We start from the raw sequence: 57,671 nt of genomic DNA, 5'->3' as shown, positions 1-57,671 counted from the left end.
ATGAAGAAATTGTTAATCCTTTGTAAAGCTGATCACGCTTCCGGCTGCCGCTTCAGCGTCACAGTGAACACAGTTCCCTGTCCCGGCTCGCTTGTGACCTCGATTTTACCTTCATGGGCTTCTATTAAGTGCTTCACGATGGCAAGGCCGAGTCCGGTTCCTCCCGAGTTGCGGCTTCTGTCTTTATCCACGCGGTAGAATCTCTCGAATATCCGCGGGATCTCTTCCTTCTGAATGCCGATTCCCGTATCGGACACTTTGATATCGACGACGGTTTCTTTCACATGTACCGAAATCCCCACCGTCCCTTTTTCAGGCGTGTAGGTCAGGGCATTGTTCGCCAGATTCAAAAATACCTGCTTCAGCCTGTGCGCATCACCCGTCACAAAAATCGGCTCTTCCGGGAGATCGAGCTGAAAGCTGATGCCTTTTTCCTCAGCCTTATGCTGCAAAAGCGCCTCAATTTCATGCAGAATTTTTGCAGCATCAAAGGACTCTACGCGCATCGTAAAGTTTTGCTGCTCCATCTTGGATAAATCCAATAAATCCTGCACGAGAGATTGGAGCCGCTCACTTTCTTTCAGAATGATAGACAGAAAGTCTGAAAGCGCCTTTTCGTCTTTCATCGCTCCGTCTAACAGTGTTTCCGTAAATCCTTTAATCGAGGTGATCGGTGTTTTCAGTTCATGGGAGACATTGGCGACGAAGTCCTTTCTCATCTGCTCCAATTTTTTAATTTCCGTCATATCGTGAAAAACGAGGACGATGCCCTTCCATTCATCGTCAGGGCCCATGATCGGAACGCCGTCAACTTCAAAGTAGCGCCGCTCAATGTTGATGGGAAGTCTGAGCAGCTGGCATTTTTTCGTCTCCGTCATAAAAATGTCTTCGACAAGCCGAATGATCTCCTCATGTTCAAACGCATCGTGGTAAAGGCGCCGAAGCAGACGTTCAGGCTTTGTATGAAACTGCTTCGTGTATGACCGGTTCACGAGATTGATAAAACCTCTCCCGTCTATTAAAATCAAACCGGATCCGATATTTTCAATGACGGTTAACAGACGATCGCGCTGCATATCCTGCGTTCTTGTCATTTCCATTAAATCGACCGCCAGGCTGTTCATCGCACGCCCGAGACGGTCCGACCGCCTTGCGTAACCGCTGTAGGAGCGGGCGTCATAATTCCCCTTGGACAGCTCCGTCGCCACCTTTGTCGCGGCGTCGATTGATTTTTTGTAACGGGACGTCATGTTTGTATAAAAGAAAACGATAATGATAAAAGCGGTACAAAGACTTGCTGCCAGCATGCCCCACATTTCTCCGGTAACGCTTGAACCGCCGTTGATCTCCGAGGAAACGAGTACATACCCCGCAATTTTCCCTGCGTCATTTTTTACGGCAGTGCCGCGGATGACTTTGCTTTTCGACTGTACAGCTTCCTCGCTTTTATTGTGAGAAATGAACTCCTTTACGGCTGAATCATCAGCACGACTGCCGGAATGATATACGGCGTCACCCTTCTCGTTGAGCACGGAGACGTTTATACCGAGGGTGCGGCCGGCGTCACGGATTACCGTTTCATTGCTTTTATTGCCGATTCGGCCGGTGTCAAGAAGGCCCGCTATGTATACCGATTCCTTTTTCAGCTGATCCGCCGTTCTTTCTTCAGCGGATGAAGAAATAAGCTGCTGTAAAAAAAGACCGAGAACACTGAAAACCAATATGATACATACAACGAGTAAAGCGAACAGACGCACACGGACTTTATTCATTCATTTTTGGCTCCTCCAGTTTATACCCCAAACCTCTGATTGTTTTAATATAGATGGGTTTTTTGGTATTTGATTCGATTTTGTCGCGCAGATGGCTGATATGAACGTCAACAATCCGGGTATCCCCGGCAAAATCATAGTTCCAGACCGCGCTCAGCAGAAGATCTCTCGTCAGCACTCTTCCCTTGTGTTTTCCCAAATACAGAAGCAGTTCAAATTCTTTAGGCGTCAATTCCAGCTGTTCTGACTTAAAATACGCTTCGTAATGCTCAGGAAGAATTTTCAGCTCGCCGATGAGGATCTGCCCGTCCTTTTCCTCTTCTCTGCCTTGTGACAGCGAAGAAATGTCAGCCCTTCTTAAAATGGCTTTCACCCGCGCAGTGACTTCCCGCGGACTGAACGGCTTTGTCATGTAATCATCCGCTCCGAGCTCCAGTCCCAGCACCTTATCAAATTCCTCATCTTTTGCTGTCAGCATCAAGATCGGAACCATCATTTTCTGCTGTCTGAGCTGTTTACAGACGTCGATTCCGTCCACTTTCGGCAGCATGACATCCAGTACGATTAAATCCGGATTTTCATTCTCTGCCAGCTCCAGAGCCTCTTCACCGTCTGATGCGGTTATGACATCATAGCCGGACCGTTCCAGATTATACTGTAAAAGAGTAACGATAGATTGTTCATCATCTACAACTAAAATTTTTTTGTTCATGCTGCGCCCTCCGCTGTCTATTTTCCCCGACATCCAATTTTCTCTATTTTATGTGCTGCATATCACTTTATGATTTCATTTTATCCAATACTGCCCGTTCAGACAATTCGCCTTTTTGATCATTTTCAGAGAAAGGATCGCTCAGGGAAAAAGAAAACGCTTTCATTAATTGTAAAAAGAGGAAGGCTTCTGATTCGGAAGCCTTCCCTTTTTTCTTATGACAATACTTTCATCACGTTTTTGACAGATTCAACTGATTTACTCAGCTGCGCTTTTTCATAGTCTGTCAGTTCAAGCTCGATGATTTGCTCTAGGCCGTTTCCTCCGATAATCGTCGGTACGCCTAAGTAAATGCCTTCATGACCGTATTCGCCTTCTAAGTAAGCGATGGTCGGAAGCACGCGGCGCTGATCTTTCAAAATGGCTTCTACCATTTCAGTCAGTGATGCAGCAGGCGCGTAGTAGGCGCTTCCGTTTCCGAGAAGGTTGACGATTTCCCCGCCGCCTTTTCTTGTGCGTTCTACAATCGCATCAAGACGGTCTTTCGGGATAAGCGTTTCAAGCGGAATGCCGCCCGCATAGGAATAACGGACGAGAGGAACCATGTCGTCACCGTGTCCGCCAAGAACAAAACCGGTCACATCTTTTACAGACAGGTTTAATTCTTCAGCGACGAATGTTCTGAATCGCGCAGTGTCAAGCACTCCGGATTGTCCGATGACGCGTTCTTTCGGGAAGCCTGATTCTTTGTACACCGCATATGTCATCGCATCAACAGGGTTTGTCAATACAACGATAATGCAGTCAGGAGAATATTTCACGATCTCACGTGTGACGCTTCTCATGATTTTTTCGTTTGTAGATACGAGATCATCACGGCTCATGCCTGGTTTTCTCGCAATTCCGGCTGTGATGACGACGATATCAGAACCGGCTGTGTCCTCGTAGTTGGACGTGCCTGTGATTTTCGCGTCAAATCCTTGAACCGGACTTGCTTCGAGCATGTCTAGCGCTTTTCCTTTTGTCGGGTTTTCTAATTGCGGAATATCAACGAGCACAACGTCCGCAAGCTCTTTTTGAGCTGTAAGAAAGGCTGTTGTCGCTCCCGTAAATCCTGCTCCGATAACAGAAACTTTACTGCGTGTTTTTCCCATGATTCTCTTCTCCTTTTTTGGCTTCATTAGAAGTCTGCTTTAGGTTCAGTCCATGTTTTTGATGAGCTCTTCACCGAACTCTGAACATTTCACTTCAGTTGCACCGTCCATTAATCTAGCAAAATCGTACGTTACTACTTTTGAAGCAATCGTTTTTTCCATAGATTTAATGATCAAGTCAGCAGCCTCATTCCAGTTCAGGTGTTCAAGAAGAAGCACTCCTGAAAGGATGACGGATGACGGGTTGACTTTGTCAAGGCCGGCATATTTAGGAGCCGTTCCGTGAGTCGCTTCGAAAATCGCATGCCCTGTTTCATAGTTGATGTTCGCTCCAGGCGCGATCCCGATTCCGCCTACCTGAGCGGCAAGCGCGTCAGAGATATAGTCTCCGTTTAAGTTCATTGTCGCCACGACGTCGAATTCGCTCGGACGGGTTAAGATCTGCTGAAGGAAAATATCAGCGATGCTGTCTTTGACGATGATTTTCCCTGCCGCTTCCGCTTCGCTTTGCGCTTTATCAGCCGCTTCTTTTCCGTCTTTTTCGACAATGCGGTCATATTCAGCCCAAGTGAATACTTTATCTCCGTATTCTCTTTCGGCAAGCTCGTAGCCCCAGTTTTTAAATGCCCCTTCAGTGAACTTCATGATGTTTCCTTTGTGGACAAGCGTGACAGACTTACGGCCGTTTTCGATCGCATACTCAATGGCAGCTCTGACTAAGCGGCTTGTGCCTTCTTCAGAAACAGGCTTGATGCCGATTCCTGACGTTTCAGGGAAACGGATTTTGTTAACGCCCATTTCATTTTGCAGGAAGCTGATCAGCTTTTCAACTTCTTCAGAACCTTTCGCATACTCAATTCCGGCGTAAATATCTTCCGTATTCTCGCGGAAAATGACCATATCCGTATCTTCAGGACGTTTGACCGGAGAAGGCACTCCAGTGAAATATCTGACAGGGCGCAGGCACGTAAACAAATCAAGCTCCTGTCTCAGCGCCACGTTCAGAGAACGGATACCCCCGCCGACCGGTGTCGTCAGAGGACCTTTGATGGCGATGAAGTACTCTCTGATGTCTTCCAGCGTTTCGGCAGGAAGCCACTCACCTGTTTTATTATAAGCCTTTTCACCGGCATAAACTTCTTTCCACGTGATTTTTTTCTCGCCTTTATATGCTTTTTCAACAGCGGCTTCCAATACTTTAGAAGCGGCGTTCCAAATATCAGGGCCTGTGCCGTCGCCTTCAATAAACGGGATAATCGGATTATTTGGTACGTTTAATACTCCATTAGAGACTGTAATTTTTTCACCTTGTGACACAATATTACCTCCCAGTATGTAATTCATATTTAGAAAACATTTTATTTTTCTTGTATAAAAAATAAAATGACTTTTCTCAAGATTCTATCAAAATTGTAAACCAATCCGGGCTTGATTAACAAGAGGCTAACGACATGAAAATCACCAGCCTCCCGTTTGATCAGGCTCTTTCATCAATCGGAACAAAAGTCTGCTTATCCGGGCCCGTGTAATCAGCGCGCGGGCGGATGAGGCGGTTGTTATCGTACTGTTCAAGAATATGGGCGATCCATCCTGACATTCTGCTGATCGCAAAGATCGGCGTGAACAGATCGTGATCAATGCCGAGACTGTGGTATACAGATGCGGAATAGAAATCAACGTTAGGCGGGAGTTTTTTCTCCGACGTCACGATTTCTTCGACACGGATTGACATCTCGTACCATTTGCTTTCACCCGTCAGATTCGTCAGGCGTTTGCTCATTTCTTTTAAGTGTTTGGCGCGCGGGTCTCCATGCTTATACACACGGTGTCCGAAGCCCATTACTTTTTCCTTTTTCTCCATTTTGCTGCGGATATAAGGCTCGGCGTTTTCCACTTCGCCGATTTCTGTCAGCATTTTCATGACGGCTTCATTGGCTCCGCCGTGAAGCGGTCCTTTTAAAGCGCCGATGGCGGCGGTGATGCCTGAGTAAATATCAGATAAGGTGGCGACACATACTCTCGCCGTAAATGTTGATGCGTTCAGCTCATGATCCGCATGAAGAATGAGCGCTTTGTTAAACGCTTCCACTTCGATCGGAGAAGGCTCTTCACCGTTTAAGGTGTAAAGGAAGTTCTCCGCGATTCCGTACTCTTCCTTCGGTTCAACAGGATCAAGTCCTTTGCGGATTCTTGAGAAAGCGGCGACAATGCCCGGCACTTTCGCCTGCAGACGGATGGCTTTTCTGTAGTTCGCTTCCGGATTCATGACATCGGCTTCACTGTCAGTCAGACCGAGTAATGAAATCGCCGTCCGGAGCGCAGCCATTGGATGTACGTTATTGAGGGGATAGGATTTGAAGTGCTCAATGATTTCTTGTGGAACGGCAGCTTCTTTCGCAAGCTGTTTTTTCAGTTCAGCAAGTTCCGTTTTATTCGGCAGGCGCAGATGCCACAGCAAATAAATGATTTCTTCAAAACTTGCATTCTCTGTCAAGTCGTCAATATCGTACCCTACATATGTAAGGGTATCGTCGATAATAGAGCTTACAGATGATGTTGTTGCTACAACCCCTTCAAGACCGCGTGTTGCTGTCATATTCAACCTCTCCTTTTCAATCAAAATTCCCCTTTAAAGAGTATATAAAACATACGGCTTACTTAAAATGAGTCATGCAAACAATCCCTTTCCCCTTTAAGAAAATGCTTACATTTCACTGGTTGCGGTTACATAACCGGTATGCTTATAGAGGAACATAACAAATTCTTATAAGCTTATTTAAGTTTAAGCCTATTCTTATTATAAACAATAATCTGATTAATTTGTAGACTTTTAACTAAAAATGTTTTAAAAGCCCTATATATCAAGGCTTGGCGTTGATAAATTTAATCGTGTGCTTTCAGATGCTTTGTAAAACCATGTATTCTATGTCTTCATTTGGGGGAGCTTTGGGGAAACATTAAAAGGACAGGCGCGACAACTTCACCGCAAATTTACCCCCCCTTCTTTACCGGAGAAGGGGGGTATTTTGTTTACTCGACTGAATCAATATTCGGATCAGCTTCGGAAATCCATGTCTTGGTTTTAGTTGGCTCAAATTTTCTTATAAATATCTTTGTTGTTACTTCGTATTTCGCTTTTGTGTATATAACGATCCATTTGTATTTTTCTGCGGACTTCAAACGAATATCACCCTTTGAAGCAACTTAACCTGTTACCATACTTGTAAATGCAACAGCCTAAGCCCCAGCCTAAATTAAAAGTTGCAGTCAAATATCTTGTAATATGGTACATACCTATACCACCTGATGCCGCCGAAGCAACTGCATAAGCCGGTATCGTATAATCTGGTTTCAATTGCCCGTCCCATTTCGCCTGAACATAAGCTGCATTTTTCAAGACATTGCTTGAGGCATATTAATTTAATCCAGCAGTATGATAAACCATCAAATTTTCAATACTCACATTAGGGTCTAAATCGGAGGTAACAATATTTCCTCTATTACCCTCTTCCTTTTCTGTGGCAAAAGCCAAAGTAACCCCACTAAACACCAGTGACCAGGAAATAATACCGATCACCAAAGACTTGTTGGTTCTTAAAAACCCACAGGTCTTTCTCCTTTCAAATACACGTTTAAGTTTGTTTTTGAAAACGCTGCCTTTTTTTGAGTTATTTAAGCTATGATTTGAAATAGGGGGGTGGAAAATGAGGGAATTGATTTTGACAATAATAAACGCAATAATTTGTGGTGTCATCGTTTATTATGTTAGTTCCTTAGGTTTTCTGCTGCTAGTCATTTGTTTGTTTATCCCCACCTATATTATTATGAAAATTAATGTTTTTTTAATAAGAGAAAAAACAAAAATACTTGACAATAAAAAAAGATGCAACCTTTTAAAAGGCCACATCTTTTTTAGTTTTGAAATCATGTTTGCAGTCGCGCAGCTAGTTGTATTACCTCGTTATCAGTTTTGGCTGCATTATGATGAAGATGAGTCGTGTTTCCTACAAAAGCAATTATACCGAACGTAATAGCGAAAGCAGAGACAGAGAAACAAATTGCTTTTTTAATATTCATACAAACAATCCCCCCGCTGTATTTGAAGTTGAGACTCCACCATCTTATCATAAAAAATTGTAGCCATTTCAAAGTCCTTCATTTCTTTGAAAAAATTTGCTGTTAAAAGTGTCAACTCTTCGACATACGAATACATATGAATATTTTCAAGCTTACTTAAAATTTCCTCAAGGCTTTCTTTGTTAATGGGTTCAGCAAATAAAACGTATAAAAACTCTGTTAATAAGCAAAACAAATTGTCGTCATATTTTACTGCTGTTTTTAAACCTTCTTTTAAAGCTTGGCCTGCCGCGGCTGTTTTCTTTTGTTTAAATAATACTATGGAAAGTGAATAATATGAATGGGGCAGAGTTCTCAATTTCATTTCTTCACCAATCTCAATTGCTTGTCTCAAATACGCTTCGGCCTTTTCTTCTTGTCCCATGTAGTGATAACTTTCACCCAAATTATAAAGAGCAGAGGAAATCAACCTTTTATGACCAAATTCTTGCGAAAGCTTCAAGGCTTCCTTAAGATGCTGTAATCCTTTTTCGTAATGTTTAAAATCAAGATAATTACCCACAATTACAAATAAACTTTGAATTTTTCGGACGGTATAAAGCGGATTTCGATCATAAATTTCTAACGCTTTTAGAATATGATGCATGGATACGTGCGTTTGTTTCATATTATAATAAGCCTCTGCCAACTTAAAATGAAACTCAGCTTGTTCTATTTCATCAGAGACATGATGAATTTCCATCTCTGCTTTACGATAAAAATTAATTGCTTCTACATATTGCTTCTGATCAAATTCGTACATTCCGCGAAAAAAATGCGAGTAATATTTTAAGAGGCCGGTAAGTGTTTTTTGTGGTTTCTCAATCTTCTCAAGTAGTTCTGTGGTGGTTGGCCTATCAGACCTATACTTTATTTCTGGGTTTAGATAATCCAGCATAAGTTGATGACGAAAAGTCATGAGCGAGTAATAAATAAGTAAATACTCGTCTTCTTCCATTTCTTTTATTTCGTTTTCCACTTCGGCTTTTAAAATTTCCGCGTCTGGCACACTAAATTGACGAATCATCTTGTACCACTCGTTAATTTTAACGCCTACATGTGAAGACGGTAATACTTGGTCCATGCATTCCCCTCCTCCTCTTTTGATTTATTTTCCACTAATTTCTTATTTTCTGTAAACGAAAAAATACCGCAATTTTCCTAATTAACCGAAAATAACAAAAAGTGATAGCGATTTTGGAAATAGAACATCCATGAATAAAACACTTATATACACCCTTGCGGATGCTAAACTTACGATTTTCGTCAAGTATATTTATGCTATAAAGAGAAACTAGAAGTCTATTTTTTGCCTTAAAAAGGAGTACAGAAATTATCTTCTGTACTCCAAAATCTAAATAAGAAATCAATCTTAAGATAAATAAATCCAATTTATATCGTCAAATTCTTTGATAACATAATCTGATCCTATACTACGTAAAATTCTATTAAAGAAAATGATGTCATCTTCATCATCGTAATCATATAAATTCTTTTGAACATATTCTTTAATAATAAAATTCGTTAAATTTGTATGATTAACAAATTCGGAAAAGTAAGATCTTATAAAAATTGAATCATCTTCATTTAATTTTTCATCATTAACAATTGAAATCTTAAAAACATTTAAAATCACATTAATATCTTCTTCATCCATATAACACAATGGTGCTATTTTTTTGTCTTCTTCTGTAAATGGCTTTCGAGTATCTTCAATTATTACGTAAGATAAAATGTTACCATCTTTCAGCACACGAAAAACTTCTAAATCACGTAATTTTAAAGCTCTATTAAGAGATAGCATTATTTCCCCCTACTCAAATATTAAAACCCAAACCTACTGTTACACCTATTTAAAGCTGCTATTGTTATCACATATGCAGGATTCAATAATATATCAATCCAACTATATTTAGTAATTTTTTTCGTTCTTTATCTAATTTTTCTTGTTTCTTTAACGCTGATTTTCATCTTTGTCTTTAGTCCATAAATGCCGTCAGCAGTCATGCCGTACATGGACTGGAATCGTTTGACTGCATTTGCGCTGTTTTCGGGCCGTAAATATCCTCATCAAACCGTTCATCAATTGAAACTGACTGACTCATTTACTGATGTAAGTGAAGTTAAATAAATGCAGAAAAACCCTCCTCATCTCGAGAAGGGCTTGATTTCTGCTTCTTCTTTCTAAATCAGTCCGAAGAAAAAACTGATGCCGCTCAACTTTTCAATCGAAGGGCTCCATCGGGTTCTCCAACTATTTGCCCCTATGCTTTTCTTTTGCTTTTTGTTTTCTGATTAAATATTTTTGTTCCTTTATTTTTTCTCTTTGTTTTCTGTTCAGTTGTTTTTTCTTTTCTTTTCTTGCTTCAAGCTCCTGTTTTATCGCTTTTTGCGCCTTAGTTGATATCCCGATATTTTTCATCTCTTTAGAAGCTTGCCGTTGTAATCTTTTTGGGTTTAACTTCTTAGATTTTGCTTTAACACAAACCCCTGCTTGTTCAGTACGGGAGAGAGTCTGTAAAAGTTGATTATGAACAAAATGCATGATTTCTGAATCCTTGGGCTCTTGTCCAAACAAATGACGAATGGCTCTTAATTTCCCATTATTCACAACTTCAATGACTCCTACCCAAAACTGACCATCGTAGTAAACCGTTAATTTCATAACGATTCCCTCCTCCTAAATTTACTGAAGAATGATGGACATCCCGAGGAGGGGAAGGTTACTGACATTTTAAATAATGCATCCGGACTACCAACCGAATTGTGTTTTTTCATTCTCACTATAAATTTAACAAACTTTCAAATTGAAGGAAAGGGTCTCCGCTTATTTTAACAACACTTCAAGTTTTGATTTGGTTCAAGTGCATAAATTCCATCAGCTTTTAATCCATTCATCAATTGGAACCGCCTTACTGCATCCGCTGTCATCGCACAATATGCGCCGTCGATTCCGAAGTTCTTTGTTACATGGTAAGCCACTTCATTCCTCGGAATAATGCAAATGGCATTTGTCTGAACTACAAAATGCGCTGCAAACTCTTATTTTCACCCGCAAAAAAAAGCAGCTTTACGCCGCTTTTTTACTTTATGAAGTGAATATTTTAACGATTTGCATGGCCAAGTAGGCGATTCCGGCGCCGATTAACGGGCCGACGGCGACGCCTCCGAAAAGCGCGACGGCAAGTATCGTGCCGATGACCAGCGCCGTTGTAATATGAGGGTCGTTTTCCAATAGGGTGAGACCGTTTTTGGCGATTAAGGCAACCGCGATCCCGGCACCGAGAGCGATCCACGCATAATATGATTTCATCGCTTCTCCGAGCTGTTTAAAACCGATATCACCTGTGGCAATCGGCACTAAAACGGCGATTGTAATGACGGTGACCCCCCAGTTGATGCCTTTTGACTGAATAACCGGATATAGTTTCTGATCAAGACCGACAGCTTTTATCACAATGAGAAAGCCGACGGCAAAAAGCAATGACTGATTTTTGGCTACCAATGCGATGGCCAGCAATAATAGTAAAAATAAATTCGCCTGTGTAAACATCCTGAAAGCACCCTCTTTCATCATATCTGTAATCATATCCTTTTTTTTGACGAATAAACTAATGTAATAGGACGTGCCGACCGAGAGGAGGATCGATGTGAATCCGCACTATGCAACTGTTTTTTTCCGCGCGCTGTTTGTACTCGCTGCGGCCGGCGGCGCTTTAGCGGCCGGTTACGCCTCATTTCCGTTAACTTATCCGTTTCTGATCGCCCTTATTCTGTCATCAGCGATCATTCCCGTTGTTGACTGGCTGGACAAACTGACGGGGCTGCCACGGTCAGTCAATACAGTCATTGTCCTGGTCTTCTTTTTGCTTATTCTTCTCGGCGCGGCGACATTTCTCGTTGCGGAAATCATTTCGGGAACCGCCTATCTGGCCAAAACGCTCCCTCCCCATATCAGCGCCTTTATGACGTATTGCGAAGAGCTGTTCACTTCCCGCATTCAGCCATTGTATCACGAGCTGACCGTCTTATTTAACGGGCTGGAAACCAATCAGCAGGCTTCCATCGTGACGCATATTCAGACCCTCGGTGATACAGCCGCTAAAAATGCGGGGCTCATGCTTTCACATCTTTTGGAGCTGGTGCCGAAATGGATTGCCTTCCTTCCCAATACAGCTGCCGTCTTCATTTTCGCAATGCTGGCGACTTTTTTTATGACAAAGGACTGGCATAAGCTGAAGGCGCTGCTTTATTCCATTTTTCCGGAATGGGTTTCGGCAAACGCCAAGGCCGTATCGGGAGAGCTGAAAAAAGCGATGGCAGGTTTCATTAAGGCGCAGGCCGTGCTCATACTTTTCACGATGATCATTGTCTTTATCGGACTTTTTCTTTTAGGGATTGAGCATGCGGCAACCATCGCCTTTTTTATCGGCCTGGTTGATCTGCTCCCGTATCTCGGCGCCGGGTCGGTCTTTGTTCCCTGGATTATGTATTTAGCCATTGCCGGTCAGCTTCCTCAAGCGATCGGTCTCGGTGTTTTATATATTGTGGTTCTCATTCAGCGCCAGCTGACGGAGCCGAAAATTTTAAGCAAGTCAATCGGACTTGATCCGCTTGCGACCTTAATCGCCCTGTTTGCCGGCTTTAAATTGTTCGGAATTTTAGGACTGGCTGCCGGGCCCGCGCTGCTCGTTTTCATTCAGGCCTTTATCACAACGGGCGCTCTAAAAGAAATATGGGCCTATATTACTGTTCAATCCAAATAAAAACAGCAGCCCTGTAAGAAGGCTGCCGTTTTTATTTGATAATGATCCGCTTGTTTTTTGACATTCCTCTCAGCCATTTGAACAAAAGCGGCTTCATGCGGTTCCGAGTGAACGGAATCAGAAGACAGGCCCCTGCAATATCGGACAGAAAACCCGGAAGCATCAAAAGCAGGCCTCCGAAAAAGACGCATATTCCGTCAAGAAGCGCTTCCCCCGGCATTTTGCCGTGCTGCAGGTCGCGCATCACCCGATGATACACATCGGTTCCCTGTCTTTTTGCCACCAAGGCGCCTAACACGCCTGTCAAAATGATGAGAAGGAAGGTCGGAAAAATACCGAGCCATTTTCCCGCCAGCAGAAACAAACCGATTTCAATTGCCGGACATACGATAAACAGTAAGAATAACACTCTCATTTTTCTGCCCTCCTGCCCTTCTAAAAGCGCGTCACCGCCCGCATGGGAATAGGAAAATCAGCCTAAAGACAAAAGAGAAGGGAGAACCCCCCTCTCTTTTTTAAAGCTGTTTAAAGAACGCTTGCGCGGCCTTCATACACAGCGCCGCGGGCAGCGTCAACTGTGATAACCTGTCCTTCTGTTAAAACTGAAGTTGCGTTCTCAAGGCCGACGATAACCGGAATGCCCAAGCTTAAACCGACAACGGCTGCATGGCTTGTCAGACCGCCTTCTTCAGTGATGAGCGCTGATGCTTTTTCAAGTGAAGCGATCATGTCGCGGTCAGTGCTTGAAGCAACCAATACTGCGCCGTCTGTCATTTTTTGTTCAGCTTCTTTCGCATTTTTTGCAACAACGACCGGACCGAATGCAGATTTGCGTCCGATGCCTTGCCCTTTCGCGATAATGCTGCCGACAGTGTGGACTTTCATCAGATTCGTCGTGCCTGATTCACCGACAGAACCTGCTGTAATGACAATCAGATCACCGCGTTTCACGATGCCGCTGTCAAGTGATTTTTGAACCGCGTCTTCAAGCATTTCATCGGTAGAATTCGCGTTTTGGCCGCTTGACGGGAATACACCGAATACAAGGCCGAGTTTGCGTGATACAGACTCATTAACCGTAACGGCTACAATCGGAGCCTGCGGACGGTATTTCGCGATCATACGCGCCGTATGGCCGCTTTCTGTAGGCGTAACGATAGCTGCCGCACTCAGATTGATCGCCGTGTGCGCAACTGATTGGCCGATCGCATCGGTAATCGTCATGCCGACCTGATCTCTGCGTTTAGACAGAATTTCTTTGTAGTTCAGAGATTCTTCCGTGCGTGTGGCGATGTTAAACATTGTTTGAACCGCCTCAACAGGATATTGTCCCGCAGCCGTCTCACCGGAAAGCATGATCGCATCTGTGCCGTCGAAAATGGCGTTGGCAACGTCACTTGCTTCAGCACGTGTCGGACGAGGGTTGCGCTGCATGCTGTCAAGCATTTGTGTCGCAGTAATAACCGGTTTGCCGAGCGCGTTGCATTTTTTGATCATTTCTTTTTGCACGAGCGGCACTTCTTCAGCCGGAATCTCTACGCCTAGGTCTCCGCGCGCTACCATTAAGCCGTCAGATACTTCCAGGATCGCATCCAGGTTGTCCACGCCTTCCTGGTTCTCGATCTTAGGAATGATTTGAATGTCAGACGCGTTATGCTCTTCAAGCAGTTCGCGGATTTCCAGGACATCCGTAGAACGGCGTACAAATGACGCAGCGATGAAATCAACGCCTTGCTCGATACCGAATACGATGTCTTTGGCGTCTTTTTCAGTAATTCCGGGAAGGTTGACGCTGACGCCGGGAACGTTTACGCCTTTTTTATTTTTCAGCGTGCCGCTGTTTAAGATTTTTGTTTTGATTTCGTGTTTTTCCGGATTTGATTCCAGCACTTCCAATCCGATTAAACCGTCATCCAGCAGGATGATAGACCCTGCTGACACGTCGTCTGCCAGGCCTTCATAAGAAACTGAGAATTTTTCAAGCGTTCCCAGCACCTGTTTCGTAGAAACGATAATTTCATTTCCCGCCTGAAGCTCAAGCGCGCCGTTTTCCATATCGTGCGTGCGGATTTCCGGACCTTTCGTATCGAGGAGAATCCCCACGTTTTTGCCGAGCTTTTTGCTGGCTTCTCTGATGTTTTTGATTCTTGCGCCGTGCTCTTCGAAATCACCGTGTGAAAAATTCAGACGAGCAACGTTCATACCCGCTTCCATCAATTTTGTCAGCATTTCTACACTTTCACTGGCCGGACCGATTGTACAAACGATTTTTGTTTTTTTCAACTCGTTCACTTCCTTCTGAAATCTTCAGCTTCTTCCGCCTTAAATAGACAGTTCTTTTGAAAGCTGATACATGTTTGGTTCAACAGTATGTTTTGATTCTAAAATTTCTATAATATCATGGTCTACAAGCTTGTTGTTTTGTATACCTACGCAGCGTCCGCCTTTTCCTTTAAGCAGAAGCTCAACCGCGTAAGCGCCGAGGCGGCTTGCAAGAACCCGGTCAGAAGCGCTTGGAGATCCGCCGCGCTGGATGTGCCCTAAAACGGATACCCGTGTTTCAAGGTTCGTTTCTTCTTCAATGCGTTTTCCGAATTCAACCCCGCTGCCTACCCCTTCTGCAACGATGATGATACTGTGTTTTTTGCCGCGGTCGTGCCCTCTCTTCAAACGGCCGATAATTTCCTCCATATCGTAGTCCGCTTCAGGAATTAAAATTGATTCCGCTCCGCCTGCAAGACCTGCCCATAAAGCAATGTCGCCCGCATGGCGCCCCATCACTTCAATAACGTATGTACGCTCATGAGACGTAGCGGTGTCACGGATTTTATCAATCGCATCAATTACGGTGTTTAACGCCGTATCAAATCCGATCGTAAAATCAGTTCCCGGGATGTCATTATCTATCGTACCCGGTACACCTACACACGGAAACCCGTGTTCCGTTAATTTTTTCGCACCCATGTATGAACCGTCTCCGCCGATGACGACAAGACCTTCAATGCCGAGTTTCTTTAAATTTTCGATTCCTTTTTCACGGCCTTCAACTGTTTTGAATTCAGGACATCTGGCCGTATAGAGCTTTGTTCCGCCGCGGTGGATGATGTCACCGACCGAACCCAGCTCCAGTTTTTCTATTTTTCCGCTGATTAATCCTGAATAACCGTTATAAATTCCGTACACTTCGACGTCGTGGTAGATAGCTTTCCGCACAACCGCGCGCACCGCAGCGTTCATACCCGGGGAATCCCCGCCGCTCGTTAGTACTCCTATACGCTTCATTTCCTATTCACCTCAGCAACATATATATGTTAAACATATCATGATCATTGCCCTAAAACAATGAAAAGGGACGCCTGAGCTCCCATGAAACCTTACCTATTATACAATTAAATAAATTGTTTTTAAATAAAATTTAAGGAATATCACAAAAATCACAAAAAATAAACGTGAGCCATAGGCTTCACGTCTATTCAGTTTACCCCGATATATTGATCCTCAACCGAAACTTTCCCGATTGCTTTATATTTTTCATAGCGCTGTGAGATCAATTCTTCGGCGTTCAATTGAAGAAGAGATTTTAACGTTTCTTTAAGAATACCGTCAATGTAGCCCGCCTGCTGCTTGATATCATGGTGAGCTCCGCCCTTCACTTCTTTAATCATATCATCAATAATTCCTAATTCTAATAAATCGGGCGCAGTAATCTTCATGGTTTCGGCCGCTTTTTTCGCAAGGCTGGAATCTTTCCACAAAATGGACGCGGCTCCTTCAGGAGAAATAACGGAATACGTCGAGTTCTCAAGCATCAGCATGCGGTTGCCCACACCTAACGCAAGCGCGCCTCCGCTGCCGCCTTCCCCGATGACGATACAAACGACAGGCACTGTCAGGCCGGCCATCTCGAACAGGTTCTTGGCGATGGCTTCACTTTGTCCCCGTTCCTCCGCCGCTTTACCCGGGTACGCTCCCTTCGTGTCGATGAAGCAGATAATCGGGCGGTTGAACTTATCCGCCTGCTTCATGAGACGAAGCGCTTTGCGGTAGCCCTCAGGGTGAGGCATCCCGAAATTGCGGACAAGGTTTTCTTTCGTGTCTTTTCCGCGCTGATGTCCGATGACGGTGACCGGCATGCCGTGATATTTGGCGACTCCGCCGACAATCGCAGCATCATCTCCGTATGTTCTGTCTCCGTGGCACTCAAAAAAGTCGGTAAACAGGTATTGAATGTAATCAAGCGTCGTCGGCCGGTCGGGAAGGCGTGCGATCTGCACTCTGTCCCACGGCTTCAGATTTTTATAAATCTCATCCTGGAGCTTGCTGAGCCGGTCTTCAAGCCTTGCGATTTCAGCGCTTAAATCCATCTCCGAATCTTGGGTGAATTTTTTCAGTTCGGCGATTTTCGTCTGCAGTTCAATCACCGGTTTTTCAAATTCTAATCTTGCAGCCACTCATGCTCACCTCCTGTTTGGTGCATGTCCAGCAGAAATGCGAGTTTGTCTTTCATGTCGTTTCGGTGAATCACCGCATCAAGCTGGCCGTGCTTTAATAAAAATTCCGCCGTCTGGAAATCTTCCGGCAGTTTTTCCCCGATCGTCTGTTCAATAATACGTCTTCCTGCAAATCCGATCAAGGCGCCCGGTTCAGCGAAATTATAATCACCGAGAGACGCGAAACTGGCCGATACGCCGCCTGTCGTCGGGTGGGTCATGACAGAAATAATCAGTCCCTGCTCCTCACTGAACAGTTTTAATGCAGAGCTTGTCTTTGCCATTTGCATAAGACTTAAGACCCCCTCCTGCATACGTGCGCCGCCGGAAGCGGTAAAGATGATAAACGGGACTTTTTCCTCTTTTGCTTTTTCAATTGCAAGCGTGATTTTTTCGCCGACAACCGAACCCATGCTGCCCATTCGGAATGTTGAATCCATGATCGCGATCACGGCAGGGAATCCGCTGATGGTTCCTTTTCCGGTAACCACCGCTTCATTCAGAGATGTTTTCTCACGGTCTTTTTCGATTTTTTCTAAGTATTCCGGGAAACCGAGCGGGTTTTCAGATATCATTCCCTGGTTGAATTCTTCGAATGAATCTTCATCCAGGAGGCTTTCAATGCGCTGCTTTGCATTCATCGGGAAATGGTGCCCGCAGTTCATGCAGACGCGCAGGTTTTTATCTAACTCTTTTGTGAGCATGATTTTTTTACATTTGGGGCACTTTGTCATAATGCCTTCCGGAACATCATGTTTTGCCTGCTCAGACGGCACGGAAGCATATTTTTTCTTTTTTGTGAATATATCCTTTAACAAATGATTACCTCCCTTTTGTGAAGGGTTCTCTTCACTGCATGTCTTCCGATTAGATAGACTTAATAATAACTTTACCGAAACTATTGTACTTTTTTTGTCAAACGGTGTCATCCTCCATTCGACATTTTTTGCTGCAAAACAGACGGAAACGGACGGATTTCATACCGTCAAAAGCGTTGTTCAGCCTTATCTGTCAGCGTTTTCAAAAGAAATAAGGATTCTGCTGAAATTTTTTTAAGACCTGCCCTTAAAAAAATGCCGGCAGTCCGTATATTGAACAGCAGCGCGTTGTTTTTTTCCAACGCGCTGCCATTTCATTTTTGTGTTATTATTCGCCGATGACCGTGAGCTGTCTTGTTTTTTCAGCCACTTCTTCAGGATCGACCGTAATTCTGGCGACGCCCGTTTCCATCGCTGCTTTCGCAACAGCTTTCGCAACGGCAGGAGCCACGCGTTTGTCAAATGGAGCCGGGATGACATAATCAGCGCTTAATTCTTCCTCTGAAACAAGGGAAGCAATCGCTTCAACCGCAGCAATTTTCATTTCTTCGTTGATGTGAGTCGCGCGTACGTCAAGCGCCCCGCGGAAAATTCCTGGGAATGCCAGTACGTTGTTAACCTGGTTCGGGAAATCAGAACGGCCTGTTCCGATTACGCTAGCGCCGGCTGCGCGCGCGTCTTCAGGCATGATTTCCGGATTCGGGTTGGCCATTGCGAAGATAATCGGATCTTTCGCCATGCTCTCCACCATTTCTTTTGTCAGCGCGCCTTCGACTGATACGCCGATAAAGACGTCTGCATCTTTAATGACATCCTGCAGCGAACCGTCGTTTCGGTCTTGGTTTGTAAACTTTGCCACTTCGTTTTTCACCGCGTTCATGCCAGCCGGACGCCCTTCGTAAATCGCTCCTTTAGAGTCGCACATCACGATGTCGCGTACGCCGAAATGGTAAAGAAGCTTAATGATCGCGATGCCTGCCGCTCCCGCTCCGTTTGCCACAACTTTAATGGATGACATGGATTTTCCTGATAATTTCAGCGCGTTTACAAGTCCGGCAACGGTTACGATGGCAGTGCCGTGCTGATCATCGTGGAAAACCGGAATGTTTGTTTCTTTTTTCAAGCGCTCTTCGATAATGAAGCAGTTCGGCGCCGCAATATCTTCAAGGTTGACACCGCCGAATGTCGGTGCAAGCAGCTTCACAGTGTCAATGATTTTGTCCACATCGTTTGTGTCAAGCGCGATCGGGAATGCATCCACGCCCGCGAAACTTTTGAACAGCACCGCTTTCCCTTCCATGACCGGAAGTGAAGCTTCAGGCCCGATATTACCGAGACCGAGAACGGCTGATCCGTCTGTTACGACTGCTACCATGTTCCCCTTCATTGTATAATCATATACTTTATTTTTATCGTCATAAATCTCTTTACAAGGCTCAGCTACTCCGGGAGAGTAGGCAAGGCTTAAGTCGTCCGCGTTTCTGACTTCTACCTTTGCTTTTGATTCCAGCTTTCCTTGATTTACTTTGTGTAAATGTAACGCTTCTTCTCTTAATGACATTCTAAACACTCCTTTTAAGTACTTTGTTACATATTCTGCCGCATAGACTGGTACAATCGCTGGAGGTGAAAAATTTCAGAATCTTTAAATAAGATAGCACAATTGTTTCAATTGTATAACAAAACGATTATTGTTACCACTATTTTAACACGACGTTTTCGCGGCCCAGCAGCTCTTTTAAACGGTATAACGCCTGATGGTCCGCCTGAATATGAAAAGTATCCGGCAGCCTGATCGTCTGCTTGTCTTTTTCATAATATAGATAAACGCCGGTTTCCCCTTTATGCTCCAGTAAAATACGCTTCATCTTTTCCAAAAACTCCTGATTGTGCCGGCTGCCTTCGATTTTGATGTAAACAGACGGCGCTCTGTCTGCCTCCGTCTGCTCAAGAAGAGAGGCGGATGACATGATGAATTGTGTCTTCTCCTGACGCTCTTCCATTTTTCCGGCGGCGAATAAAAGCGCGCCTTCTTTTAACAGCGGAGACAGCCTTCTATATTGGTCAGGAAACACGACGGCTTCCATTTCTCCCGTTTCATCGCTTAATGTGAGAAACGCCATATGCTGACCTGTCTTTGTCCGAATCGTTTTGATGCCCGCGAGCAAAGCGCCGATTGACAGCTGTCCCTTCGGCATCTGCCGCGCTGCTGTGATCGCTTGCGCCCCCCGTTTGTTCAGGAGATCCCTGAAAGCAGACAAAGGATGGCTTGAGAAATAAACACCGAGAGCTTCTTTTTCGAACCGAAGCTTGTCCACGAGCGGAAATTCCTCAGCCTCTACATATTTTGGCTTAATGGAGAACGATTCTTCCAAAAACAATCCCATTTGGTCATCGTCTGCACGAAAAAGTTCAGCGTGCTCTAAAGCCACATCAACGGAAGCCAGCAAGGCGGCGCGATTTTGATTGAATTCGTCCATGGCGCCAGAAAATATAAGGGCTTCGATGGTTTTCCGATTCACGCTTTTTGCAGGTACGCGAAAGCAGAAATCGAAAAGATCCTCGAACGGTTTATGTGTTCTTGCTTTATAAATATCTTTCACTGCCGAGACGCCTACGTTTTTAACGGCCCGCAAACTGTATCTGACGGCTCCGTTTTCCGGCGCAAACGGAAAACCGCTTTTGTTTATTGACGGCGGAAGGACTTGAATCCCGCTCCCCTTCGCTTCATGCAGATATTGCGATATTTTGTCCTCATTGCCGATGACGCTCGTCAACAGCCCGCACATAAAATATAACGGATAATGCGCCTTTAAATAGGCGAGCTGATAGCCGATCATGCTGTATGCGACAGCATGGCTTCTGTTGAATCCGTAGTTAGCGAATTTTACAATCAGATCGTAGACCTCGTTTGCAGTGACTACAGAATACTCCTTTTTTAAGCACCCTTCAACAAAATGGCTTCGCTCTCTGTCCAGAATGTCCTTTTGCTTTTTGCTGACAGCCCGTCTGAGCAGATCCGCTTCACCTAATGAAAACCCTGCCATGCGCGAGGCGATCATCATTATCTGTTCTTGATAGACGATGACGCCGTAAGTGTCACTGAGAATATTTCTTACGTCCTCGTGCGGCACTTCCACACGCGCGCGGCCGTGCTTCCGATCGATAAATAACGGAATATTTTCCATCGGTCCCGGCCTGTAAAGCGCGTTAACCGCGACAATGTCTTCCAGTCTTGACGGCTTCAGGCGCTTCAGCACGTTTCTCATTCCTGATGATTCCAGCTGAAAAATGCCCGTCGTATCACCGTTTGACAATAGCGAGAACGTTTTTTCATCCTGATAAGAAATCTCGGAAAAATCAATTTTCGTATTCGTCTCTTTTTCAATCATCGTTTTAATGGATTCAATAAGCGTCAGGTTGCGCAAACCTAAAAAGTCCATTTTCAAAAGACCGAGATCTTCCAGGTGATCCATCGCATACTGCGTTAAATACACGCCGTCATGCCCTTCTTGAAGAGGGACAACTTCCGAAAGCGGCTCTTTACTGAGAACGACCCCGGCCGCGTGTGTTGACGTGTGTCTCGGAAGACCTTCAATTTTCCTTGCGATCTGAAACACTTTATGAAGAACGGCGGATTCGGACAGCCGCCTGTTCAGCTGAGCGGACTGCCGCCTCGCCTCCTCAAGCGTCATTCCCGGTTTTGACGGAATCAGGCGGGCAAGCTGGTCGGCTTCTTTCGGGCTGATTCCGAACACTCTCCCGGTATCCCTTAACGCCGCCTTTGCGGCCAATGTCCCGAAGGTGATAATCTGGGCGACGTGCATGGCCCCGTACTTATTTTGTACATACTGAATGACCTCATCCCTTCTCGTATCAGGGAAATCGATATCAATATCCGGCATGCTGATCCGCTCGGGATTAAGAAATCTCTCAAACAGCAGAGAATGTTTAAGCGGATCCACGTCGGTAATGAAAAGCGAGTAAGCGACAAGCGAGCCTGCCGCGGACCCCCTTCCCGGGCCTGTCACAATGCCCTTTTCATGCGCGTACTTCATAAAGTCCCATACGATGAGAAAATAATCACTGAATTTCATGCGCCTGATGACGTCCAGCTCATATTCAAGCCGGCGGACAGCCCGCTCATCAGGAGTGCCGAAACGGAGACGCAGCCCCTCATGACAGACTTCCGCCAAATAGTCATCGGCTGATTTGCCGTCCGGCGCCGGAAAAGACGGAAGCTGTGTCTGTCCGAGGCTGACATCGACCCGGCATTGCCGGGCGATACGGGCGGCTGCTTCAATCGCTTCCGGATGCCGCGTGTAAAGCTCTGCCATTTCTTCAGGCGTCCTCAAGTATAAGTCCGGCAGATTCCCGCTCTGATCCTCCCATTTCTCTCCGGCTTTAATAGCGCACAGACAGCGGTACGCATCTTGATCCTCTTTCTTGATATAGCGGACATCCCCCGCAGCGCAGACAGCGATTTCCGTCTCGGCTGACAGGCGGAGAATCTCTTCTGATAACGCCTCATGTCCTTTAAACGGCTGGTACCCTAAATAAAAACGGCCGTCTCCGAACAGCTCCCGGAATCCTTCGGCAGCCCGGACCGCTTCTTCAAACTTCCCGGCTTGAAGCAGGCTTTCAATGTACCCGTTTTCACCGGGCGTAATGGCGATCAGCCCCTCATGATAGCTCTTCATCCATTTTCGCTTCATGCCGCCCTTTGCCATGGATTGCAGCGCACTTGAGATTTTCACCAGGTTCTGATAACCGGTGTTTGTCTCCGCTAAAAGAATGAGCGGGTGTGCTTCAAGCTCTGTATCGTCCGTGTATATAGAAGCCGTCAGACCGATAATCGGCTTAATTCCGTTTGATTTGCATGCTTTATAAAACTCAATGGCGCCGTACATCACATTTTCGTCCGTCAGCGCCAATGATGAATATCCGAGTTCCTTCGCTTGTGTAACAAGCTCTTTTACAGAAGCGGCGCTGTTTAACAGGCTGTAGCCGCTATGTACTTGCAGGTGAACAAAAGACGACAATGCCGCCACTCCTTTCCCATACGTTCATTTTGCCTTTCTACATTATAAGACGGGTTTTCTTAAGAAACAAATGTTCTTTTTTGACTCATCATCATACTTGTCCGTTTCGCTCAATATGATAGAAAAGTGAGGTGGTGTATATATGGATCAGGAAGCCGGCTTTATGGCGAATTTCATCAGCAGTTATTTTATCGCTCTCGGTGTGTTGCTCGGCGGCGCGCTGATCGGCGGCCTCGGAGCTTATTTATCAGGCGAGCCTCCGCTGACGGCGATCACAAAATTGGCGAACAGGCTGAAAATCTGGGCGCTTGTCGCGGCCATCGGGGGAACATTTGACGCGGTATACAGTTTCGAGCGGGGGCTGTGGGAAGGCAACACGCGCGACATCTTCAAACAGCTTCTTTTAATTATTTCAGCAATGGGCGGCGCGCAGACCGGCTGGCTGATTATTTCATGGCTGACCCAGGAGAATATGTCATCATGAGAATTCCCGAGTATTATAAAAAACCGGGATGGCAGCGTTTTTTTGCGGGAATGATGTGCGGAGCCATCGTCAGCTGGCTGTTCTTTCTGTTTACATACGGAACGTTTCAGGAAGAACAGGTGACGTTAATTGAAAAGCAGCGGGAGCACGCGCGGGATTTAAAAAACCAAATCTCCATCTATCAGAAAGATCTTCATAAATTAAATGAGGATAATAAGCAAAGACTTCTCATCCAAAGTGTTGATGTGAAGCTGATTAATTGGGAAAAATACAGAATCGCCCAGCCTGACAAGATGAAATTTGAGGAACAGGTGAAAGATAATATTTCTGAAGTCATCACAAAGGATATTGAAAGCGTGTATAAAACAAAGGAGCTTTTAAAACGGACGATTGAAAACAAAATATACACCATAAATGAGAAGGAATTTAAAGCTGAAGTAAAGGAACTGACGATTTATACGAGATTGTCTGTCGAAATTCATATTTCTTTTGCGACGTAATTATGTCATTTTTAAAAATTTTCCATAGATCTGTCGCTTTTTTCTCCGCTTTTTTATAAACTGTAGATGAGACATTTTCAACGATTCTGAAGGGAGGAAGGGAAAATGGAGGTTTTTAGTGAACGCCGCTTGGCAAAAGATCATGCAGCCCGAATCAGACAAGGCTATTCCGCATATGCAGAAACAGACACACTCGCTTCCCTCATAAAAAAAGAACTCCAAATCTGTAATCTCCGCGTCTACGAAGACCTGACTGAATTCGGCTGCTGGTTCATCCCCGTGACAGATGAACACTAAGAAAGAGGGTCTCCCCTCTACTTGTGTTCGTTACATACCTCTTCCAGATCAGCAAGAATCTGATCGGTTTCATCCCAGCTGAAGATGGATGCGCCGGCCGCAAGCGGATGTCCGCCTCCATTGTATTTCCGGGCAATTCCGTTGATGACCGGACCTTTTGAACGGAACCGGACTCTGATTTGATCGTCTTCTTCTACGAAAAACACCCAAGCGCGGATACCCGAAATATTTCCGAGTGTTCCGACAAGCTGCGACGCTTCAGAAGCGGTGGTTCCATATGTCTCCAAAATGTCTTTTTTAATGAAAACGGAAGCGACGCCGTTTTCAGACAGTGACACATTTTGATAAATAAAGCCGTTAAGCTTCACCACATTTAACTTTGTTTCATACAATTGATTGAACAGCTCTGACGATGAAAATGGGAACTCAATGAGCTCTCCCGCGTATTTTAATGTCTTTTTTGTGGTGTTCGGGAACAAGAAGCGCCCCGTATCACCGACGATACCCGCGTAGATCAGCTCAGCTGCTTTCGTATTCAGTTTCCAGCCGTGCTGCTTTCCTTCCAGGTACAGCTCATAGATCATTTCGCTTACGGAGCTTGCATTCGTATCGACCCATAACAGATCGCCATACGGATCTTCATTTGGATGGTGGTCTATTTTCATGAGCTTTGCGCCGGAATGGTAGCGCTGATCGTCGACCCTGCCTTGGTTTGCGGTGTCGCACACGATGACAAGAGCATCTTTATAGGTTTCGTCATCCACCTCATCGAGGGAATATAAAAAAGACAAGGACGGTTCAGGCTGTCCGACGGCAAAAATATTTTTTTCGGGATACGTTTCCCGCAGGATTTCCGTAAGGCCGCACTGCGAACCGTAGGCGTCCGGGTCAGGCCTCACATGTCTATGTAAGATAATGGTGTCATATAATGATATGGTTCTGATCAGTTCGGATTTCATCGTTTTCTCCTTTTCGTTTTTATTCATTTAATCATACTCTTTATCCATGGAAAAGGAAAATCTTTCAGCAACGGTATAAACGGTTTTGCAAACTCATATAATGGAGGATTTCATTTATGCTGGTTTTTGTTTTTCTCATCGGGCTTTCTGCCTGCTTTTACGTGTATTACAAAGTAAAAGGAATCCAGACGAAACGGGCGCTGGAGAAGGAATGTTTTTCGGCTAAATCAAGTATGGCATTAGGCGCGCTGGTGCTTTTGTACGGAGTAAACCAAATGATTCTGTTCCACTCCGTTCTGACCCTGGTCATCGGCGGCGTCTTCATTTTAATCGGAGCAGGCAGCGCATGGGCCGGGTATAAAGCCTATAAGCATTATGAGCCTATCCATGCAAAGGAAGCGGAGAGGGACCACGCATAATGAATGCCAAGGGACCCGGGTGCGTCCCTTAACTTCTCTCCATCAGCTGCACCATGAGCATCGCTTTTGAAACGATGCCGCTTTGGCTTGACACTTCCACTTCCATTTTCCCGAATTTCCGGCCCGCCTCTAAAATGCGCGGTTTCACTTCAATGACCGACTCCATCTGTACGGGCTTCAGGAAGAAAATCGTAATGCTTTCAATGACCAGCTCGCCGCGTTTGCGGGAGCGTAAAAATCGGCTGGCGGCCTGGGTTAAAATCGTGGTAAACACCCCGTAAGAAATCGTGCCGAGCTGATTGGTCATTTGCGGCGTGACTTCATATTGATAAACGGCCGGCGTTTTGTTATCTTCCTCTTCTTTAAATCCCCTTGAAACAATATCATCCAGCTTTTCTCCGACCTGAGGCTGCTTTTGAACCATCTGAAGCGCTTTTAAGACATCCTGGCGGCTGATCATTCCGATCAGTTTGTGATGCCCGTCTGTCACCGGAAGCACTTCAATTCCTTCCCAAACCATCATTTGAGCCGCTGAGGCGACAGATGTTTTTCCGATCACCGTGACAGGGTTTTTGGTCATTACTTTTTCAATGGGAACTGACCGGTCATGCCCCGCGATATCTTTCGGCGTGAGGATTCCGTGGATTTTCATCTGCTGATCGATAACCGGAAAGCGGCCGTGTCCGGTTTCATAGTTCTTTTCGTACCATTTCTCCAGTTTATCCTTAGGGAACAGCGTCACTGTCCGATCTGCGGGCGTCAAAATATCTTCCACGAGCACAATCTCTTTTTTTATGAGCTGATCATAGATCGCCCGGTTGATCATCGCGGCTACCGTAAAGGTATCGTAGCTCGTGGAGAGAATCGGAAGCTCAAGCATATCGGCCAGCTCGATAATGCTGTCGTCGGTATTAAACCCTCCTGTTACCAAAACGGCCGCGCCCGCTTCAAGCGCCTGGCGGTGGGCGTTGATTCGGTTCCCGACGATTAACAGGTTCCCCGCGGCCGTATAACGCATCATCGCGTCAAGCTCCATCGCCCCGATCACAAACTTATTCAACGTTTTATGCAGACCTGCTTTTCCGCCGAGCACCTGGCCGTCGATCACATTGACGACCTCGGCGTATGTCAGCTTTTCAATATTTTCTTTTTTCTTCTGTTCAATCCGGATGGTCCCCACACGTTCAATAGTGGAAACGAATCCTTTGTTTTCGGCTTCCTTAATGGCTCTGTAAGCCGTTCCTTCACTGACTTTCATTTCTTTCGCAATTCTTCTGACCGAAATTTTTTCACCGACAGGAAGCGAATCTATGTATGATAGGATTTGTTCATGCTTTGTTGCCAAGCGTTTCACCTCTAAGGACAGTCTTCTCTTTTATTATAAGGGTACGGGGGATTCATTCGCAATGAGACGCCCGAAAAAAGGCGGCATCACAAAAAAGACCTTCTGAATGCTTGATTCAGAAGGTCTTTGACACATATGTCAGGCAAGCTCAATGGTCTCGCCGACCGCCATGACTTTGCCGACGCCTCCGGGCAGACTTTCAGCGAAAGCGTCAGGGTCCTGTTCAATGACGGGGAATGTATTGTAATGAACGGGAACGACCTGTTTCGCTCTCAGCCATTCAGCCGCGAGTTTCGCATCTTCAGGCCCCATGGTGAAGTTATCACCGATCGGCAGAAACGCCAGGTCAATGTGATTCAGTTCCCCGATCAGTTTCATATCTGAGAACAGCGCCGTATCGCCGGCGTGGAAAATCGTTTTGCCGTCAATCGTTAATAAAATCCCGGCCGGCATCCCGGTGTATGTGATGGTTTTGTTTTCTTCATCAGTGACCGCCGATCCGTGGAACGCCTGTGTCAGTTTTACTTTGCCGAAATCAAATTGGTGCGCCCCTCCGATATGCATCGGGTGGACCTTTAAACCTTTAAAGCCGAGATAAACGGCCAGCTCGTTCGGCGCAATGACGAGCGCATCGTTTTGTTTGGCGATCTGCTCTGTATCTCCAACATGGTCATTGTGTCCGTGAGTAAGCAGGATGACATCCGCTTTCACTTCTTCCGGTTTCAAATTTGTCAGACTGTTTCCGGTCAGAAACGGATCAAAAATAATGTTATGGGTTTTCGTTTCCACTTGAATGACAGAATGTCCGTGATAAGTCACTTTCATCGTTTTCACCTCATAAAAAATTAATATTTATCAAGTTCCCTTTTTGACAAACGAAAAAACTTACAGGGATTGATGCCTGTTAATCACATTCAGCCCGCCTGTTGCTTCAATGACCGTTCCGGTTACAAGATCGGAATCTTCTTCACATAAAAAGGCGATGATTCTCGCAATGTCCTCTCCGGTTCCGGACCTGCCGATCGGCGTCTTTTCTTTGCCGATTTTCCGTCTTGCTTCCTCTATAGACGCTTCTTTCATATCTCCTACAATATCGCCCGGGCAGACCATATTGGCTGTAATGCCTGATTCGGCTTCTTCAATCGCAATGGTTTTCGTTAACGAAGCCAATCCGACTTTAGCCGCTCCGAAAGCGGAACGGTGAAGCCAGCCGGGGGCATGGTCCGCTCCTTGAAAACCGTATGTAATAATCCGGCCGAACCGCTGCTGTCTCATGACCGGGATAACCGCTTTAAACAGATGGAAAACGGCGCTTAAATTCCCTTCAAGCATGCCATACCATTCGTCATCGGAGTAATCGGCAAGCTTTTTGCGCTCAAATATGTACGGCCCGGCATTGTTAATCAGTATGTCAATCCTTCCAAACCGCTGAAGGGCTGCATCGGCGATCCGCATGAGATCTTCTTTCCGGGTTACATCGCCCTTAACGAATTGCAATCTGTCATGGCACCCGGGATAATCCGCCTTCAGACAAGCGACCGCTTCTTCGTCCTGTCTGTAATTCACTGTGACAGAAAAACCTTTTTCCAGAAGCATTTCAGTCACTTTTCGGCCCAATCCCTTTGTACCGGCAGTGATTAGAGCATGTCGCACATTGAATACCCTCCCCAGGCAACGTAGCCGCTTCAATAAAATCAAGACGTTTCTCCCTCTACTTTACTATAAACAAACGGCAATATCACTTTTTTGCACTTCGTCCGCACGAAAAAAAAGCCGTCTTTACAGACAGCTTAATTTTCTGAAGGAGCAGAGGCTTCCTCCATGCCGACATAACCGCTTTGGTATGCCTCTGAGATAAGCCTGGCCGTTTCTTCACTTTCTTTTTCATCATAGATGTAACGGTCTTGTTCTTTGCGCATTCCTTCTACCTCCCATCTTTTATAGATGTAGGGTGTCTGATATGACGGGAAAATATGAAGGAAATTTCAGCAAATTAAATGCCGGCGCAGGCTTTTGCTTTTACGAGCGCCTGTTCTACCTGCTGAAAACCCGTTCCGCCGGCGCTCATTCTTTTTTCAACCGCATGATGCGGATCGAGCACGGTATAGATATCTTCTTCAAAGAGACTGCTGGCTTGAAGGAATTCTTCAAATGCCATATCACTTAAATAGATTCCTTTTTCAATACAGCTGTACACAAGCTTGCCGACCACTTCATGCGCTTCTCTGAACGGCATGCCTTTTTTAGCTAAATAATCGGCAAGTTCCGTCGCATTTGAAAAATCTTGTTTTGTCGCTTGTTTCATGATGTCTTTGTTTACTTTCATCGTTTCAATCATGCCCGTGAAAATCTGAAGGCTTCCTTCTACGGTTTTCACAGTGTCAAACATGCCCTCTTTATCTTCCTGCAGGTCTTTGTTGTAAGCGAGCGGGAGTCCTTTCATAATCGTGAAAAGACCCATCATATCACCGTATACGCGTCCGGTTTTACCGCGGATCAGCTCCGCCATGTCGGGGTTTTTCTTCTGCGGCATCATGCTGCTTCCCGTCGCGTACGTATCATCCAGTTCAATGAATCTGAATTCCTGCGAGCACCATAGAATGATTTCTTCTGATAAACGTGAAAGGTGCATCATCAGCATGCTGCTGCCGCTTAAAAACTCGAGAATAAAATCTCTGTCACTGACTCCGTCAAGACTGTTCTCATAAATGGAGTCAAAACCAAGCAGCTCCGCCGAATAGTTACGGTCTATCGGAAACGTAGTTCCGGCAAGCGCCCCGCATCCGAGCGGCGATATGTTAATCCGCTTCATAGCATCCCGAAAACGTTCTTTATCCCGTTCAAGCATCCAAAAATAAGCAAGCAGATGGTGGGCGAAAGAAATAGGCTGAGCCCGCTGCAAATGGGTGTACCCCGGCAGAATGGTCTCGACATTGGCCTCGGCTTTTTCGATCAGCGCTTTTTGGAACTGTTCAATCAGCACGATGATATGTGAGACATGATCTTTCAAATACAAATGCATGTCGGTCGCCACCTGGTCATTCCGGCTTCTGCCGGTATGGAGCTTGCCGCCTAGCGGTCCGATTTCTTCGATCAGCATTTTTTCAATATTCAAATGGATATCTTCATAATCAACAGAGAATTCAAGCGTTCCTTCCTCTGCTTTTTGCAGGAGGGTCTGCAGCCCCTGTCGGATGGCGCCTTCTTCTTCTTCCGTCAGAATGCCGCATTTTTTCAGCATTGCCGCATGAGCGAGAGACCCTGTAATATCCTCTTTGACTAAGTTTTGGTCGAATGTGATGGATGCGCCGAACTCATCGACCCACTTTTCCGGTGTTTTTTGAAAACGGCCTCCCCAAAGCTTCTTCATGCTTCAATCTGCTCCTTCTTTTTCACAATGCTGTTTACTTTTGTCGGCAGTCCCCAAAGCTCAATGAAACCGATTGCCGCGTGATGGTCAAACGCATCGTCTTTTGTATATGTCGCAAGTTTTTCATCGTAGAGTGAATATTCCGACTTACGTCCTTCTACAATGGCATGGCCTTTAAACAGCTTGACTCGCACAACGCCGGTGACGTGCTTTTGGGTTTCTTTCAGGAATGCAAGCAGCGCGTCTTTTAACGGCGAGAACCATAAACCGTTATAGATGATTTCAGACAGTTTTTGTTCAATTGCCGGTTTGAAATGGGCCACTTCTTTCACTAAAGTCAGATCCTCAAGCTCTTTGTGAGCCGTAATTAAAGTCATGGCGCCCGGGCACTCATAAACTTCACGGGACTTAATGCCGACCAGGCGGTTTTCCACATGGTCAATCCGGCCGATGCCGTGTTTTCCGGCAGTCTCGTTCAGCTTGAGAATTAAATCAGCGAGCGGGTAGGTTACGCCGTCGATTGAAACCGGAACACCGGCTTCAAATGCGATTTCGATGATTTCCGGAACGTCCGGCGTGTTTTCAAGAGATGTTGTCAGGTCATATGCCCCTTCAGGCGGCGCCGCCCACGGGTCTTCTAATATACCGCATTCATTGGCGCGTCCCCATAGGTTCTGGTCGATGGAATACGGGCTGTCAAGATTGATCGGAATCGGTATGCCGCGGCTTGCAGCGTATTCAATTTCTTCTTCACGCGACCATTGCCACTCACGGACCGGAGCAATGACCTCCAGATCAGGATTTAATGATTTAATGGATACTTCGAAACGAACCTGATCGTTGCCTTTTCCCGTGCAGCCGTGCGCTACGGCCACCGCGTTTTCCTTTTCCGCCACTTCAACGAGTTTTTTCGCGATTAACGGACGGGATAGTGCAGATACGAGCGGATACTTCCCTTCATACATTGTATGGGCCTGCATAGAAATGAGCGCGTACTCCCGGGCAAATTCTTCTTTCGCATCAATCACATACGAATTTACGGCGCCAACTTCCAGCGCTTTTTGCTGAACGAATGCCAAATCCTTTCCTTCCCCAACATCTAAGCAGCATGCAACAACATCGTATCCCTGTTCTTGCAGCCATTTTATCGCTACAGAAGTATCAAGACCTCCTGAGTATGCCAATACAACCTTTTTTTGTTCTGCCATGTTAAAAGCTCCCTTTGTATAAAAATTAGTTTTAATTAATAAAAATGCATTTTGTATGTATACACTGTAACAAGTAAATTCTGTTTTTTCAAGCCTTTTATAAAAAAAACCCCACCCAATTTTTTGAGCGGAGCAAAGCCTTTTTATACATTTATAAATCTTTTCGGATTTCCCGGAGCACATGAGGCAGTTCAGGAATAATCAGTTTACTCATTGCAAGCTTTACGGCGCCTGAGGAGCCGGGCGTGCAGAAGACTGCGGTATTTCGGATCACACCCGCTGCCGCTCTGGACAAAATGGCGGCGGAACCGATGTCCTCCGTATAGCTCAGCATGCGGAACAGCTCGCCGAATCCCGGGAGTTCTTTTGAAAACAGCGGCGTGACCGCTTCAATTGTGACATCCCTTTCGGCAATGCCCGTCCCTCCGTTTAACAGCACCGCATCTGTATATTCATCCATACAGCCGGATAAAACGGCTTTCTGCAATTCATCTTTTTCATCTTTTACAATGTCATAAGCGACCGTTTCAAATCCCGCTTCTCTGATGAAATCCATCATGACGCGACCGCTTTTGTCGGTTTCTTTCGTTCTCGTGTCGCTGACTGTTATCACCTTGCAGCGCACGGCTGACGGGGCTTCTTGTTTATGTTCATGCACACTCATTGCTTCACCTCATCGTTTATGTATTAAACATATCGTAACGTTTGACTCTGGGGCATTCAATAAAAAAGCACACCCTAAAGGATGTGCTTTTTTCGATCATTACTGTGCAAGGCGGACAACGTCGCGTGCGATCATGACCTCTTCGTCAGTCGGAATGATGATGACTTTGACAGGAGAGTGAGGGTAGCTGATAAACGCTTCCTCGCCGCGCACGTTGTTCAGCGCAGGATCCCAATATACACCCATGAATTCTAAGCCGCGAAGCACGCGTTCTCTGACTTCAACGCTGTTTTCACCGATACCCGCAGTGAAAATAATCGCGTCAACGCCGCTCATTCTCGCAGCGTAAGAACCGATGTATTTATGGATTCTGCTTGCAAACACTTCAAGAGCCGTTTCCGCTCTTTCGTTTCCTTCTTTTGAAGCTTCTACGATATCGCGAAGGTCGCTGGAGAAACCGGATATGCCAAGCAGTCCGCTCTTTTTATTTAACGTATTTAATACTTCATCTGCCGTCTGATCCGTTTTTTCCATAATGTACGGGATCAATGCAGGGTCGATGTTTCCTGAACGTGTTCCCATCGCAACACCCGCAAGCGGTGTGAAGCCCATTGACGTATCAATGGATTTTCCGCCTTCTACGGCCGCGATACTTGCGCCGTTACCGAGGTGGCAGGAAATCAGACGCAAATCTTCAAGCGGGCGGCCGAGAAGCTCAGCTGCGCGCTGTGTCACGTATTTATGAGAAGTGCCGTGGAAACCGTATTTGCGGATGCCGTATTTCTCGTAGTATTCGTACGGAAGGCTGTACAGGTAAGATTGCTCAGGCATCGTTTGGTGGAACGCCGTATCAAACACTGCAACCGCAGGCACATCCGGAAGCACTTCTTTAAAGGCTTTAATGCCGACGATGTTAGCCGGATTATGAAGCGGCGCAAGTTCTGAAATCTCTTCAATCTCACGGATTGTTTCATCCGTAAGCAAAACAGAATCGCTGAATTTTTCTCCGCCGTGAACCACACGGTGGCCGATTCCGTCAATTTCATTTAAATCCTTTATAATACCGAATTCAGTCAGCTTGTGAAGCAGCATCTTCACCGCAACCGCATGATCCGGAATATCTGTCACTTCTGTATTTTTTTCGCCGTTAACAGAGATAGTGAAAACGCTGTCGGCGATACCGATCCGTTCTACTAAACCTTTTGTTAGCACCTTTTCTGAAGGCATTTCGAATAACTGAAATTTTAAAGATGAGCTTCCTGCGTTAATTGCAATAATTTTAGACATAAATGACGCTCCTATCAAAATTCTTCTTCGTTTGTTCGTTCTTTTTTCCCAGACCATAACTGCGGTCCAAAAAATATCTGACTTTTCCATTTAAACATTGTCAACCCAGCATTTCAAGTCAACATCCACATTGGTACCGCTTACAACACGAAGTCGATATTTTCTGATAAATCTCATTTGTGCCAAATGGACGGCACGGCCTTACGGAATATTATTTTCTTTCCTTAATTTGTGTTTTCGCCCTGATTTCCATTCATTTTAAAAAGCGAAAAGCAGCGCGGGATTTTGCGTCTCACACTGCTTTTTCGTCATTATTTTTCTTTTTGAATCCATTGATCCAATTTTGCCATCATCTCCCGCATCGCCTGCTGGTTCGCAAAAGAAGGAAGATTCGCCAAAAGCGCTTGTTTCGGCGGCTTTGTGTCTTCGCCTTTTTTCTGCAAGATTAAAATGCTCTTTGCCTGCGCTTCGTCTTTAAACATCGTAGCCGGCAGCTGGAGAAGGGCGTTGATATACACTTTTTCCGCAAAAAACCGCTTCAGTTTATCGCTTTGCGCGCTGTCAAACAGATGGTTCGGAATCATAAAAAATAAGTATCCGCCCGGTTTTGTATGTTTGACGCTCTGCTCAATAAATAAGTGGTGAGCAAATGAGTGGCCTTCATCCGCTTTCAGCTCAAACGCTTGAGCGCCTTCGTCATTCGGATAGTAGCCGACCGGCAAATCGCAGATAACCGCATCGGCCGGTTCGATAAATAACGGCTGAAGACTGTCCTGGCAGAACAGCTCCATTTCTTTTTCCTGCAGATTCGCCTGAGCATAAGCGATCTTCAGAAGGACATCGTCGATTTCAATGCCGAAGCTTTTTGCCGCTTTGTCAGAAAGCTGGTTTGCCGCGGTCAGCAGAAGATTTCCGGTGCCGCAGGCGGGGTCCAGCAATGTCAGGCCTTTTCGGCCGCCCGTAAATTTATTCACGAGGTAACTGATGAAAAGGCCGATCGTATCAGGCGTCATCTGTCTGTTCGGATGGGACTTATCTTTCAGTCCTTTTAAAATGGCGAGCTGGAACGCCTTGCGGATCCATTCATGCTCCCATTTTCTGAAGTCTGCTTTCGCAAGCAGGCTTTTAAGCTCGCCGGCTTGCTTTTCCTGAAGCGGAAGCTGGTCGGCCGTTTCAAGAAAATACATCTCTCCCGCCTCCGCAAGCCCCTCAATATAAGAAATCTCAAGGCCTTCTGCTATCACTTGGGCGGCTTCATCTAAAAGTTCATAAATCTGACCGACATGGTCGTGTTGCATGCTGTTTCCTCCTTGCCATGAAAAGAGCTCCGCGGCAGCACCCGGAGCTCTTTTTCTCTCTTTACTTGATTAACGCTTTTGCAGCTTCGATAGGCTTTTCATAATTCGGGTGGTTTGTCGCTTCGCTTACGTATTCCGCGTAAACGACTTTTCCGTCCTGATCAAGGACAAATACGGAACGTGCCAAAAGACGAAGTTCTTTGATGTGAACACCGAATGCTTCACCAAATGACATCTCTTTATGATCCGATAATGTTTCCACTTTATCAATTCCGTTCGCTCCGCACCAGCGCGCTTGTGCAAACGGAAGGTCGGCGCTGATTGTATAAACGTTCACATCACCGAGTTTTGCGGCTTCTTCGTTGAAGCGGCGTGTCTGCGCGTCACATACGCCTGTGTCAATGGAAGGAATAACGGATATGATCGTTACTTTCCCTTTCATATCTGCTAATGTCTTCTCTTCTAATCCGTTTGTCAAAACCGTGAAGTCAGGAGCTTGGTCACCCGGTTTCACTTCTTGTCCGATCAGCGTCACGGCTCCGCCTTTAAATGTAATTTCAGCCATTCTGATTCCTCCCTTTATCTATGTATAGCTCTATCATAGTCGAGTTTTATGCAAACTGCAAAGGTTATGCCGCATCGTAAAAAAAGCTAACTGCGGGCGGCAGTTAACTTTTCTGTTATAAATCGATATCCGTTCTTTTTTGGTTCCGGCCTTTTTCATTCTTTTTAAACATATGCTGGATGCGTTCAATCGTTTGAGGCGCGGAGTCTAACAGTTTATCAATCAGATGGGTGTTTTCGTCTAAATGAAGCATACGCACGCCGTTTGTTCCGACAATCAGAAACGCAATCGGCGTAATGGATACTCCGCCGCCGCTTCCGCCGCCGAACGGGAGCTTCTGCTCTTTTCTTTCATCATCATCGGTTCTTTTTTCAGCCGGCTTTCCTCCAAACTCGCTTCCGCCCGCCGCAAATCCGAATCCGACCTTTGAAACCGTTAAGATTACGCTGCCGTCAGGCGTTTCAACAGGATCGCCGATGATTGTATTCACGTCAATCATTTCTTTTAAATTTTCCATAGCGGTTTTCATTAAACCTTGAATGGGGTGGTCTGCCATATGCGCTCCTCCTTAAACTGATGAATCATTCTTTGAAGCAACCGGAACCGGCTGTTTCTTTCGTATGATAGAAAGTCCGTTCCGCCCGTATTTGAGCAATTTGAAAGCTGCACCTATAAGATGTCCAAAACGAAAAAAGAATATACACTGCAAATGCGTCTTGGATGCAGGCACTTGAAAAGACGGAATGACTTCGCACACCGGTTTATGTATGAAACGCAGATGATCATACAGCATCGCCGTAAGGCCTCCCTTTACGGCCCACAATCCGCCGGCGGCGATTCCCGTAACGGCGGCGTCTTTTATTCCGATAACCGTCACCCATTCAAACTTCGTAACACGGACTCCCGCAAGAAATGAGGCGGCGATTTGGCGCATCTGAAAGACTTGGTGCAGAATCATTTCTATTCTGTGAATGCTCTGTTTGACATCTTCATATGTGATTTTTTTCTTCTCTTTTTTCTGACCTTTCATTTCTGATTTCGTGTCCTGTTTGACATCAATAGACGCGTCTTCGCTGTTTACTTTAATGACGGGCAGCGTTTTTTTAAAACGGACCAGCCCGTATAAGGCCGAGAGTTTATACGTCAGTTTGTCGTTATCTTTATCGTGAAGATATTCGAAAGTCAGATAGATTTTCATCCTCATGAGCAGCCAGACCAAAATGAGAATGAGAATTACAGCTGCTGCGGCATATCCCATAGGCTTCACTTCCTTAGCAGCATTATCGCCAAAACCAAAAAAAATAAACCCGGACGTTTATTCCGGGTTTACTGCTTTTATTTGCGGTACAGCGCTTCGTGAATCACCGTTGTGTCGGCGATCAAATCGTGAATGCCCTGCTTTTTGGGCGTAAACGCAATGACGATATAGAGAATCCAGATTTTATCGATATAACGCCCCACCGCTTCTCTGAAAATGACGGTGCTCCAAGTCAGCGGCTTTCCGGGCGTCAAAGAAGTGACCTTTAACCCGAAGACCATTTTGCCGAGTGTCTGATGAAACCATTTCGTCATGAACACAAAATAGGCGAGGTAGACGATCAGGGTTGTGACGGAATAAGCTGAGATTGTAAACATTCCGCTTGTTGCCGGGAGCTTCATCAGCGTGAAAATCGGTGAAACGATGAGATGGTTAAGTCCCCAGACCACCAGCCAATCAAGAAGAAACGCCCAAAACCTGATCCAAAAGCCCGCATATGCCTGCTCGGGCGCCCTCTGTTGTTCGGCTTCCTCTTCTTTGCCGTGAAAGCCTTCGTAAGTCGCGTCCATTCTTTCTCCCCCCCTACTTTGCATAGAGATACATCATCCGCGGCGAACCGGATTGCGAAATGAGTTCTTTCATATTCAGAAAATCAATTTCGCTTTTAAACATTTTCGCTGCGCTCATGGAAAAGAGCGAGCCTAATCCGAATCCTTCCTCGTATGTGATGACTGAAGCGTTTTTCATATTTTTATGATCCTTTTTCATCGCGCTGATCGTATCATCGTAAAAACCGAGCTCATCAACGAGGCCGATCTTTTTCGCTTGTCTGCCGTCGTAAACACGGCCGTCGGCAATTTTTTTCACATCCGCTTTTGACATGTGCCGGCCTTTTGAAATGACATTGACAAATCCTTCATAAGAATCGTTGACCATTGTCTGCATGATCTTTCTTTCTTCCTTCGTCATGTCGCGGGTCGGGGACATGATGTCTTTATGCGCGCCGCTTTTAATGGTTTCAAACTTGATGCCGAGTTCATCGGCGAGCTTGGAATAATTGACGCTTTCCATGATGACGCCCAGTGAACCCGTGAGCGTTTCCGGTGAAGCATAGATTTTATCGGCGGCCGTTGAAATATAGTAGCCTCCCGATGCCGCCATGGAGCCCATGGATACATAAATCGGTTTCTTCGTTTCTTTCTTTAGTTCTTCCAGTTTTTTATGTATTTCCGCGCTTTCGTAAACGCCTCCGCCGGGGGAATTGATTTTCAGTACAATTCCTTTGACGCTTTTATCTTCTTTCGCACGCTCAACCTGTTTTAAAAATGATCTGTGATCATACCCGCCTGAGCTGAGCAGGCCAGCGGACCCGCCGTTATCCTCAATTGTGCCGTCCACTTCAAGCACGGCGATTTTACTGCCGGGGCTGCCCTTCTCCAGCGTCACTTCCTCTGTGTCATCTGTCAGTGATGCAAAGTCAGACCCGGTATCTCCGATATTCTTCAGCACCCCGACGGTCACACTTGCAATGACTGATACGCCGAAAATGCCGAGCGCGATGACGAGCGCAATCCATCTTTTTGCATTCATTTGTTCTCCTCCTTTTCTGTCAATATTCGTACGTTCCCCCGTAAAAAAAGATTCATTTTTTTCATGAAACGCTTTCTCTTAACGGATAAACAGGAAACATGTTACACTATTGCCACAGGTATTTTAACACAATACCTGCTGGGAGAAAAACGTAAATATGACAGCAAAGGGGAATGGGGATATGACCGATCTTCGCCGCAATGTTTATTTTTTTCACAAACAAAACAACGAAACAAAAGAACAAGTCAGCTCTTTGAAGCAGCTTGCTGAATCGCACGGTTTTACAGTTGCGGCTCACCCGGAGGATGCCGGAATTATCGCCAGCATCGGCAGCGACGGCTCATTTCTGCAAGCCGTCAGAAAAACCGGATTCCGTGATGACTGCCTGTATGTCGGCATCGCTAAAAAAGGGAAAGCCCATTTGTACTGTGATTTTCACAGCGATGAGCCTGAAAAAATGGCGGCCAGCATGACCGCGGAACAGCTTGAGGTCAGAAAATACCCGCTCATTCACGTAACGGTGGACGGCAGCAATCATTTTCACTGTTTAAACGAGGTTTCCATCCGTTCAAGCATTATTAAAACGTTTGTGATGGATGTGTTAATTGATGATCTTCATTTTGAGACGTTCAGAGGAGACGGGATGATCATTTCCACCCCGACGGGCAGCACCGCCTACAATAAATCTGTCTCAGGCGCCGTTGTTGATCCTTTGATTTCCTGCATGCAGGTATCCGAACTGGCGTCGTTGAACAACAACACATACCGTACACTCGGATCTCCATTTATTTTAAGCTCAGACCGGAAGCTGACACTGCAGGTGGTGCAGGACGGAAATGAGCATCCGATTATCGGGCTTGATAATGAAGCGCTCAGCACGCGGAATGTCAAAAAGGTTGAGATTACACTATCCGATAAAAAAATCAAAACGGTGAAACTGAAAGACAACTCTTTCTGGGAAAAAGTAAAGCGATCATTTTTATCATAAAAAAAGAGGACGGGCATCACTGCCTGTCCTCTTTTTCATATACGATACGGCCGCCGACGACGGTTTTGACCGCTTCCAATTCATGAAGCTTTTTCGGATCCGTCCTGAACGGATCACCGCTGAGTACGGTAAAGTCGGCATCATAGCCGGGGGCGATCCGTCCGCGGCTATGTTCTTTATGGACGATGGCCGCGCTTCCCTCCGTGTAAAACTGAATGGCTTCGTACACGGTCAGGCACTCTTTTTCATAATAGGCCGGACCTTCCGGGTGCTGCTTGCTTGTACGGAGCACAGCCGATTGAATGCCCAGAAGCGGATCGGCCGGCTCAATCGGGGCGTCTGAGCCTCCGGCGCACAGCAGCCCTTTTGACAGCAGTGTTTTCCAGGCGAAAGCCGTTTTCATCCGCTCTTCTCCGAGCCGGTCAATCACCCACGGAAAATCACTGGCCACAAAATGCGGCTGAAGATCAAGTCCGATCGGCAGCCGGGCGGCTCTTTCAATCAATCCGTCATCTAATACTTGCGCATGAATGAGCCTGTCTAGCTGTCCGGGCTTTGCCGGATATCTTTCGATAACATCGAGCACCTTTTCAAATGCAAGGTCGCCAATCGCGTGTACGGCGATTTCCATTCCTTTCTCTCTCGCTTTATAAACAAGAGCGGCAAGGGTCTCGTCATCGTGCACCTGAACGCCGGAAACTGACGGATTATCATGATAAGGCTTTTTCAACAGAGCGGTTCTGCCTCCGAGCGCGCCGTCAGCAAAAATTTTCATCGCTCCGTATTCCAGGTAAGGTCCGGTCGATTTATCCAGAGCGCTCCAGCTGTCGACGGCTTCGTGATGAACGAGCAGATGGGCGCGAAAAGGATAAAGGCCGCTGCCGGTTAATGACTCGTACGCGGCAACGGGAACGGACGCGTCTCCGTAGTAAGCCAGATCTTCTGAATGCCCGCCTGTCAGGCCTTTTGACCAGCAGTCCGTAATCGCCGTTTGAAGCGCGCGTTTGACATAGTGAAGTGAGACGGGCGGCAGGGCCTGTGTCACAAGCTCTTGGGCTTTATCCAGCAGAAGACCTGTCGGACCGGTGCCGTCCCGGACGATAATCCCGCCGTTTGGATCAGGTGTTTCGGTTGTAATTCCCGCCTCGCGCAATGCGGCCGAATTAACCGCAACGGCGTGCCGGCATACCCGCTTCAGCAGGACGGGGCGGTCGGGAAAGAGCGGGTCAAGGTCATGCTTCGTGACGTAATCCGGCCGTTCAAACAGATTTTCATCCCAGCCTTCGCCGATCAGCCATTCGCCATCTTCCAATTCACGCTCTGCTTCTTTTGCGGCCCGCAGGATCGCTTCTTTTGACGTCAGCTGCGACAAATCGAGGCGAAGCTGTTTTTCCCCGTGTCCGATTAAATGCATATGACTGTCCGAAAACCCCGGGAACATGACAGCTCCATGTAAATCGATTTCCTCCGTATCAGGCGAACCGTATGTTCCCTGGAGCTCCCGGAAGCCGCCCGTCTGTTTGATGATGCCGTCTTCGGTATAAACGGCTTCAGTGACATGATTCTCGTCAAGCATTGTATAGATGGTGCCGCCGTGCCAAATCGCTTTCATCCCCGCTCACCCTTTATCCTGTATTATGCTTTTTTATCAGCCTTCAGCCGTTCTTCACGCTGTCTCAACTCCACACGTCTGATTTTTGCGGACGCCGTTTTCGGCAGGCTTTCGACAAATTCAATTTCTCTCGGATATTTGTAAGGCGCCGTAATCGTTTTTACGTGGTTTTGCAGTTCTTTGACAAGTTCGTCACTGCGCTTTTCATCGTCTTGTAAAACGACATAAGCTTTTACGATTGAACCTCTGATTTCATCCGGGCTCGCCACGACTGCACATTCTTTCACTTCCGGATGCTTCACGAGCGCGTCCTCTACTTCAAAAGGCCCGATTGTATATCCGGAGCTGACGATAATGTCATCATTGCGGCTCTCAAACCAAAAGTAGCCGTCCTCGTCTTTTTTCGCGCGGTCTCCTGTAAGAAAGTAATCTCCGCGAATCTGCTTTTTCGTTCTTTCGGGATCTTTATAATATTCCTTGAATAAGGCCGGTGTGCTCAAATGCACGGCGATATCGCCAGTTTCGCCTGTTTCGCATATTTCGCCCTTATCGTTTATAATCTCTACTTGATTTCCGGGGGTCGGTTTGCCCATGCTTCCCGGCTTAATATCCATATCCTTCAGGACGCCGACTAACAGGGTGCTCTCCGTTTGGCCGTATCCGTCTCTCACTTTAATGCCGAAATGCTTCCGGAATACGTCAATGACTTCCCGGTTTAATGGCTCACCCGCAGAAACTGCGCTGTGAAGAGCAGAAAGATCATATTTGTCCAGCTCCTCCACTTTTGCCATCAGGCGGTATTCCGTCGGGGTACAGCAGAAGACATTTACTTGATGGCGCTCCAGCAGCTCTAAATACGTCTTGGCGTTGAATCTGCCGTGATAAATGAATCCTGTCGCGCCGCTTCCCAGAACGGCGAGCAGCGGGCTCCACACCCATTTCTGCCAGCCGGGCGCCGCGGTGGCCCACACTGTATCGTCTTCGGAAATATCCAGCCATGCACCGGCTGATGTTTTTAAATGGGCAAAGGCCCAGCCGTGTGTATGTACAACGCCTTTAGGCTGGCCGGTCGTGCCTGAAGTATAGGACAAAAACGCCATGTCCTCTCTTGTTGTATCAGCTGTTTGAAAACTGTCTCCGTCCGCTTCAATCGTTAGGAGGTTTTTCCAGCCGGCATCATTTTCACCGATTGACAATGTCACCAGCTGCTCGGTATTCACCTCGTCAAATGCGTTTATAAATGAAGGATAAACGATAGCGCCTTTCACTTCGGCGTGTTTGATCCGGTATTCAAGGTCTTTGGCGCGCAGCATTTCCGAGCAAGGAATGACGACCATCCCCGCTTTTAAGATCGCTAAATAAACGGCATACGCTTCAAGCACTCTCGGAACCATGACAATCAGCTTATCGCCTTTTTCAAATCCGAGACCTTTCAGGCGGGCTCCGATTTTATTCGTTTCTTCCATCAATTTTTCATACGTCCAGACTTTCTTGCCGCCTGTTTGATCTTCCCAAATAAGCGCGTTCTTCTCTTTGGAACGGCTGAACTTTTCGATTTCATTTACAAGGTTATAGTTCTTTGGGGCGATTAAATCTTCTCGTTTTAACACGAACAACTCCTCACTTTCTTTCCCCATTATACATAAACATAGGCCATTACAATAAAAATATGCATAAATTGCTTCCCGCTTCTATCTATACTCATGAAAAAAGAGCGGGGGAATTCCCCGCTCTCTTAGCCATTATGTGAAGTTGTGATTAAAACTGCTGCTGGCTGCTTCCGCCCATGCTTTGCTGAGCAAAAGAGACAAGACGTTTTGTGATTTCTCCACCGACAGAACCGTTGGCGCGAGAAGTTGTTTCCGGTCCAAGGTTTACACCGAATTCAGAAGCGATTTCGTACTTCATTTGGTCGATAGCTTGAGCAGCGCCTGGCACTAAAAGCTGGTTGCTGTTTCCGCTGTTTGATTGTGACATGTGTATCACCTCCTTGTGAGTATAGAATGTGATAAAACACATGTCTTCATTCAAAAAAACTTTGGTAATTGTATACAGTTTTAAAACAGGCCGGCAAACTTATCGTGAGCTTCCTGCTCTGAGTAAACAGTGATGGTTTCGATGCCGGCAGCGGCCTCTGCAATCAGCGGTTCAAAATCAACGAAGCTTTCGAAGTGCTCGATTTTTTCTTTTTTCGGACGTGTTTTCGGACTTGGCGGCGTAAAGATGGTGCAGCAGTCCTCAAACGGCTGAATGCTTGTTTCATAAGTGCCGATTTCTTTTGATTTCTCGATGATTTCTGTTTTGTCCATTCCGATTAAAGGGCGCAAAACCGGTGTTGCCGTCACGGCATTGATCGCATACATGCTTTCAAGGGTCTGGCTCGCTACCTGCCCGAGGCTTTCCCCCGTAATGATCGCGAGCGCTTTTCGTTCTTCTCTGATTCTGTCCGCGATTTGCAGCATAAGACGCCGCGTCGCCGTCATCGTATAGTTTTCCGGGATTTGTTTTTGAATGAGTTCCTGCGTCTTTGTAAACGGCACGATATGAAGTGTCATACTGCCGCCGAACTTCGCGAGGCATCCCGCGAGATCCATGACTTTCTGCTTTGCCCGTTCGCTCGTATACGGCGGACTGAAGAAATGTACGGCTTCAACTGATAATCCCCGTTTCATCGCGTAAAAACCGGCGACCGGACTGTCAAAACCGCCGGAAAGCATCAGCATCGCTTTACCCGCGGAACCGACAGGAAGGCCTCCGGCGCCTTTTTCGTTACGAATGGTCAGGAATGTCGCTTCCTCCCTGATTTCAATCCGAAGCGGAATATCAGGATTTTTCACATCGACGGTTAATCCATCCGTGTTTTTCAAAATATGGCCGCCGATTTCAGCGTTCATCGCATTCGTATCTAATTCAAACTGCTTGTAAGCCCGTTTGGTCTCGACCTTAAACGTATTCCCCGGTTTATATTCGCCTTCTATCGCGGCTAAAGCCGTTTTTTTAATGTCTTCCAGCTTGCTTTCGCATTTAATTGCGAGACTGAAACTTTGAATGCCGAATATATTCTTTAATAAGGAACAAATTTCCTCCGGGTTTTCTCCATTAAGTGTAATTGACATCCGGTCCCGGTTTGAAAAGTATTTTACTTTTTTATAATCCTTTAATACCAGGCGGATATTTTGTTTTAATCTTTCAATAAAACTGCGTCTGTTTTTTCCTTTTGTGGATATTTCACCAAAACGGATTAAAATATGATCGTAATTCATATGCTACCTCATCATTTTTTTTAGTTTTTGAACAGCCGGCACTAGCGCGGCCATAAACGGCTCCGTGATGTCAGCCGTATGGCTGAAGTTCAGGCTGACTCTGATGCTGCTTGATGCAACCTGTTCGCCTTTATTCATTTGCAGAAGAACACGGCTCGGTTTGTGCTCTCTTGCCGAACATGCCGCGGTTGTGGAGACATATATTCCTTTTTCCTCAAGCATGTGCAGCAGCACTTCCGCCTTCACGCCCGGAACGGAAAAATTAATGATATGCGGCGCGCTGTTTTCGGCGGGAGTGTTGATGACGACCCCGTCCGTCCCGCTCAGCCTTTCCACGAGCGCATTCTTGGCAGCCTCAACGGAAGAAAGCCGCTCATTCATGTCACGCGCGGAAAGATTGATCGCTTTCGCAAGGGAAACGGCGCCTGCCGTGTGTTCTGTTCCGGCCCGGACGCCTTTTTGCTGCGAGCCGCCCGTTATAAGCGGAATGAGCCGCGTTCCTTTTTTGACGATAAGCGCTCCGGTCCCTTTTAAGCCGTGAAACTTATGCCCTGAAACGGTGCAAAGGTCAATGCCCGCTTCTTCTATAGACAGAGGAACTTTATGAATGCCCTGCACATGATCAACATGAAACAGAATATTCCGGTGCTGCTTCAAAAACCCGCCGATTTCCTTTACGGGCTGAATGGAGCCGACTTCGTTATTGACATGCATGACGCTGACGATTATCGTATCCGGCCTGATAGCCGATTTGACGTCTTTCAAAGAAACGAAGCCGTTTTGATCGGCCGGAAGATATGTGACTTCAAAGCCGAACAGCTCTGTCAGCTGATCAAGCGTCTCCGTCACAGAAGGATGCTCAATCGCCGAAGCAATGATATGTCTTCCTTTACTCATGTTTGCCCAGGCCGCTCCCTTTAACGCAGCGTTATTCGCTTCAGTCGCGCCTGATGTAAATACAATATCATAATTTTTTAAACGTAAGGTTCTTTTTATTTGCTGAGCGGCCGCTTCAAGGAGCTGTTCCGTCTCAGTTCCTAACTGGTGCAGAGACGAAGGATTGCCGAAATAACGGCTGCTCGTCTGTTTATACACTTCCAAAACCTCTTCATACGGCTCGGTCGTTGAACTGTTGTCTAAATATATCATTTTTTTTACTCCTTTTATGAAAACGGTACATCGTATGATATTTATGCTACCATAACAAAAGTAAATAGAAATTTGCAATAAATCGAGTATTGACTTCTCTGTACATTGCCATATAATAAGTAATGTTCGTTTTGTTATATTATCTGACAATTAATTGACAGAATATTTCAACATAGTATTTAGGAGGACTTTTATGAAACACTCACTACCTGTCAAAGATACCGTTATTATCGGTTTCATGCTCTTCGCACTTTTTTTCGGGGCAGGAAATATGATATATCCGCCGGAGCTTGGGCAAGCGGCGGGGCATAATGTCTGGAAAGCGATGGGCGGTTTCTTACTGACCGGCGTAGGACTGCCGCTTTTGGGTATTATCGCCATCGCATTAACAGGCAAAGACGCGAAAGGACTTGCCGATAAAGCTCACCCGGTATTCGGCACTATTTTCACCGTTGTGCTTTATTTATCAATCGGGCCGCTTTTCGCGATTCCGAGAACCGGAACCGTTTCATATGAAATCGGTGCAGTTCCGTTTTTAAGCGGCATCCCGGAAAGATTATCTTTATTTGTTTTCACGTTGATCTTTTTTTCTATTACGTATTATTTAGCTCTTAACCCGTCCAAAATCGTGGACAGAGTCGGAAAGATTTTGACTCCCATTAAATTCGGTATCATTTTAATCATTGTCGTAAAAGCCATCGTCACTCCGATGGGCGGGCTGGGCGCCGTACATCAGGCATATTCCGGAACGCCGGTGTTCAAAGGATTTTTGGAAGGCTATAAAACAATGGATGCGCTCGCCTCAATCGTCTTCGGCGTCGTTGTCGTCAACGCTGTTAAAAGCAGGGGCGTCACCCAGCGTAAAGCGCTCGCGGCCGCTTGTATTAAAGCGGGTCTGATTGCAGCGGCGGGTTTGACATTCATTTATTTATCTTTGGCCTATCTGGGAGCGACAAGCACGGACGCTGTCGGGCCGCTCGGCGAAGGCGCAAAGATTTTATCAGCTTCATCTGATTACCTGTTCGGTTCACTGGGAAACATCGTTCTCGGCGCCGCCATCACCGTTGCGTGTTTAACGACAAGCATCGGGCTTGTCACATCTTGCGGCGAATATTTTTCAAAATTGATTCCCGCTTTATCATACAAAATGGTGGTTACGATTGTCACGCTGTTCAGTCTGGCGATTTCAAATTTCGGACTTGCTGAGATTATTGCATTTTCAGTTCCTATTTTATCAGCCATTTATCCGCTGGCGATTGTCATTATCGTCCTTTCCTTTATTGATAAAATCTTTAAGGAAAGACGCGAAGTCTATATCGCCTGCCTGATCGGAACGGGACTGTTCAGTATCCTGGACGGTTTGAAGGCAGCAGGCATTCCGCTCGGATCATTAGATTCATTCTTAAACGCAAATCTTCCGCTTTACAGCATGGGAATCGGCTGGGTGCTTCCGGGCATTGCCGGAGCGATCATCGGCTGCATCATCACGTTTTTTATCAGCCCGCCCATCGAATTAAATAAAGCAAAATCGTAACATTCAGCGCCTGCGGTTTGATGTATATCAGCCATAGGCGCTTTTTATATTCCGTGAGAAACAAAAAAACTGCACCTCTGATTTCCATCAGGGTGCAGTTTTTGCTTGTGCGTCTATGAAGCAGATTGATCAGCTTTAATTTTTTTCACGGCGCCGGGAGCTGCTTTTTCAACAGCAGCTGCTGCCATCTCATAAGCTTCATTATAGCTGTAAGCGTAAAACAGCCGTTCCGCTTCTTTCAGCTGTTCGGATAAAATATGATTCTGGCTTCGGAAGCGGTTGCCGTACTGGATGATCCGCTCAATCAGCTTCACCTGAATCACAAGTTCTTCCGCCTCTTCGCTGACTTCCGCAACCACCTTTTCAGCTTCGGTCAGATGTTTGGCGGCTTCCTCCATGTTTAACGGCAGCTCTTCCAATTGGCTGACGGTCTCTTCTATATGATGATTTGCCGTCTCGAGCTTGTCCTTGACTTGTTCAGGAATTCCCGGCACGTTGCTTTTTTGCAGCATTCGGGCCGTGTCAGAAATGGTTTTCCGAAGATTCATCAGCGTTTCCCGCGCCTGCAGTTCTTCTTTTCTGAGCGCCTGCAGATTTTCACGGTATTCGGCATGTTCTTTCTGAGCCTCTTCCATCTGCTTTTCGATGGCCTCGACTTCTTCAATCAGCAGCGAGTAAGCGACATGCTCACCGTCAAGCTTTTCTCTCGCCTGCTCAAGGAGCCGGCCGATCGTTTCCAGCTGTTTTTCGAAAGCATGCTGTCTGCCGATTTCTCCCGCCGTCAGCTGATAGCTTTCCTTGACGAGCTCCGTTTCGGTTTTTGTGCGGTCTTTTTCTTCCTCAAGCTTCTCATACGCGATGATCAGCTCAGGCATTTTGCTTAATACGGACTGTCCGGCTTCCACTTCGCCTTCCAGCTGTTCATACATCGATTGAATGGTTTCATCAATCAGCTGAAGAATGGCGGACGCTTCGTCGACATCTAATTCTTCCAAAAGCGCGCTTTCGGCCCGTTTCAATTGATTTGTGAGTGTCTCCAGCTCTTTTTCGATTTGAATATGCTCCAATTTGTAGCCTTTTTCCGTCATTTCCCGGTAGCCGTCTTTCAGCTTGGCAATTTGGTTCGGCACGGTCTGTTTACAGTCCGCGAGCAGTTTCGGAACGTCATCTATGTATGTTTGAAGCTGATCCAGTCTGCGGTCCTGTTCAAGCAGCACTTTTCTCGCTTTGATGTAATTGCCGCTTTCCGTCTCTTCTTCGAACTTTTTTATGCCGCTCCAGATTTCGTCGAGATCCGTCTCCAGGCTGTTATATAGCTCTCCGTAGAGATGGCTGTACGCCAGAAGGTTTTTTCGCGCTTTTGAATACCGCTCACGCACCTCTTCAATCTCTCCGCGGCTTTTTTCCTCGCTCGTCACAAGATCGCTGATCTCACGCAGTATGCCTTCTATATTTGATTCGGCTGCAGTGAGGAGGTCGTCGATGTGGACAAGCACCTGATTCGCTTTTTTGAACCGGTATTTGTCGGCGTTCTCTTCGGCATCATAAAGGAGCTCTTCTACTTTCGGCAGATGGGCTGTGACAATTTCATCCCACTCTTCGCGCCATCTTTCAAAGAACTCTTCCGTCTCTCCGGTCATTTTCAGATGTTTGATCTTGGACATTTCTTCCACTATCGAACGGTTTAAAATTTCAATCTTCCATGACTCCAGCCGGTCAATTTCCGTATAAATTTTTTTCCTGAAAAAGTAGCCCGCCGCAAAGAGCGCGAGCAGTATAACCAATAATCCGATGACTAACTCCATAATGAGCCCCCTTGTTGTTCTCTTAATCTGTCAGGGTGTTTTATGTATTCAGAAAGATTTCAATATATGTATTGAGAAAATCTGTCGTTTTCATTGTTATTATGATACCATGTAACCAACATTTTTTGACCAGAAATCAAAAACTTTTTGCATAATTTCGGCAGGATTCTGCAATTTTTTAATGGAGTGACACAAATGGAAAAACGAGACGCTCATATCCACACGCCTTTTTGCCCTCACGGCTCGAAGGATGCGCTGAAACAATATGTCGAAAAGGCCCTGGAAAGAGGCTTTGACTCGATCACATTTACAGAGCACGCCCCCCTTCCTCCGTCATTTCAAGACCCCGTACCGTTTCAGGACAGCGCGATGGATCTCAGACAGATGGAGGTTTATTTGGAGCGGCTGTCACAGCTGAAAAAGGAATACGATGGACAAATCAGCATTCTGACCGGGCTAGAAACCGATTTTATCACAGGGTATGAAGAGGAAACCGCGGCGTTTCTGAACACGTACGGCCCCTCACTGGATGACGGCATTTTATCCGTTCATTTTTTGAAGACCGGTCCGTCTTATATCTGCCTCGATTTTGACGAGCATGCGTTTCGGCAGCTTGCCGACCACTTCGGAAGCGTTGAAGCCGTATATGAACAATACTATGAAACTGTGTATTCTTCCATTGTAACACCTCTCGGCCCCTTTAAGCCAAAACGGGTCGGCCATATCACGCTCGTCAAAAAATTCGCACGCCTTTTCCCTTACAGCATGTCACCTCAAATAAGAGAGCTTGCGGCCCGCTGTCTTGACGCCGTGAAAGAACACGGAATGGAGCTGGATGTGAATACATCCGGGCTCAGAAAGAAGTTTGCCGGGGAAGTATACATGGAGGATTGGATGGCTGAGACGGCGAAGCAAAAAAAAATCCCGCTCATATTCGGGTCGGACGCCCATCAAGCGGAAGATGTCGGCAGTTCCTATGAAACGTACAAAAGCATCATTACTTCATAAGCGCCGCATCAGGCCGTCGGAACACGCTTTCGATCCATATCTTCACCTCTTCAAAATACCTTTTATAAAAGTACGGTTCATGAGGCTGCATATAGAGCACCTCCGTAATGTATTGAGGCTGAAGATACGGCATCATCAAGAGGGATTTCAATTGCAGAATAAAATGCGGCACGGGCAGCGTCAGCCGTCTGTGGCGTGACTGCCCTTCTTCAATTACCAGCTGGAAAATATATTTTTCTTTCATTAAGTAAGTAGACATAATTTCCCTGATAAGCACGGAATCAATCGTCACTTCCCGGTACACAAACCGCGTTAATTGACGGTTATCGTGCTGATAGGATAAAATATCGAAAATCACCCGCAGGATGCGTTCCTGCGCGTCTTCACCGTTCATACTGACGGCGGCTTTTTCCAGCGCTTCAGTATAGCCTTCGTAAAACTCGGAAACTAAATGTTCCATTAATCCGCCTTTCCCTTTAAAATAGTAGGAGATGTGCGCAACATTTACATCAGCTGACTTTGCGATTTCACGGACGGACGTGCCGGAATAACCTTTTTGGTTAAACAGCTGGACAGCGGCGTTAATAATTTTGTCTTTGGTGCTTACTTTCATACGGCTCACCCCTTTATGTGTAACAATTCAAGCAGAAAGGCGCCGTTCCTGTAAGAACTTCTCGACAAATGCCGGCAGAACGGCCGGAACTTTGTTTGATATTATAGAAAAAGTGAGGGTTTTCCATGTTTCATGTCGAAAAACAATCCGGAGATAAAGAAAAAAGTTATCAGCTTCTGCTTAAACAGCTCGAAGCCATGACAGAAGATGAAACGGATGCGATCGCAAATTACGCGAATGCATCAGCGCTTTTATACCATTCATTACATGAAGTCAACTGGGCGGGGTTTTACTTCGCTAAAGAGGGCGAGCTTGTGCTCGGACCGTTTCAAGGACTTCCTGCCTGTGTGCGCATTCCGTTCGGCAGAGGCGTATGCGGCACTGCCTACTCTAACGGCGACGTGCAGCGGATTGCCGATGTGAATGCGTTCCCGGGACATATCGCCTGTGACGCGGCTTCCCAGTCAGAAATCGTTCTCCCGATCCGCGTAAACGGTGAAGTGATCGGTGTGCTGGACATTGACAGCCCCGTGAAAAACCGTTTTGATGAAACGGACGAAACCTATTTAGCAAAGTTTGTTGAAACGCTTGAAAAACGATTAGGATAAAAAAAGGAGCCCGGCCGGCAGGCCGGCTCCTTTTTTATGTCGTCGTGCTGTTTTGATGGATGATCAGCCGGTTTTTGCCGTTCCGTTTGGCGATATAAAGCGCCTCGTCCGCTTGCTGAACGAGCATTTTCAACGGCATCGGGCCTGTCTTTGACCAGCAGGAAACACCGCAGGAAATCGTCACGCGCGGCTCGGTGTTTTCCCGGATGGCGCGAACAAGCCTTTTAGCGATGCGTTCTCCGGATGACACGTTGATATTCGGCAGATAGACAGCCAGCTCCTCGCCCCCCCACCTCGCAGCGACATCATGCTCACGAATATGGTTTTTCATAACGGAGGCCACCTGAATCAGGATCGAATCTCCCGTTTGATGACCGTATGTATCATTAATGGTTTTGAAATTATCGATATCAACGAGGATGAATACACCCCGTTTATGAATTTTCATGCTGTATTGAATTTTCTCATCCAAATAGGTTCTTGAATACAGCTCCGTCAGCTGGTCTGTCTGAACAAGATGCTCAAGCCTGTCGCGCAGCATGGAGTTCGTGACCGCTAATGTCGCATGGTGAATGAGCGCTTGAAAAAGCTTATACATTTCAAACGTAAAAGCATATAAATCCTTTTTCAATAAAATCGCGAACCCGAAGACGGTGTCATTTTCGATCATCGGCACCGCCATCAGCGAGCCGAAGCCGTTTTCGCCGAATACAGTCTTTCCGCTGCCGATAAACACGCCCTTTTCTCCCTCGAACAGCTTTTCTTTCACAATGCTGATATAGGGGTTCGCACGTTCTGTCTTAAAAAAAGCGGTATGTCCCGGAAGCAGATTTTGCGTCTCAAAATGATCAATATGAAAAAAAGCCACTTCTTCCGCATGAAATGATTGGGTCATAATGGCGGCGAGTTCCCGCATCGTGTCAGTGAGTCTGAGGCGCTGATTCAGCTGGCGCGATGTTTCATTAATGAGCTCCAGATTCGCAATGCTTTTTTTCGATTGCTCATAGAGCTGCGCATTTTCAAATGCTTTTCCCGCTGCGCCCGCAAGCAGCAGCATTTCACTGAGAGTACTGCACGAAAGAACGGCATCCTGCAGCCCCTCCGTCTTCAGAACCCCGTAAGTCCCCTGCTGGCCTTTGATCGGCAGGTAAGCAGATGACCTGCCTTTTCTGAGCAGTCTCCCCGATAAATAAACCTTCAGGGCAGACGGGTCGGCATCTTTTCCGTCCATATGTAATTCTTTTGCGGGAAGCTGTCTGTCCGTATCCTGATCCTGCGTGATAAACAGTGAAAAGCGGAAAGACCGGAAAGCCGTACTCAAACTTGCCTGCAGTTTTTCCAAAACCTCATTTTGATCCAAAAGCGAATGGAACATTTCTGTCATTCTGTGAATTTTCCGCTGATGCTTCGTTTTGTCAAACAGTCCGCTTTGTCTCACAGATTGATTGATAAACTGAGTAACGATCTCAGGCAATGATTCCGGGATCGGCAGCCCGCCTTCCGAGCGCAGATAAAAGGATCTGCCGGACGTCTGATTCCTGATCATAAAACGGCCGTCACTCTCTTTCAGCGGAGCATAATGCGGTTCATCTTCTGTTTTTATGGTGAAACGTGTTGATTCTGCCGGTGAAAGGGTCAATGAAAGAGATGTAAAGCAGGATTCTAGAGCTGAGGCCAGCCATAACAGCGAGTCGGATAATGAGACGGATTCAGATTTCGTTAAGAAAAAAGAAAGCATTTTCTGATGAAAGGCCGTCACTTCATCAATTGTTTGTTTTTTCATTTTTATCACCTAAACATGTACTACTCATTTTTGTACATTATATCATAAACCGGCACTCTTCATGGAGAAATGGTTGACGGCGGCGGGGAAAAATCATATAATGTTCTTTGTGTGAAATATTGCAGCCTTTTTGTTCAGCTTCTGTGTTTGCATTTTGTTCCTTAGCTGTAAGGTGTATCGTGTAACTCTCTGCTGCTGGAGCGAGGATACATGAAAACAAAATGTGCACGGTCGGATCGAACAGACGGTTTTTATTTTCCACAAAATAAAACCAAAGGAGGAGTCACATTATGGCTCGCTATACAGGTCCATCTTGGAAACTGTCCCGCCGTTTAGGAATCTCTCTTAGCGGTACAGGTAAAGAATTAGAAAAACGCCCTTACGCACCAGGTCCCCACGGTCCGGGACAGCGTAAAAAACTATCAGAATACGGTTTGCAATTGCAAGAAAAGCAAAAACTTCGTCACATGTACGGTGTAAACGAACGTCAATTCCGCACATTGTTTGACAAAGCTGCAAAAATGACTGGTAAACACGGCGAAAACTTCATGATTCTTTTAGATGCACGTCTTGATAACGTTGTGTACAAGCTCGGTCTTGCACGCACTCGCCGTCAAGCTCGCCAATTAGTTAACCACGGTCACATCCTTGTTGACGGAAGCCGCGTTGACATTCCGTCTTACCAAGTAAAACCTGGTCAAACAATCGGTGTTCGCGAAAAATCAAGAAACCTTTCTATCATCAAAGAATCTGTAGAAGTAAACAACTTCGTTCCTGAGTACCTTACTTTCGACGCTGAAAAGCTTGAAGGTACATTCACTCGTCTTCCAGAGCGCTCTGAGCTTGCTCCGGAAATTAACGAAGCGCTTATCGTTGAGTTCTACTCCCGTTAAGTAAAACGCTCTTTAAAGAGCATTGGATTAAACCCTAGAAACGTTGTTATATCAACATTTCTAGGGTTTTTCTTTTGGGCTGTCAGAATGGTGGACAGATGCTCCCTCTCTTTATTAAAAAAAGCCCCTGTCCGGGGCTTTTTTTATGTGCCAACTGGCCGCTCTGCTAATTGCAGAGTACCGACCGGGCGCTCTGTTATCTTAACATCCGATGATGCATGATTCATTTTGACTGCAGCTAAACCACTTAACGTAACGAAGGTGAGAGCTGCACAAAGAATAACTTTTTTCAATTACAATCCCTCCAGGTGCCTCATTTTCTCCTCGGCTAAAATAGCATGTTTAGAAAATTCAAGCGCCTCTTTATAGAGTCCATGCTTCTCACAGTGTTCTGAAATAACCAAAGAAAGATCAAAGACGCTATCAAGGTCATTTACTTCATATAAGTAAGAAATACCACCTCGACAAGTTTCAATGCTTTTACTCTGATCCTGCTGCAGAAGTCCGTAAATAATATTTATTTTAGCCTCATACACCTTATTCTCTTTTCGTTTAAAATATTCCTTTGTCTTTTTATAATAATATGGCATTTTATTTACATCCCCTATTTTATAAAGCTCTTTCAGAAACATATACAGGGAATTTATATAATAAACCGAGTCCCTCCAATCTTTATTTCTGATGGCTTTTTTCAAGGCATTTATACAGTCTTGGGAACGATTTGCTGCAGAATATGTAATACTTAAATTATGATGTATTAATGCGGTAAATAGTGAATCGTGTAGAACTCTCGAAATTCTGATTGCTTCTAAAAAACTTTCCTCCGCTTTTTCGTAAAGCCCTAAATCAGTATAGTTTTGCCCGACAATCATAAGAGACGTGGCAAGCTTTCGTTTATAGCCTTCGTTCTCTCTATAAATTTGTACAGAGTCATTGATATAATTCAAAGAAATTAGACTCTGCCGCAGCATCATATACATAGACGCCACTTTCGAATAAAATTCAGCCCGCTCTATACAATCGGGTATATCTTTCAATTTTTTCTCGGCTATTTTGAACAAAGTAATTGCTTTCTCAAAATTCCTTTTGTGCGACTCATATAACGCTTCAAATAGAAAGAAATAATATTCAATCATATGGTCTGTTTTTTTTATTTCCTCAGCGTGGTTTTCATTAAAATATGAATGAGGCGGAAGCTCCTCCCCTTTCACCTGATACAAAAGCATTTTATGCCTTTCCTCCAACAAAGAATAATACATCAAAACTTCCTGATCCTCTTCCATCTCATCAAACAATGGTTTGACCTCTTCAAAATATTTCTCAGCAGACTCAGCGTCTTGTTGTTTTATCGCGATATACCAATCATTTAATATATTTGCAACACATTCAGAAGCCAGTTTACTCATAAGATAAACCCCTCTTTCTACAAATATTCTAAATTTTCTCAAACAATATTCTAGCATACCTTTAACATAAAATGTAATTAATAGGATTTTTTTCGACATCACGCAATTTTCTCTTTCGACATCGCGCAATTACAAAAAAAGGCTATTTACCCACTTTTTCAGAACGGTATTATAGCGGACTATTTATCTCCATTGTCGAATTTACACTTCGCTGTCCCTATTCTTAAAAAATAACAATACCGGTATAATTTGGGTCGTAACGAATATACAATAGGGAGTGTGATTGTTTGAAGAAATTCAGGTCAGCTTTATTTTTGTTTTTGGTCACTGCATTGGTTGTAGGTATTATGCCCAACTTTAAAGCCAAAGCAGAAAGCAATGAAATGTTGAACATCCCTGCATCAATGTCAAATGATACTGTAGGTGAGAATGTTTTTGAGATTGATGGGGAAAAGTATGTCTATTCTTACGACTTTACTGACCCAGCTGTGAATAAAGCTAAAGTTACTGAGGAAAATGGGGCAGTTACAAAATTTGAATACAACAACGAAACAAACACACTTTATAAAAACGGTGAGGTCGATTTTAACCTTACTATGGAGGAAGATGGGGTATTTTCTTCTTCTAATATGTCAACTATGAAGATACCGCCCGGTGGAAAATACATGGGGAAATACAATTATAAATACAATTTGAAAGGCGTTTCTGTCGGTGTGGCAGCCACAGCTATTTCAACAATAACAAAAACACCTTACAACGTAGTATTCGCTATTGTAGGGTTTTTAGCAGGTACCCAAACAACTGCATACTATACAGTATTCCAATATCGTTATGCCTTTAAATGCAGCGCATACCCTTATGCTAATAGAACAAAATTCTACGAAGACTCTAAAAGAAAGAAAGTCCTTAAAACGGCAGACAGTCCCAAATTCTTTGGAAGCAGGCCAATCCCATCAACTTGCCGACCATAAAAACGAGGTGAAAAAATATGCAACAAGAAAAAACAACGTCTAATATTAACAGGATATTAAAAAGATATATCCTACTGTTCCTTGTTTTATGTGCATGTTATTTTGTTTACATGGGCGTTTTGGGTAATAAATTCACTCCAGTCCCATTGATTATTTTCATCGCTGGATCAATTATTGGGGAGTTAATCAGAATAGGAAGAATGAGAAGATAGGGGGTTACATCCTCCTATCTTTTTTAAAACACACAAGCTTCACAAATTTGTTTTTACCCATCTTTCTTTTATGCTCGGTATATGACAGTGAAGACAATAACATCGAAACAGATGAAGTTAAGTGTACGCAAAAGAATTTAATTTTTAGTCTTGGGGAATTTGTACATTCTTTCATTTGATGTTCTGTTCCCAAATCCTCCATCCTCCGTCGTTGTCTACCGGCCATGACACGAGGCGCATAAGGGCAGCCATTTACTTGAATCCCAGAATAGGTTCATGCCGCCTTTATGCGGAACGATGTGATCGACAACTGTATCCGAGGTTCTTCTGCCCTGCATTAAGCAGGCGGCACATAACGGATGCTTGGGCAGGTAGCCAGCGCGCGACTGCCTCCACTTGCTGTTATACCCCCGTTTGGCAGCTGATTCCCGGTATTGGTCATAGGCCGGCTTTGTTCTCTGTGCTGTTCTCTGTGCTGTTCGCAGTAGTCCTCTCGTGTCAGGATAGGACATCCGGGTTTATTGCAAGGCTTCAAAGCTTTCTTCATTCCAATCCCTCCAATCATATTCTTCTTATACTGCTCCCCGCACTCAGAGCGTTCACCGCCGTTAGTCATCCCGAGATTTAGCAGACACAGTTTACAGAGAATATAAAAAAAGGTGATTATGACTATTTCAGAGCTTTCCCTCTACCCTGAAACGATCCTTTCCTTCAATGTTCATTTGCACTCGAACCTGCACTACTCAAATAAAAAAGCGTCATCCCTAAAATAAAAACGCCTTCCCGTTTGGGAAGGCGCCTAATATAATTTCAACTGTCTAACCTGGAAGACTTTTCTTAAAAACGAACCAAAAGATATAATCACCATTATTTTTTTTTATTTATTTTCCGGTTTTTTTTCGCTAGTTTCTTTAGGTTTTTCTTTTTATTTTTATTTTGATTGGTTTTCCTTTTAGGATTAGTTCTTTTTTTCTCAGATGAAGGAAAGTAATGATTAAAAGGCCTAGCCTCAATACCTTTATTTATATAACTAAACTTACGAGTTTGATAAACAATTTCGGCTAATCCTATACAAGTCCTCATTAATTTAAAACATTCTTGAATAAACTCTGTTAAATATAAACTTTCCGTACTACCTCTACTTACATCACCTGAAGGGTAATATTTCAACTTCTGCGTATCAACATTATAGATGTAACTTCTATGTGCTATTGCATTTCGTAATCGATTATCAACTTTTGAGACAAATATTTTATCAAAGCTTTCTTGTCCATTTATAAATTCCAGCTTTCTCCCCTTTTTTTGCATTTTTTGATAATCCTTAATTTCTTGGATACTATCAATTACATTACTTTTCATTTCTTTAAAATCACCACGATGTTTCAAATTATTGTAAGCAACGATTAAATTTAAAACATCGCTTATATCTTCAAAAGTGTCTGTATAAAAATCCTTGATATCCTCAAAATCAACCGTTGTCAATCCAAGTTGTTTTATTGATTCCTCTCTGTGTTTTATGTCTGAATAAAAATCCAATCCAAAAATAGGAATAAACATATGGAATTTTTGGACAAACTTATCAAGAGTATTGAATAATTTTTTCTCGTAAGATCCTAAATTATTTTCAAAATGATTTGCAAGTAATAACAATTGTGTCGAGTTTATATTTTTAAGTTCATTAAATATATGATCTGTTATTTTCTTGAAATATC

55 protein-coding genes and 2 pseudogenes (1 of these 57 only partly in view) are annotated in these 57,671 nt (G+C 45.3%); 11 read left to right on the top strand and 46 right to left on the bottom strand.

Annotated elements, in window-relative coordinates:
• Window positions 1-32: 32 nt before the first annotated feature.
• From pnpS to ACWJJ4_RS05950, 12 genes and pseudogenes are all read right to left on the bottom strand, one after another.
• The gene (pnpS, locus tag ACWJJ4_RS06005) at window positions 33-1,772 is read right to left on the bottom strand and encodes a two-component system histidine kinase PnpS (RefSeq protein WP_176283463.1); all 1,740 of its coding nucleotides are present in this window, start codon (window positions 1,770-1,772) and stop codon (window positions 33-35) included.
• Entirely contained in the window at window positions 1,765-2,484 is a 720-nt protein-coding gene (locus tag ACWJJ4_RS06000; protein ID WP_003152457.1) for a response regulator transcription factor, read from the bottom strand. Before ACWJJ4_RS06000 ends, pnpS begins: the two co-directional genes overlap by 8 nt.
• A 215-nt stretch (window positions 2,485-2,699) precedes the next feature.
• On the bottom strand, window positions 2,700-3,638 hold the full coding sequence (mdh, locus tag ACWJJ4_RS05995; protein WP_003152455.1) for a malate dehydrogenase: 939 nt from the start codon (window positions 3,636-3,638) through the stop codon (window positions 2,700-2,702).
• 45 nt (window positions 3,639-3,683) lie between these two features.
• On the bottom strand, window positions 3,684-4,955 hold the full coding sequence (icd, locus tag ACWJJ4_RS05990; RefSeq protein WP_003152454.1) for an NADP-dependent isocitrate dehydrogenase: 1,272 nt from the start codon (window positions 4,953-4,955) through the stop codon (window positions 3,684-3,686).
• Between the two features lie 160 nt (window positions 4,956-5,115).
• Complete coding sequence (gene citZ, locus ACWJJ4_RS05985; RefSeq protein WP_017418343.1) at window positions 5,116-6,234, bottom strand: citrate synthase; 1,119 nt, start codon at window positions 6,232-6,234, stop codon at window positions 5,116-5,118.
• An 819-nt stretch (window positions 6,235-7,053) separates the two neighbouring features.
• A complete protein-coding gene (locus tag ACWJJ4_RS05980) occupies window positions 7,054-7,392 on the bottom strand; it encodes a hypothetical protein (RefSeq protein ID WP_264101113.1) in 339 nt (112 codons plus the stop codon).
• A gap of 312 nt (window positions 7,393-7,704) precedes the next feature.
• On the bottom strand, window positions 7,705-8,838 hold the full coding sequence (locus ACWJJ4_RS05975) for a Rap family tetratricopeptide repeat protein (protein ID WP_025853231.1): 1,134 nt from the start codon (window positions 8,836-8,838) through the stop codon (window positions 7,705-7,707).
• Window positions 8,839-9,126: 288 nt separating this feature from the next.
• Window positions 9,127-9,558: a terpene synthase gene (locus tag ACWJJ4_RS05970; protein WP_454021507.1), complete on the bottom strand. Its 432-nt coding sequence runs from the start codon at window positions 9,556-9,558 to the stop codon at window positions 9,127-9,129.
• Between the two features lie 128 nt (window positions 9,559-9,686).
• A pseudogene (locus tag ACWJJ4_RS05965) lies at window positions 9,687-9,814 on the bottom strand (peptidoglycan-binding domain-containing protein); the annotation flags it as partial.
• A 194-nt stretch (window positions 9,815-10,008) separates the two neighbouring features.
• Window positions 10,009-10,419, bottom strand: coding sequence for a YjdF family protein (locus ACWJJ4_RS05960; RefSeq protein ID WP_454021506.1), 411 nt, complete (start codon window positions 10,417-10,419; stop codon window positions 10,009-10,011).
• A gap of 162 nt (window positions 10,420-10,581) precedes the next feature.
• Window positions 10,582-10,718, bottom strand: a pseudogene (locus ACWJJ4_RS05955) (peptidoglycan-binding domain-containing protein); the annotation flags it as partial.
• A 124-nt stretch (window positions 10,719-10,842) separates the two neighbouring features.
• Window positions 10,843-11,307, bottom strand: a complete 465-nt coding sequence (locus ACWJJ4_RS05950) for a DUF441 domain-containing protein (RefSeq protein ID WP_094247667.1) — start codon at window positions 11,305-11,307, stop codon at window positions 10,843-10,845.
• 97 nt (window positions 11,308-11,404) lie between these two features.
• Here ACWJJ4_RS05950 and ytvI point away from each other — a divergent pair, with 97 nt between their 5' ends.
• On the top strand, window positions 11,405-12,520 hold the full coding sequence (gene ytvI, locus ACWJJ4_RS05945; RefSeq protein ID WP_454021505.1) for a sporulation integral membrane protein YtvI: 1,116 nt from the start codon (window positions 11,405-11,407) through the stop codon (window positions 12,518-12,520).
• A 31-nt stretch (window positions 12,521-12,551) separates the two neighbouring features.
• On the opposite strand, the gene ACWJJ4_RS05940 is transcribed toward ytvI, so the two are convergent.
• From ACWJJ4_RS05940 to dnaE, 7 genes are all read right to left on the bottom strand, one after another.
• Window positions 12,552-12,935 carry an FxsA family protein gene (locus ACWJJ4_RS05940; protein WP_012118168.1) on the bottom strand — a complete coding sequence of 128 codons (384 nt, stop codon included), beginning with the start codon at window positions 12,933-12,935 and terminating at the stop codon, window positions 12,552-12,554.
• Window positions 12,936-13,045: 110 nt separating this feature from the next.
• On the bottom strand, window positions 13,046-14,803 hold the full coding sequence (gene pyk, locus ACWJJ4_RS05935) for a pyruvate kinase (RefSeq protein ID WP_017418349.1): 1,758 nt from the start codon (window positions 14,801-14,803) through the stop codon (window positions 13,046-13,048).
• Between the two features lie 39 nt (window positions 14,804-14,842).
• Window positions 14,843-15,802 carry a 6-phosphofructokinase gene (gene pfkA, locus ACWJJ4_RS05930; protein ID WP_003152443.1) on the bottom strand — a complete coding sequence of 320 codons (960 nt, stop codon included), beginning with the start codon at window positions 15,800-15,802 and terminating at the stop codon, window positions 14,843-14,845.
• Between the two features lie 191 nt (window positions 15,803-15,993).
• Window positions 15,994-16,971 (bottom strand): acetyl-CoA carboxylase carboxyl transferase subunit alpha, encoded by a 978-nt coding sequence (accA, locus tag ACWJJ4_RS05925; RefSeq protein WP_007408067.1) that lies wholly within the window; start codon window positions 16,969-16,971, stop codon window positions 15,994-15,996.
• The gene (gene accD, locus ACWJJ4_RS05920) at window positions 16,956-17,828 is read right to left on the bottom strand and encodes an acetyl-CoA carboxylase, carboxyltransferase subunit beta (protein ID WP_003152441.1); all 873 of its coding nucleotides are present in this window, start codon (window positions 17,826-17,828) and stop codon (window positions 16,956-16,958) included. The genes accA and accD overlap by 16 nt, the downstream gene beginning before the upstream one ends.
• Window positions 17,829-18,156: 328 nt before the next feature.
• Entirely contained in the window at window positions 18,157-19,389 is a 1,233-nt protein-coding gene (locus ACWJJ4_RS05915; RefSeq protein ID WP_007613079.1) for an NAD(P)-dependent malic enzyme, read from the bottom strand.
• A 139-nt stretch (window positions 19,390-19,528) separates the two neighbouring features.
• On the bottom strand, window positions 19,529-22,870 hold the full coding sequence (dnaE, locus tag ACWJJ4_RS05910; protein ID WP_217904188.1) for a DNA polymerase III subunit alpha: 3,342 nt from the start codon (window positions 22,868-22,870) through the stop codon (window positions 19,529-19,531).
• Window positions 22,871-23,012: 142 nt separating this feature from the next.
• On the opposite strand from dnaE, the gene ACWJJ4_RS05905 reads away from it, so the two are divergent.
• From ACWJJ4_RS05905 to ACWJJ4_RS05895, 3 genes are all read left to right on the top strand, one after another.
• The gene (locus tag ACWJJ4_RS05905; RefSeq protein ID WP_017418353.1) at window positions 23,013-23,354 is read left to right on the top strand and encodes a YtrH family sporulation protein; all 342 of its coding nucleotides are present in this window, start codon (window positions 23,013-23,015) and stop codon (window positions 23,352-23,354) included.
• The gene (gene ytrI / locus ACWJJ4_RS05900) at window positions 23,351-23,854 is read left to right on the top strand and encodes a sporulation membrane protein YtrI (RefSeq protein ID WP_071391505.1); all 504 of its coding nucleotides are present in this window, start codon (window positions 23,351-23,353) and stop codon (window positions 23,852-23,854) included. Before ACWJJ4_RS05905 ends, ytrI begins: the two co-directional genes overlap by 4 nt.
• 105 nt (window positions 23,855-23,959) lie before the next feature.
• Window positions 23,960-24,151, top strand: coding sequence for a hypothetical protein (locus ACWJJ4_RS05895; protein WP_003152436.1), 192 nt, complete (start codon window positions 23,960-23,962; stop codon window positions 24,149-24,151).
• Between the two features lie 17 nt (window positions 24,152-24,168).
• Here the strand turns inward: ACWJJ4_RS05895 and ACWJJ4_RS05890 are convergent, their stop codons facing one another.
• The gene (locus ACWJJ4_RS05890; protein WP_003152435.1) at window positions 24,169-25,110 is read right to left on the bottom strand and encodes a DHH family phosphoesterase; all 942 of its coding nucleotides are present in this window, start codon (window positions 25,108-25,110) and stop codon (window positions 24,169-24,171) included.
• A 116-nt stretch (window positions 25,111-25,226) separates the two neighbouring features.
• Here ACWJJ4_RS05890 and ACWJJ4_RS05885 point away from each other — a divergent pair, with 116 nt between their 5' ends.
• Window positions 25,227-25,529, top strand: a complete 303-nt coding sequence (locus ACWJJ4_RS05885) for a YtpI family protein (RefSeq protein ID WP_003152434.1) — start codon at window positions 25,227-25,229, stop codon at window positions 25,527-25,529.
• Window positions 25,530-25,557: 28 nt separating this feature from the next.
• On the opposite strand, the gene ACWJJ4_RS05880 is transcribed toward ACWJJ4_RS05885, so the two are convergent.
• The 14 genes from ACWJJ4_RS05880 to sppA all read right to left on the bottom strand — a co-directional run bounded on the left by ACWJJ4_RS05880 (window position 25,558) and on the right by sppA (window position 38,114).
• Window positions 25,558-26,874, bottom strand: coding sequence for a CBS domain-containing protein (locus ACWJJ4_RS05880; RefSeq protein ID WP_003152433.1), 1,317 nt, complete (start codon window positions 26,872-26,874; stop codon window positions 25,558-25,560).
• Window positions 26,875-27,012: 138 nt separating this feature from the next.
• Window positions 27,013-27,699, bottom strand: coding sequence for a metal-dependent hydrolase (locus ACWJJ4_RS05875; protein WP_003152432.1), 687 nt, complete (start codon window positions 27,697-27,699; stop codon window positions 27,013-27,015).
• 60 nt (window positions 27,700-27,759) lie between these two features.
• On the bottom strand, window positions 27,760-28,527 hold the full coding sequence (locus ACWJJ4_RS05870; RefSeq protein WP_003152431.1) for an SDR family oxidoreductase: 768 nt from the start codon (window positions 28,525-28,527) through the stop codon (window positions 27,760-27,762).
• Window positions 28,528-28,664: 137 nt separating this feature from the next.
• Window positions 28,665-28,793: a hypothetical protein gene (locus ACWJJ4_RS05865; protein ID WP_003152430.1), complete on the bottom strand. Its 129-nt coding sequence runs from the start codon at window positions 28,791-28,793 to the stop codon at window positions 28,665-28,667.
• A 74-nt stretch (window positions 28,794-28,867) separates the two neighbouring features.
• Window positions 28,868-30,244 carry an argininosuccinate lyase gene (gene argH / locus ACWJJ4_RS05860; protein WP_003152429.1) on the bottom strand — a complete coding sequence of 459 codons (1,377 nt, stop codon included), beginning with the start codon at window positions 30,242-30,244 and terminating at the stop codon, window positions 28,868-28,870.
• Complete coding sequence (locus ACWJJ4_RS05855) at window positions 30,241-31,452, bottom strand: argininosuccinate synthase (protein WP_264101117.1); 1,212 nt, start codon at window positions 31,450-31,452, stop codon at window positions 30,241-30,243. The genes argH and ACWJJ4_RS05855 overlap by 4 nt, the downstream gene beginning before the upstream one ends.
• Window positions 31,453-31,603: 151 nt before the next feature.
• Window positions 31,604-32,116: a MogA/MoaB family molybdenum cofactor biosynthesis protein gene (locus ACWJJ4_RS05850; RefSeq protein WP_003152427.1), complete on the bottom strand. Its 513-nt coding sequence runs from the start codon at window positions 32,114-32,116 to the stop codon at window positions 31,604-31,606.
• Between the two features lie 99 nt (window positions 32,117-32,215).
• Entirely contained in the window at window positions 32,216-33,403 is a 1,188-nt protein-coding gene (locus ACWJJ4_RS05845) for an acetate kinase (RefSeq protein WP_003152426.1), read from the bottom strand.
• A gap of 311 nt (window positions 33,404-33,714) precedes the next feature.
• A complete protein-coding gene (locus tag ACWJJ4_RS05840; protein ID WP_173613153.1) occupies window positions 33,715-34,701 on the bottom strand; it encodes a class I SAM-dependent methyltransferase in 987 nt (328 codons plus the stop codon).
• 61 nt (window positions 34,702-34,762) lie between these two features.
• Window positions 34,763-35,266, bottom strand: coding sequence for a thiol peroxidase (gene tpx / locus ACWJJ4_RS05835; RefSeq protein WP_007613091.1), 504 nt, complete (start codon window positions 35,264-35,266; stop codon window positions 34,763-34,765).
• A gap of 115 nt (window positions 35,267-35,381) precedes the next feature.
• A complete protein-coding gene (gene ytfJ, locus ACWJJ4_RS05830) occupies window positions 35,382-35,822 on the bottom strand; it encodes a GerW family sporulation protein (RefSeq protein WP_003152423.1) in 441 nt (146 codons plus the stop codon).
• Window positions 35,823-35,834: 12 nt separating this feature from the next.
• Window positions 35,835-36,524 (bottom strand): DUF2953 domain-containing protein, encoded by a 690-nt coding sequence (locus ACWJJ4_RS05825; RefSeq protein ID WP_063636778.1) that lies wholly within the window; start codon window positions 36,522-36,524, stop codon window positions 35,835-35,837.
• 77 nt (window positions 36,525-36,601) lie between these two features.
• Window positions 36,602-37,093 (bottom strand): RDD family protein, encoded by a 492-nt coding sequence (locus ACWJJ4_RS05820; protein WP_007408048.1) that lies wholly within the window; start codon window positions 37,091-37,093, stop codon window positions 36,602-36,604.
• Between the two features lie 13 nt (window positions 37,094-37,106).
• A complete protein-coding gene (gene sppA, locus ACWJJ4_RS05815) occupies window positions 37,107-38,114 on the bottom strand; it encodes a signal peptide peptidase SppA (protein WP_454021504.1) in 1,008 nt (335 codons plus the stop codon).
• A 181-nt stretch (window positions 38,115-38,295) separates the two neighbouring features.
• Between sppA and ACWJJ4_RS05810 the strand changes: the two genes are divergently transcribed.
• Complete coding sequence (locus tag ACWJJ4_RS05810; RefSeq protein WP_003152418.1) at window positions 38,296-39,102, top strand: NAD kinase; 807 nt, start codon at window positions 38,296-38,298, stop codon at window positions 39,100-39,102.
• 16 nt (window positions 39,103-39,118) lie between these two features.
• Here the strand turns inward: ACWJJ4_RS05810 and ACWJJ4_RS05805 are convergent, their stop codons facing one another.
• From ACWJJ4_RS05805 to ACWJJ4_RS05785, 5 genes are all read right to left on the bottom strand, one after another.
• Window positions 39,119-40,714: an amidohydrolase gene (locus ACWJJ4_RS05805; RefSeq protein WP_454021503.1), complete on the bottom strand. Its 1,596-nt coding sequence runs from the start codon at window positions 40,712-40,714 to the stop codon at window positions 39,119-39,121.
• A gap of 23 nt (window positions 40,715-40,737) precedes the next feature.
• A complete protein-coding gene (gene mbcS, locus ACWJJ4_RS05800) occupies window positions 40,738-42,324 on the bottom strand; it encodes an acyl-CoA synthetase MbcS (protein WP_020956201.1) in 1,587 nt (528 codons plus the stop codon).
• A gap of 148 nt (window positions 42,325-42,472) precedes the next feature.
• The gene (locus tag ACWJJ4_RS05795; RefSeq protein WP_003152415.1) at window positions 42,473-42,691 is read right to left on the bottom strand and encodes an alpha/beta-type small acid-soluble spore protein; all 219 of its coding nucleotides are present in this window, start codon (window positions 42,689-42,691) and stop codon (window positions 42,473-42,475) included.
• Between the two features lie 80 nt (window positions 42,692-42,771).
• On the bottom strand, window positions 42,772-43,977 hold the full coding sequence (thiI, locus tag ACWJJ4_RS05790) for a tRNA uracil 4-sulfurtransferase ThiI (protein ID WP_032858466.1): 1,206 nt from the start codon (window positions 43,975-43,977) through the stop codon (window positions 42,772-42,774).
• Window positions 43,978-43,980: 3 nt separating this feature from the next.
• On the bottom strand, window positions 43,981-45,126 hold the full coding sequence (locus ACWJJ4_RS05785; RefSeq protein WP_094247657.1) for a cysteine desulfurase family protein: 1,146 nt from the start codon (window positions 45,124-45,126) through the stop codon (window positions 43,981-43,983).
• Window positions 45,127-45,319: 193 nt separating this feature from the next.
• On the opposite strand from ACWJJ4_RS05785, the gene brnQ reads away from it, so the two are divergent.
• Window positions 45,320-46,660, top strand: a complete 1,341-nt coding sequence (gene brnQ / locus ACWJJ4_RS05780) for a branched-chain amino acid transport system II carrier protein (RefSeq protein WP_003152412.1) — start codon at window positions 45,320-45,322, stop codon at window positions 46,658-46,660.
• 113 nt (window positions 46,661-46,773) lie between these two features.
• On the opposite strand, the gene ezrA is transcribed toward brnQ, so the two are convergent.
• Complete coding sequence (ezrA, locus tag ACWJJ4_RS05775) at window positions 46,774-48,465, bottom strand: septation ring formation regulator EzrA (RefSeq protein WP_094247656.1); 1,692 nt, start codon at window positions 48,463-48,465, stop codon at window positions 46,774-46,776.
• A gap of 195 nt (window positions 48,466-48,660) precedes the next feature.
• Here ezrA and hisJ point away from each other — a divergent pair, with 195 nt between their 5' ends.
• Window positions 48,661-49,473 carry a histidinol-phosphatase HisJ gene (gene hisJ, locus ACWJJ4_RS05770; protein ID WP_003152410.1) on the top strand — a complete coding sequence of 271 codons (813 nt, stop codon included), beginning with the start codon at window positions 48,661-48,663 and terminating at the stop codon, window positions 49,471-49,473.
• On the opposite strand, the gene refZ is transcribed toward hisJ, so the two are convergent.
• Entirely contained in the window at window positions 49,463-50,086 is a 624-nt protein-coding gene (refZ, locus tag ACWJJ4_RS05765) for a forespore capture DNA-binding protein RefZ (protein ID WP_007408038.1), read from the bottom strand. The genes hisJ and refZ overlap by 11 nt on opposite strands.
• 125 nt (window positions 50,087-50,211) lie before the next feature.
• On the opposite strand from refZ, the gene ACWJJ4_RS05760 reads away from it, so the two are divergent.
• Entirely contained in the window at window positions 50,212-50,694 is a 483-nt protein-coding gene (locus ACWJJ4_RS05760; protein ID WP_007408037.1) for a GAF domain-containing protein, read from the top strand.
• 34 nt (window positions 50,695-50,728) lie between these two features.
• Here the strand turns inward: ACWJJ4_RS05760 and ACWJJ4_RS05755 are convergent, their stop codons facing one another.
• Entirely contained in the window at window positions 50,729-52,477 is a 1,749-nt protein-coding gene (locus ACWJJ4_RS05755) for a sensor domain-containing diguanylate cyclase (protein WP_003152407.1), read from the bottom strand.
• A gap of 290 nt (window positions 52,478-52,767) precedes the next feature.
• Between ACWJJ4_RS05755 and rpsD the strand changes: the two genes are divergently transcribed.
• Entirely contained in the window at window positions 52,768-53,370 is a 603-nt protein-coding gene (gene rpsD / locus ACWJJ4_RS05750) for a 30S ribosomal protein S4 (RefSeq protein WP_003152406.1), read from the top strand.
• A 143-nt stretch (window positions 53,371-53,513) separates the two neighbouring features.
• On the opposite strand, the gene ACWJJ4_RS05745 is transcribed toward rpsD, so the two are convergent.
• A complete protein-coding gene (locus tag ACWJJ4_RS05745) occupies window positions 53,514-53,663 on the bottom strand; it encodes a PhrK family phosphatase-inhibitory pheromone (protein WP_162886258.1) in 150 nt (49 codons plus the stop codon).
• A complete protein-coding gene (locus ACWJJ4_RS05740; protein WP_454021502.1) occupies window positions 53,664-54,776 on the bottom strand; it encodes a response regulator aspartate phosphatase in 1,113 nt (370 codons plus the stop codon).
• 287 nt (window positions 54,777-55,063) lie between these two features.
• Here ACWJJ4_RS05740 and ACWJJ4_RS05735 point away from each other — a divergent pair, with 287 nt between their 5' ends.
• The gene (locus ACWJJ4_RS05735) at window positions 55,064-55,747 is read left to right on the top strand and encodes a hypothetical protein (RefSeq protein WP_454021501.1); all 684 of its coding nucleotides are present in this window, start codon (window positions 55,064-55,066) and stop codon (window positions 55,745-55,747) included.
• A gap of 427 nt (window positions 55,748-56,174) precedes the next feature.
• Here ACWJJ4_RS05735 and ACWJJ4_RS05730 read toward each other — a convergent pair whose 3' ends face one another.
• The gene (locus tag ACWJJ4_RS05730; RefSeq protein ID WP_454021500.1) at window positions 56,175-56,297 is read right to left on the bottom strand and encodes an HNH endonuclease signature motif containing protein; all 123 of its coding nucleotides are present in this window, start codon (window positions 56,295-56,297) and stop codon (window positions 56,175-56,177) included.
• A 529-nt stretch (window positions 56,298-56,826) separates the two neighbouring features.
• Window positions 56,827-57,671, bottom strand: partial view of a metal-binding protein gene (locus tag ACWJJ4_RS05725; protein WP_095324133.1) — the 3' portion only. The gene runs 556 nt beyond the window's last position; 845 of the gene's 1,401 nt are visible here — the last part of the coding sequence; the start codon falls outside the window, past its right edge — the gene reads right to left on this strand; it ends in the stop codon at window positions 56,827-56,829.

The organism is Bacillus sp. JK62 (assembly GCF_053663455.1).
Note: the sequence above shows the minus strand (reverse complement) of the source record. Positions and strands in the feature narration are given on the sequence as shown.

Excerpts from the sequence above, each read along its gene's own strand:
- ACWJJ4_RS05875 (WP_003152432.1), bottom strand. The coding sequence starts at position 27,699 with ATGAAAGTGACTTATCACGGACATTCTGTCATTCAAGTGGAAACGAAA.
- ACWJJ4_RS05895 (WP_003152436.1), top strand. The coding sequence starts at position 23,960 with ATGGAGGTTTTTAGTGAACGCCGCTTGGCAAAAGATCATGCAGCCCGA.
- tpx (WP_007613091.1), bottom strand. The coding sequence starts at position 35,266 with ATGGCTGAAATTACATTTAAAGGCGGAGCCGTGACGCTGATCGGACAA.
- brnQ (WP_003152412.1), top strand. The coding sequence starts at position 45,320 with ATGAAACACTCACTACCTGTCAAAGATACCGTTATTATCGGTTTCATG.
- ACWJJ4_RS05950 (WP_094247667.1), bottom strand. The coding sequence starts at position 11,307 with ATGTTTACACAGGCGAATTTATTTTTACTATTATTGCTGGCCATCGCA.
- refZ (WP_007408038.1), bottom strand. The coding sequence starts at position 50,086 with ATGAAAGTAAGCACCAAAGACAAAATTATTAACGCCGCTGTCCAGCTG.
- ACWJJ4_RS05855 (WP_264101117.1), bottom strand. The coding sequence starts at position 31,452 with ATGGCAGAACAAAAAAAGGTTGTATTGGCATACTCAGGAGGTCTTGAT.
- ytrI (WP_071391505.1), top strand. The coding sequence starts at position 23,351 with ATGAGAATTCCCGAGTATTATAAAAAACCGGGATGGCAGCGTTTTTTT.
- ACWJJ4_RS05850 (WP_003152427.1), bottom strand. The coding sequence starts at position 32,116 with ATGAGTGTGCATGAACATAAACAAGAAGCCCCGTCAGCCGTGCGCTGC.
- ACWJJ4_RS05795 (WP_003152415.1), bottom strand. The coding sequence starts at position 42,691 with ATGTCACAATCAAACAGCGGAAACAGCAACCAGCTTTTAGTGCCAGGC.
- rpsD (WP_003152406.1), top strand. The coding sequence starts at position 52,768 with ATGGCTCGCTATACAGGTCCATCTTGGAAACTGTCCCGCCGTTTAGGA.
- citZ (WP_017418343.1), bottom strand. The coding sequence starts at position 6,234 with ATGACAGCAACACGCGGTCTTGAAGGGGTTGTAGCAACAACATCATCT.
- ACWJJ4_RS05970 (WP_454021507.1), bottom strand. The coding sequence starts at position 9,558 with ATGCTATCTCTTAATAGAGCTTTAAAATTACGTGATTTAGAAGTTTTT.
- ACWJJ4_RS05980 (WP_264101113.1), bottom strand. The coding sequence starts at position 7,392 with ATGACACCACAAATTATTGCGTTTATTATTGTCAAAATCAATTCCCTC.
- ACWJJ4_RS05805 (WP_454021503.1), bottom strand. The coding sequence starts at position 40,714 with ATGAAAGCGATTTGGCACGGCGGCACCATCTATACAATGCTTGACGAG.
- ACWJJ4_RS05760 (WP_007408037.1), top strand. The coding sequence starts at position 50,212 with ATGTTTCATGTCGAAAAACAATCCGGAGATAAAGAAAAAAGTTATCAG.
- ACWJJ4_RS05905 (WP_017418353.1), top strand. The coding sequence starts at position 23,013 with ATGGATCAGGAAGCCGGCTTTATGGCGAATTTCATCAGCAGTTATTTT.
- ACWJJ4_RS05740 (WP_454021502.1), bottom strand. The coding sequence starts at position 54,776 with ATGAGTAAACTGGCTTCTGAATGTGTTGCAAATATATTAAATGATTGG.
- ACWJJ4_RS05825 (WP_063636778.1), bottom strand. The coding sequence starts at position 36,524 with ATGGGATATGCCGCAGCAGCTGTAATTCTCATTCTCATTTTGGTCTGG.
- ACWJJ4_RS05755 (WP_003152407.1), bottom strand. The coding sequence starts at position 52,477 with ATGAAAAAACAAACAATTGATGAAGTGACGGCCTTTCATCAGAAAATG.
- ACWJJ4_RS05785 (WP_094247657.1), bottom strand. The coding sequence starts at position 45,126 with ATGATATATTTAGACAACAGTTCAACGACCGAGCCGTATGAAGAGGTT.
- pfkA (WP_003152443.1), bottom strand. The coding sequence starts at position 15,802 with ATGAAGCGTATAGGAGTACTAACGAGCGGCGGGGATTCCCCGGGTATG.
- argH (WP_003152429.1), bottom strand. The coding sequence starts at position 30,244 with ATGAAGAAGCTTTGGGGAGGCCGTTTTCAAAAAACACCGGAAAAGTGG.
- ACWJJ4_RS05820 (WP_007408048.1), bottom strand. The coding sequence starts at position 37,093 with ATGGACGCGACTTACGAAGGCTTTCACGGCAAAGAAGAGGAAGCCGAA.
- sppA (WP_454021504.1), bottom strand. The coding sequence starts at position 38,114 with ATGAATGCAAAAAGATGGATTGCGCTCGTCATCGCGCTCGGCATTTTC.
- ACWJJ4_RS05840 (WP_173613153.1), bottom strand. The coding sequence starts at position 34,701 with ATGCAACACGACCATGTCGGTCAGATTTATGAACTTTTAGATGAAGCC.
- ezrA (WP_094247656.1), bottom strand. The coding sequence starts at position 48,465 with ATGGAGTTAGTCATCGGATTATTGGTTATACTGCTCGCGCTCTTTGCG.
- ACWJJ4_RS05810 (WP_003152418.1), top strand. The coding sequence starts at position 38,296 with ATGACCGATCTTCGCCGCAATGTTTATTTTTTTCACAAACAAAACAAC.
- ACWJJ4_RS05730 (WP_454021500.1), bottom strand. The coding sequence starts at position 56,297 with ATGCAGGGCAGAAGAACCTCGGATACAGTTGTCGATCACATCGTTCCG.
- ACWJJ4_RS05890 (WP_003152435.1), bottom strand. The coding sequence starts at position 25,110 with ATGAAATCCGAACTGATCAGAACCATATCATTATATGACACCATTATC.
- ACWJJ4_RS05915 (WP_007613079.1), bottom strand. The coding sequence starts at position 19,389 with ATGTCATTAAGAGAAGAAGCGTTACATTTACACAAAGTAAATCAAGGA.
- ACWJJ4_RS05865 (WP_003152430.1), bottom strand. The coding sequence starts at position 28,793 with ATGCGCAAAGAACAAGACCGTTACATCTATGATGAAAAAGAAAGTGAA.
- ACWJJ4_RS05940 (WP_012118168.1), bottom strand. The coding sequence starts at position 12,935 with ATGAGAGTGTTATTCTTACTGTTTATCGTATGTCCGGCAATTGAAATC.
- ACWJJ4_RS05975 (WP_025853231.1), bottom strand. The coding sequence starts at position 8,838 with ATGGACCAAGTATTACCGTCTTCACATGTAGGCGTTAAAATTAACGAG.
- ACWJJ4_RS05960 (WP_454021506.1), bottom strand. The coding sequence starts at position 10,419 with ATGAAATTAACGGTTTACTACGATGGTCAGTTTTGGGTAGGAGTCATT.
- ACWJJ4_RS06000 (WP_003152457.1), bottom strand. The coding sequence starts at position 2,484 with ATGAACAAAAAAATTTTAGTTGTAGATGATGAACAATCTATCGTTACT.
- hisJ (WP_003152410.1), top strand. The coding sequence starts at position 48,661 with ATGGAAAAACGAGACGCTCATATCCACACGCCTTTTTGCCCTCACGGC.
- ACWJJ4_RS05885 (WP_003152434.1), top strand. The coding sequence starts at position 25,227 with ATGCTGGTTTTTGTTTTTCTCATCGGGCTTTCTGCCTGCTTTTACGTG.
- ytfJ (WP_003152423.1), bottom strand. The coding sequence starts at position 35,822 with ATGGCAGACCACCCCATTCAAGGTTTAATGAAAACCGCTATGGAAAAT.
- pnpS (WP_176283463.1), bottom strand. The coding sequence starts at position 1,772 with ATGAATAAAGTCCGTGTGCGTCTGTTCGCTTTACTCGTTGTATGTATC.
- ACWJJ4_RS05845 (WP_003152426.1), bottom strand. The coding sequence starts at position 33,403 with ATGTCTAAAATTATTGCAATTAACGCAGGAAGCTCATCTTTAAAATTT.
- mdh (WP_003152455.1), bottom strand. The coding sequence starts at position 3,638 with ATGGGAAAAACACGCAGTAAAGTTTCTGTTATCGGAGCAGGATTTACG.
- thiI (WP_032858466.1), bottom strand. The coding sequence starts at position 43,977 with ATGAATTACGATCATATTTTAATCCGTTTTGGTGAAATATCCACAAAA.